This window comes from Streptomyces sp. NPDC006365 (assembly GCF_042870755.1).
GTDB classification, from domain to species: Bacteria; Actinomycetota; Actinomycetes; order Streptomycetales; family Streptomycetaceae; genus Streptomyces; species Streptomyces xiangluensis.
This window is the reverse complement of sequence record NZ_JBIAHS010000002.1, coordinates 333,690-386,344: the sequence shown is the minus strand read 5'-3', so window position 1 is coordinate 386,344 and position 52,655 is coordinate 333,690. Positions and strand designations below refer to the sequence as shown.

Here is a 52,655-nt window from a genome sequence, read left to right as displayed (position 1 = left end):
TGACTGCGTTCCGGATCGGCGCGGTTGCAGTCCGACTCGACCCTGCCGCCGTCCGATTCGCCGCTCCCGCGGCCTGGTTCACCGTGACTGCGTTCCGGATCGGCGCGGTTGCAGTCCGACTCGACCCTGCCGCCGTCCGATTCGCCGCTCCCGCGGCCTGGTTCACCGTGACTGCGTTCCCGATCGGCGTACCTGCGTTCCGGCTCCGCATGCCTGCGGCCGGATCTGCTGTGGCTTCGGTCCGATTCACCGCACATGCGGTCCGCCTCGCCATGGCCGTGGTGCGACACGCCGCGCTCGCGGTTTCTGCCGATGACCAGCAACCCGCCCGCCACGGCCAGGCAGAAGGCCACCACCCCGATGCTCCAGCCCGGTGACGCGCCCAGTGTCAGTGCCGCCGTCGCCCATGCCGCCAGTGCGGGCGGCACCAACCTCAGGTCGGTGGGCCCTTCTTGGCGAGGACGCGAGGAACCGAGCGGGTTCCCAGAGGCGGCGTGCACGGCCGGGCGGTCGCGCACGCCAGAGTTGGGCCCGCCGGGGCCGCGCTCGGCAGGGCTGGGCGCGCCGGGGCTGGGCGCGCCGGGGCTGGGCGCGGCGGGGTCGCGCACAGCAGCGTCGTGCACAGCGGGGCCGGCCACAGTGGAGTTGGGCGCATGAACCTCCGGCCGATTCACGGTCGTACGAGATTCTGCAGATCGGCGAAACGACGATCACCGATGCCGTTCACTTCCCGGAGTTCGTCGACCGAGCGAAACCCGCCGTGCTGTGTGCGGTAGTCGATGATGTGCTGGGCCAGCACGGGGCCGACGCCCGGCAATGTGTCGAGCTGCTCCAGGGTGGCCGTGTTGAGGGCGACCGGAGCGGCCGGAGCGGCGGCGGCTCCTCCGGGACCGACAGCGCCCCCGGCACCAGTGCCGCCTGTGCCTCCGGTCACGCCGGCTCCCATCCCGGCGGGCGGAGCCCCGACCACCACCTGCTCTCCGTCCACAAGGAGCCGGGCGCGGTTCAGCCCCGCGGTGTCCGCGCCCGGGCGCACTCCTCCGGCGGCCCGCAGCGCGTCAGCGACCCGGGAACCGGCCGGCAACGTGTGGATACCGGGTTCGCGCACCTTGCCGCTGACGTCCACCACGATCGCGGTGCCCGGCGAGCCCACGGGGTCGCGCGCAGCTGTTGAGGATCCGGGTGCCACGCCCGCTTCCTCGTACGGAGCCGTGGGTGCCGCCCGTACCACCTCCGGTGGGCGCACCGGCTGCGTCCGGCCCGACCAGAAGTGCTGACCCGCGAAGACAGCGGCCACCACGAGCAACGCCGAGAGCGCCACCACGCTTTTCCGCTCCAGCCCACATCTCGACTGGAGCCACAGCGGCATCCGCTCCCGCACGGCAAGCCCAACCCGCTCCCGCCACGCGGCTTCAGCCCTGGCCGCAGCTCCGACCCCGGCCTCGATCCCGCCCACTTCGGTGCGAACCGCCCCCACCGCGTCGCCGCCAACCCCACGGTCGCGATAGTCCGCGGGCTCGCCCCGAGGGCTGCCGCTGCCGGGCCGTGGAAAGTGCGGCGGCCCGGCCGCACCCGTCCTCGGGTCACCCCCGGGCGGCCCATGCCCCAACCCCCGCCGCTCTCCGGCCCGTTCGGCGAAGATCGCCTCCGCGCGCAGGCGGAGTGCCTCCGCCGAGGCCTGATGGCGGCGGGCCCTGCCTCGGTAAGGGTGGCGGCGGTGCCGGATGCGGCCGTCGGAGACGGGGCCGCGGCCCGGGCCACTGGTAACGAACGTTGTCCGTGAAGGTGATCGAAGTGCCATGCGACGAGAATCGGGCACCACGGCACTCTCGCGATGATCTTGCCCAATTCCCGTGGATTACCACCCGGTTGTGGATAACTCCGTCACCCACACGAGGAGCCTGGCGGGGTACCCAACGCGGGGCCCGAGGAAGCACTCGCGCACACACCACACGACTCCCACACACAAACCACACACTTAGCGAGATACATCACAGTGAAAAACCTCACCAACCACTGTGAAAACTCACCGAGGCGAAACCACTGCCCCCAACAACCCGGGCCCGGTATGCGCCCCGATGACCGCCCCGACCTCACTCACATGCAGATCGGCCAGGCCCGGCACCCGCGCCCGCAACCGCTCCGCCAGCGCCGACGCCCGTTCAGGCGCGGCGAGATGGTGGACCGCGATGTCGACCTGTGCGCTCCCCGCCCGGCCGGCCACGATCTCCTCGAGGCGGGCGATCGCCTTCGACGCGGTGCGCACCTTCTCCAGCAGTTCGATCCGGCCGCCGTCAAGCTCCAGCAGCGGTTTTACGGCCAGCGCGGACCCGAACAGGGCCTGCGCCGCCCCGATTCGGCCGCCCCGCCGCAGATAGTCCAGCGTGTCGACGTAGAAGTACGCGGATGTGCCGACGGCCCGCTTCTCCGCAGCGGTCACCGCCTCGTCGATCGTGCCGTCCGCCTCCGCGGACTCGGCCGCGGCCAGGGCGCAGAAGCCGAGAGCCATGGCGACCATGCCGGTGTCCACGACCCGTACGGGCACCGGAGCCTCGCGCGAGGCGAGGACCGCCGCGTCGTACGTCCCCGAGAACTCGGCGGACAGGTGCAGCGAGACGATGCCGGTGGCGCCCGCCTCGGCGACCTTGCGGTAGGTCTGGGCGAAGACCTCGGGACTGGGCCGGGACGTGGTGACGGGGCGTCGCTTCTGCAGTGCCTGGGCCAGCGAGCGGGCCGAGATCTCGGTGCCCTCTTCGAGCGCCTGGTCGCCGAGAACCACGGTCAGGGGCACCGCGGTGATGCCGTGGCGCTCCATCGTCCGCGGCGGCAGGTAGGCCGTTGAATCGGTGACGATAGCGACATGGCGGGACATGAGCTGGAGATTACCCGCAGGAACGCGCGGACGGCAGCCCGGCACTTCGCGCCTGTTGCCGCCGGATCGGCCGGATCACGTCGCGCTCCCGGATCAAGTCGTGCTCTCCGGGCGGGGCTTCTTCTCCCAGGGGTAGGTGGGCCGCGCTGCCGCCGGCGTGATGGCGGGCCGGGTGGGTGTGGGTTCCTCCTCGGCGGTGCGCGACGGAGCCGTGTCCGGCCAGGTCTGCTGGTCGCCAGGCGCCGCCGGTGCCTCCGGCCACGGGGGCGGCGGCTGCGCGGGCGCCGGCTCCTTCGTCCAGTGCCGCAGCGCACCCGCCTCCATGTCGATCTGCTGGCTCAGTGAGTCCAGGTCGTCGCCCGCGAACCGACGGGCCCGGTCGCGCGCCGCCGAGCGCAGGGCGTCGGCCGACTTCGTGATCTGCTCCGTACGCTCCCGCAGCTCCGGCAGCTGCTCGACGAGGCGGGCTCTGTTCGGCTCGCGCTCCAGTCGCTTCATGTCGGCGTCCAGTTCGTGGCCGTGCACGCTGAGTCGCTGGAAGAGGGCCAGGGACTCCTTCAGCGACTCGTCCTCGGTCACGCCCGCGTGCAGCGCGTCCTGGGTGGCACGCATCGACGTGCGCAAGGAGAGCCGCAGTTGGGCCAGCTCACCGAACACTCCCGGCTGTGCGAAGGTCTTCGCCCTGAGTGTGGAGTCCTCGACCGTGCGGCGGGCCTGCGCGACGGTGCGGTCCACGCCGCGCTTGGCTGCGCCGACCGCCTTCACCGTCGCATACGTCCCCAGGACCACGAACAGCACGAAGATCAGCGCCACGATTGCGGCCACGGCTTCCATGACGACGTTCCTCTCGGGTCCTGCTTGTCGGTACTGCTTCCAGGTCCTGCTTGAAGTGCCTGCGGGCTCTTCCACGGTAAACGGAAAAAGCAGGCCGGGGGTTCCAGCGGAACCCCCAACCTGCCCGTAGGGGACTACCCCGACTCGCGTTACGCGGGAACGATGTTCACCAGCTTCGGCGCCCGCACGATCACCTTGCGGATCCCCGCGCCTTCCAGCGCCGCCACGACCTTGTCGTCACCCAGGGCCGCCTTCTCCAGTTCCTCGTCGGAGATCGACGGGGACACCTCCAGGCGCGCCTTGACCTTGCCCTTGACCTGCACGACGCAGGTCACGGTCTCGTCCACGACGTACGCCCGGTCGGCGACCGGGAAGTCCTGGTGGACGACCGAGTCGGTGTGCCCCAGCTTGCGCCACAGCTCCTCGGCGATGTGCGGGGCCAGCGGCGCGACCAGCAGCACCAGGGACTCGGCGACCGTGCGCGGCACCGGGCCCCCCGCCTTCGTCAGGTGGTTGTTCAGCTCGGTGACCTTGGCGATGGCGGTGTTGAAGCGCAGGCCCTCCAGGTCCTGGCGTACGCCGTCGATCGCCTTGTGCAGGGCACGCAGCGTGTCCTCGTCCGGCTCGCTGTCCGTGACCGTGACGGCGCCGGTGGTCTCGTCCACGACGTTGCGCCACAGCCGCTGCAGCAGGCGGAACTGGCCCACCACCGCGCGCGTGTCCCACGGCCGCGACACGTCCAGGGGTCCCATGGCCATCTCGTACAGACGCAGGGTGTCCGCCCCGTACTCGGCGGAGATCTCGTCCGGAGTGACCGCGTTCTTCAGGGACTTGCCCATCTTGCCCAGCAGGCGGGTGACCTTCTCGCCCTCGTAGTAGTACGCGCCGTCGCGCTCCTCCACCTCGGCGGCCGGCACCGCGATGCCCCGGCTGTCGCGGTAGACGTATGCCTGGATCATGCCCTGGTTGAACAGCTTGTGGAACGGCTCGGCCGACGAGACGTGCCCCAGGTCGTACAGGACCTTGGACCAGAAGCGCGCGTACAGCAGGTGCAGTACGGCGTGCTCCGCGCCGCCCACGTACAGGTCGACGCCCCCGTGCGGCATGCCCTCGCGCGGGCCCATCCAGTAGCGCTCGTTCTCCGGGTCGACCAGCTGCTCGCTGTTGTGCGGGTCCACGTAGCGCAGCTCGTACCAGCAGGAACCGGCCCAGTTGGGCATGGTGTTGGTCTCACGGCGGTACTTGCGCGGGCCGCGGCCGTCGCCCAGGTCCAGGGTGACGTTCACCCAGTCCTCGTTGCGGGACAGCGGTGTCTCCGGCTCGGTGTTCGCGTCGTCCGGGTCGAAGGTGCGCGGCGAGTAGTCCTCGACCTCCGGCAGCTCCAGGGGCAGCATCGACTCGGGCAGCGGGTGGGCGACGCCTTCCTCGTCGTAGACGATCGGGAAGGGCTCGCCCCAGTAGCGCTGGCGGCTGAACAGCCAGTCGCGCAGACGGAAGTTGACGGTGCCCTCGCCGATGGCCTTGCGTTCCAGCCACTCGGTGATGCGGGCCTTGGCGTCGGCGACGCCCAGGCCGTCCAGGGAGACGTCCGCGCCGGAAGAGTTGACGATCTTCGCGTCGTACGACACGAAGGCGTCGTCCCACGTCGACGGGTCGGTGCCGCGGCCGTCGGCCGGCTCGACGACGCAGCGGATCGGCAGCTCGAAGGCGCGCGCGAAGGCGAAGTCGCGGCTGTCGTGCGCCGGGACGGCCATGATCGCGCCGGTGCCGTAGCCCATCAGCACGTAGTCGGCGATGAAGACCGGAATCTGCTCGCCGTTGACCGGGTTGGTCGCGTACGCGCCGATGAAGACGCCGGTCTTGTCCTTGGCCTCGGCCTGGCGCTCGACATCCGACTTGGAGGCGGCTTGCGCACGGTAGGCGGCGACTGCCTCGGACGGGGTCGCGTGGCCTCCGGTCCACACCTCGTGAGTGCCCTCGGGCCATTCCTGGGGGGTGAACTTCTCGACCAGCGGATGCTCCGGCGCCAGCACCATGTAGGTCGCGCCGAACAGGGTGTCCTGGCGCGTGGTGAAGACCGTGATGTTCTCGCCGTCGATCGGGAAGTCGACGCGGGCGCCCTCGGAGCGGCCGATCCAGTTGCGCTGCTGCAGCTTGATGGCCTCGGGCCAGTCCAGCGCGTCCAGGTCGTCCAGCAGCCGGTCGGCGTAGGCGGTGATGCGCATGTTCCACTGACGCAGCTTGGCCTTGAAGACGGGGAAGTTGCCGCGCTCGGAGCGGCCGTCCGCGGTCACCTCCTCGTTCGCCAGTACGGTGCCCAGGCCGGGGCACCAGTTGACGGGCGCGTCGGAGGCGTACGCCAGCCGGAACCCGCTCAGGACGTCGGCGCGCTCGGCGGCGGTCAGGTCATGCCACCCGCGTCCGCCGGGAACAGCCCGCTCGCCGCTCTCGAACCGGGCGACCAGCTCGGCGATCGGGCGAGCCTTCTGCGCCTCGTCGTCGTACCAGGAGTTGAAGATCTGCAGGAAGATCCACTGGGTCCACTTGTAGTAGTCCGGGTCGATCGTCGCGAACGAGCGGCGGCTGTCGTGGCCCAGGCCCAGCCGGCGCAGCTGCACCTGCATGTTCTTCATGTTGGCCTCGGTGGACACGCGCGGGTGCGTGCCGGTCTGCACGGCGTACTGCTCGGCGGGCAGGCCGAAGGCGTCGAAGCCCAGTGTGTGCAGGACATTGTGGCCGGTCATGCGCTGATACCGGGCGAACACATCCGTGGCGATGTAGCCCAGGGGGTGGCCGACGTGCAGGCCCGCACCGGAGGGGTACGGGAACATGTCCATGATGAACTTCTTGGGCTTGGCCACCAGCGCGGCGTCAGCGGCCAGGTCGCCGGTGGGGTTGGGCGCCGCGTAGGTGGCGTTCGCCTCCCAGAAGTCCTGCCAGCGTGCCTCGATCTCGCCGGCCATGGCGGCCGTGTAGCGGTGCGGCGCCACCACCTCGGAGGCGGTGGCGGGGTTCGTCTCGCTCATGATCCTCAAAGCTCCATCGATCGTCTCTGCCAGCGGCCTGGGAAATGAAAAAACCCCTCGCACAGGAGGGGACGCCGCGCCGATTCCGGCCACGGTTTCATCGGTGGCCGGGACTGATCAGCGCGGCTCGCTAAGCAGAAGGCGTACGGCACGCATGGCGTCAGGGTACCGCAGCCGTCGAGGGGGCCGCGACGGAGATATCCGGGGCACATGACACGGCGTGCCACACTCATGTTGCGGCACCAACAGCTGACTAAAGGTCAAGAGTTACTCGGCGTAAGGGAATCTAAGGGACATCGCACATCCCTCAGGACCCTTAGATAACGGCGCAATAACTCAAACCTCGTACCCCTCGGTATGTCTCGGCCTAGAGTGCGGCAGCGGGACCGCTTCCCCGAACTGTTTGGGAGACACCCCCCATGAACACTCGACGCAGTAACAGCCCGGTTCCCCGACCGGGCTGCTCGGCCCGCGGTGGATTCACCGCGGGCGCGTTGCCGCTCATACCCTTCGTCGTGATGTTGGGAGGTACGTCGTGGTAAGCGATACGACGTCGGACAGCACGGTGGATGACTCGTTCGCCGCGTTCCTCGACTTCGGTACAGGCGTCCTGTCCCTCGTCTGCCTCACTGCCTCCGTGATCTGGGGACTGGTCGCCCAGGACAGGATCTTCCTAGACGCCCGCCAGCGGATGCTGGCGCAGGCGGTGCACCGGATCACCGCGGTCGCCGCGGTCGTGTTCCTCTTCGTGCACATCGGGACCAAGCTCGCGCTGGACCACACCTCGTGGATCGCCGCGATCATCCCGTTCGGACTCGTCGGCTCGAACGACGAGATGCTGGGCAGGGCCTTCCTCATCGGTCTGGGCACCCTGGCCAGCCTGATGATGATCTTCGTGGCCATCACCGGTATCCTGCGCAATCGCTTCGCGGCCTCGGCACCCGTCGCGTCCCGCTGGCGCGTGATGCACAGCCTGGCCTACCCGGCCTGGTGCATGGCGCTGGTCCACGGTCTGTTCGCCGGCCGCCAGGCGAAACCGGTCTTCGTGATCCTCTACGTCCTGAGCCTGGTGGCGGTCGGCGGGGCGCTGGCCCTGCGGGCGTCTCCGCCACCGTTCAGGCGCAAGGTCGCCCAGCGCATCCGGGAACTGATCGGGAACACCGGCGGCGGACTACGCGCGGAGCCCCCGGGGCGTCGCACCGCGGCCGAGGCCCGGCAGACGGGCGGCGCCGGTTCACGTCCGGGCTTCCCGGAGGGGAATGTCCCGCGGCAGCGCACAGGTTCCCCGTCGAACGCCTCGCTGTACGACACCGGACAGCGCGCCGCCCTCACGGACACGGGGGCCGGCGCCTCGCTGTACGACACGGGCCGGCGCGCCGCGTTCACGGACACCGGGGCAGGCGCCTCGCTGTACGACACCGGACAGCGCGCCGCCTTCACGGACACCGGGTCCAACCCGCTCACCGACACCGGCGGCTTCTCGGCCGCCTACCGGGCCGTGTCCAACACCGGCAGCATCCCGCGCATCCAGGACCCCCTCGGCCAGCCCGAGCCGGCCCAGCACATGCAGGGGCTCCCGATGGACGTACAGCCCACGGAGGCGCTCCCGCGCGTCGAGGACAACGCCCCGCGCTGGCCGGCTCCGTCCCCGCCGCTGTACGAGGCCCCGCCGCGCCCCTCCGAGACGCCCACCACGTACAACCCGGTCTACGACACGGGCAGCACGCCCTACGTGACTCCCGGCACTCCCCCGTCGTACGGATCCAATGATTTCTACGACACCGGTGAGTCGTACGACCCCCTTGGTACGTACAACACGAATGACACGTACGACAGCGGTCCCGCCACTGAAACGCTGCCCGGTGCATTCGACGCACCCAGCTCCGGCGAACCCTGGAACGCGCCTTCCGGAGGCTTTTAGTGAACGCCGCTCTCCCCGATGTCCCCGAGGTCCGCGTGGTCGGACTTCCTCAGCTCACCTCGGGTTTCGACCTGGTCGAAAGGCTCGATCTGGACATGCACCTGAAAGTGCACGGTCCGCTCGAGCCGATGGGCGGGGAACAGCTCGCGCAACTCGCCGAGCGCATATCCCTGAAGGGCCGCGGCGGCGCGGGCTTCCCCTTCCACAAGAAGCTGCGGTCGGTCGCCGAGTCGGCGATCAAGCGCGGCGTCCGGCCCGTGGTCGTCGTCAACGGCAGTGAGGACGAGCCGGCCTGCCGCAAGGACACGGTGCTGATCAACCGTGCTCCTCACCTCATCCTGGATGGCGCCCTGCTGGTCGCTGAGGCCCTCGGGGCCCGCACCCTCGTGGTCGGTGTGACCCGCGAGTCCACCCAGCAGTCCATGGAGGCCGCGCTCGCCGAGCGGGGCCTGAACAACCGGCGCGGCTCCGTCCTCCGCGCGCGTGTGCAGCGCAACCCGGTGCGGATGGTGACCGGCGCCGCCGCCTCGCTGATCCGCTCCATCGACGGCGGTCCGGCGATCCCGCCCGGCCGCAAGATCAGCGCCTCGCAGAGCGGCGTCGGCGGTGCTCCCACGCTGCTGTCCAACGCCGAGACGTTCGCGCAGCTGGCGATCGCCGCGCGCATCGGCTCCGAGCGCTACGGCAACACCGGCCTGTACGACGAGCCCGGCACCGTCATGGTCACCGTCTCCGGTGCCGTCGCCCGCCCCATGGTGATCGAGATGCCCACCGGTGTGCCGCTGCGGTACGTCCTGCAGCTCGCCGGCGCCCCGCCGGTCCCGCAGGGCGTGCTGACCGGCGGCTATCACGGCAAGTGGATCGACGCGGCCACGGTCAACGAGGCGATCGTCTCGCGTGACTCCCTGGCGGCGGTGGGTGGTTCGCTGGGCGCGGGCGCGATTCTCCCGATCAGCCAGGAGACCTGCCCGCTGGGCGAGTCGCTGCGCGTGGCGCAGTGGCTGGCCGAGGAGAGCGCGGGGCAGTGCGGCCCCTGCTATCTCGGGCTGCCCGCCGCGGCACGGGGCATGGAGGACATCCTCAACGGCGGCGGCCCCGCCGCCCTGGAAGCGGTCAAGCAGGTCGCCCACGCCGTGAAGCGGCGCGGTGCGTGCTCTCACCCGGACGGCTCCGCGATGTTCCTCGAGTCGACGCTCAAGGCGTTCACCGACGACCTGGCCGCGCACGTCCTCGGCAACGGCTGCGGCAGGCCCGTGGAGGGCGTACTGCCGCTCTTCGAGGGCGGCGGCGTCCCGACCGGTATCCCGGGCGGCCAGGGGCAGTTGGAGGCGGGTCCCAGCCGGCAGAAGATCTACGTCGACTGGACGCTGTGCCGAGGGCACGGTCTGTGCGCCGACATCCTCCCGGAGGTCTTCGAACTGGGCGCAGACGGGTTCCCGACCGTCGCCCAGGCGCAGGTGCCGCGCTACGCCGAGCAGAAGGCCATGCGCGCCGTTCGCCGCTGCCCGGCGCTCGCGCTGCGCATCGAGGAGGACAACTCCGGGGGCCCGGCCCGCAACAACCTCCCCGTCCTGTCGCAGGGCCGAGGCCAGGGCCGCGGCCAGGGCCGAGGCCGCCGCGCACTCGGCAGCGGCCGCTGAACGGGACGTAACGACGCACGAGGCAGTACAGACAGAAGGCGGGCCATCCGATCGGATGGCCCGCCTTCTTCTGATCTCTTCATCTGCTGTGGAGCTAAGGAGATTTGAACTCCTGACCCCCTGCATGCCATGCAGGTGCTCTACCAACTGAGCTATAGCCCCTTGTGTCCGTCCGGTTGACCCGGCGGCGACGCCAACATTACACGCTCCTACCGGTGCACCACCAAATCGTTTACGGGGCGCACGGGCTGGGGCGGGACAGGTGCCGGACCGCGTCCCGAGTCAGGCCGTGGCGAACGAATAGAACCGTTTGAGCGTGCAGTGCTCGTCGAGGAGCCGGCCGTAGATCGGCTCGCCCTCCAGCTCGCGGTACGTCTCGATGGGGTCGCCTTTTATGATCAGCGCCCGTGCGCATTCCTCGCACCAGTACTGGTAGTCGTGGTTGACCGGTTCCATGTCGCGGACGATGGGCGTACCACTGCCGCACCAATCGCACTTCCGCCTGTGCGCACCCATCGATCAGCTCCAGCTGTGGCCGCAGGCCGTGCACACGTAGGAGATCCCGCCGTTGTCGCCGAGGACTTGCGCGACGTGGGCCGATCCGCAGGAAGGGCAGTCGAGCCGGGTGATCTTGTCCCGTATCACCTCTGCGTCGGGGAGGTCGTCGACCTCCCCGATGATGCTCGCAGGCATCGCCAACTCCCTCCACCCGTCGGGCCGCGCCCCCTTCCGGCCGTTTGATTCTGCCATGGCCGGACCGATACGGTCAGCGACGCCTTCGTACCAGTCCGGACACGGCAGCCGCGATACCCGTCGCGGCCAGCGCGAACGTACAACGAGGAGCGCCTCCGAAGAGGTATACGCCTCCCGGGCCCAAGTGACTCAAGCGGGTTCAAGAAGAGTGTGCCGATCGGCAACGAAAAATCCCGCTCCCCTTGTGGGGAACGGGATCCTCACGCCGTAGCGCCTGTGTGGAGCTAAGGAGATTTGAACTCCTGACCCCCTGCATGCCATGCAGGTGCTCTACCAACTGAGCTATAGCCCCTTGCGTTCGCTCGCCCGGCGGGCTGAACAAGAGGAACTTTAGCCTGCGGCCTGCCGGAAAGTGAAATCCGGGTCCACGGGTCTACGGGCACAGGTCCACGGGCACCTGGAAGCCGGGGCCAACCCCCGATGGCCTCCGCGTCGGTCGCCGTCTGTCGGGGTCAGTCGTCGTCTCCCAGGACCGGTTCCGGCAGCGTGCCCGCGTTGTGTTCCAGCAGGCGCCAGCCTCGGGCGCCCTCGCCCAGGACGGACCAGCAGCAGTTGGAGAGGCCGCCGAGGCTTTCCCAGTAGTGGGAGTCGAGGCCGAGGAGGCGGCCGATGGTGGTGCGGATGGTGCCGCCGTGGCTGACCACCACGAGTGTGCCGTCGTCGGGGAGCTTCTCGGCGTGCCGGAGCACCACGGGGGCGGCGCGGTCGGCGACCTCGGTCTCCAGTTCGCCACCGCCACGGCGCACCGGCTCACCGCGCTTCCACGCCGCGTACTCGTCGCCGTGCCGCGCGATGATCTCCTCGTGCGTCAGGCCCTGCCAGACGCCCGCGTACGTCTCGCGCAGGCCCTCGTCGTGGGTCACGTCGAGGGTGGTGAGGGCGGCCAGCTCGGCGGCCGTGTTGGCCGCCCGCTTCAGGTCCGAGGCGACGATCGCGTCGGGTCCGAGGGAGGCGAGCAGCCGAGCGGCGCGGCGGGCCTGCTCGAGGCCGGCCTCGGTGAGTTCGACGTCGGTCGTGCCCTGGAAGCGGCGCTCCACGTTCCACGAGGTCTGCCCGTGGCGCCACAGGATGACCCGACGGCCCCGGCCGGCCTTCTTCCCGGCCTCGGACAGCGGCTTGCCCTCCGAGGCCCCCGTTCCCGCGCTCAACGCAGCTCACCGCCCAGGCCGGCGTCCTCCGCCTCCTGCACCTTGGCGTGCTCGGCGGCCTTGCCGCGGGTGGCCTTGGCGTCGGCGGGCAGGGTGAGCTCCGGGCAGTCCTTCCAGAGCCGCTCCAGGGCGTAGAAGACGCGCTCCTCGCTGTGCTGGACGTGCACCACGATGTCGACGTAGTCGAGCAGCACCCAGCGGGCCTCGCGGTCGCCCTCGCGGCGTACCGGCTTGGCGTCGAGTTCCTTGTTCAGCCGCTCCTCGATCTCGTCGACGATCGACTTGACCTGGCGGTCGTTGGGCGCGGAGGCCAGCAGGAAGGCGTCCGTGATCGACAGCACGTCGCTGACGTCGTACGCGATGATGTCGTGCGCGAGCTTGTCGGCGGCCGCCTGCGCGGCGGTGTTGATGAGCTCGAGAGAGCGGTCAGTGGCGGTCACTACCAAGGCTTTCCGTCGGCGGTCAGGTCTCCCCCAGGGGGTTACCCCAAGGGTCTCACGGACCGCCGACACCACCCCACGGTTGGCCCGCCACGCGATTGGCCCGCCGACTCCCCCACCTTCCCTAGCCCGCCGAGCCGCCCACCTCGTAGTCCTGGCCGAGCACCACCGACACATCCGCGTTCGGGGCGCCCTTGCCCTTCTTCACGGAGCCGGCCGGCAGCCCCAGCGTCTTGGCGACCTCCACCGCGTCCGCCTTCCTCGCGGCGTCGGTGTAGGTGATCCGGGACGCCGTCTGGGCGGCATCGGCCTTGCCGGCGTCGACGAAGGTGTAGCCGCCGTTGAGCAGGACGACGCGGGCCTGCTCGGTGGCGTCCCCCTTGCCGGTGGCGTTCCTGATGCCGACCTGGACGGCCGCGTCCTTCTCGGGGCTCTTCGCAGCCCCGCCGAGTACGTCCTTGACCACGCTGTCGCCGGCCTTCGTGCTCAGCCTGCCGTCCGACTGGACCGGCAGCAGCACGGACTTGTGGTCGCCGCCCTTGGCGTGGTCTGCGAGCTTGGCGAGGAAGGTGCCCAGGTCCTTGTCGGTCAAGGGGGGCTCGATGATCTGCGCGAGCGTCTGCACGGTGGTCGTGGCGGCCTGCGGATCCGACGACACCTTGCGCAGCACGCCCTGCATGACCTGCCCGAACCGCTCCAGCTGCGCGTTCTGCGCCTCCCCGGAGCCACGGTAGGTGGCGTACGCGATGGCCATCTTTCCGCTGAGCGTCTGGTCCTCGCCCTTGTTGACCAAGGGGGCCTCGCCCTTCCGCTTGGCCGCCGGGTCCGGCACGTCCGCGTTGGTGTCGATGTCGATGTTGCCGACGAGGTCGACGAGGTTACTGAGGTAGGGGGTGTCCAGGCGCCAGGTGCCCTCGATGTCCGTGCCGAGCACGGTGTCGATCGCGTCACGCGTGCCGGAGGTGCCGTCGTCGTCCACGGACTTGGCGAGTGTGGTCGTGGTGCCGTTGTCGTCCGAGACGGCGAGGGAGTTGGGGACCAGGACGGTGGTGCCCTGCTTGGTGGTGGTGTTGTTGACGAGCAGTGCCGTCGAGGTGCCGCCGCCCTTGGTGTTGTGCAGGTGGACGACGATCACATCGCGGTTCTGGGCGCCCGCGGCCGTCGCGGTGCCGGTCTTCGCGTCCGACGACGTGCCGGGCAGCTTCCCGGCGTACCAGAGGTAGCCGACACCGCCGGCCGCGACCAGGGCGAACACCACGATCAGGGCGACGACGCGACCGCGGGCCCGGCGGCGGGCCTCCTCGCGCCGCTCGGTGCGGTTCTCGGTGAACTTCAGCCAGTCGATGACGTCTTCGGAGTCGTCGGTCGGCTCCTCGACGAAGGTGAACTGCTCGGTGCGGTAGTCGCGGTCGTCCCGCTGCCCGTCCGCCTGCTCCTCGGCCTCCGGCCGCTCGGGTCCCGCCTGCTGGGGGATGTAGGCGGTCTGCTCGGCGACGCCCGGCTGCTGACCGCTGCCCGCGGCCTGCCCGTAGGGGTGATACGAGGCGGGAGGGGGCGGAGCGGCGCCGTGAGCAGCCGTGCCGTACGGGTCGTACGTGCTCTGCGAGCCGTATGCCGCGTTTACGCCGTTTCCCCCGTATGAGCCGCCGGGCTGCTGATGACCGTTTCCGGTGTCGTACGACGGCGCCTGCTGACCGTTCGCGTACGGGTCGTACCCGTAGCGCTGCTGCTGCGAGCCGTAGGCGTCGTACCCCTGCGGCGTCTGGGACGGCGGTGGCACCTGCCGGTACACCGGCTGCCCGAATTCGTCGTATCCGACGATCTCGTAACTCTGATCACCTTGATAACTGTGGTCGCCCCCGTACCCAGCGTCGTATCGGTCGTTCACCGGTGCCCCTCTCGGTTCACTCGCCTCACTCGCCGCGGTACAGCTCACGCTTGTCGATGTAGCGCACCACACCGTCCGGGACCAGATACCAGACCGGGTCACCCTTGGCGACCCTGGCTCGGCAGTCCGTGGACGAGATGGCGAGCGCGGGGACCTCGACGAGCGAGACACCGCCCTCCGGGAGCCCCGGGTCGGTCAGCGCGTGGCCGGGCCGGGTGACCCCGATGAAGTGCGCGAGGGAGAACAGCTCCTCGGCGTCGCGCCAGGTGAGGATCTGGGAGAGCGCGTCGGCGCCGGTTATGAAGAAGAGGTCCGTGTCGGGATTGAGCGCGCGCAGATCGCGCAGCGTGTCCGTGGTGTAGGTCGGGCCGCCGCGGTCGATGTCGATACGGCTCACCGAGAACTGCGGGTTCTCGGCGGTCGCGATGACCGTCATCAGATAGCGGTCCTCGGCCGGGGAGACCTTGCGGTCGGACTTCTGCCACGGCTGCCCGGTCGGCACGAACACCACCTCGTCGAGGTGGAACTGCGCGGCGACCTCACTGGCCGCGACGAGGTGGCCGTGGTGGATCGGGTCGAACGTCCCGCCCATGACGCCGAGGCGGCGCTTGCCCGGATTCGACGGGCCGGGGGCCGGGATGTTGTCCCGGCCCGCCACCGGACCGCTTGGCATGTCCTGCTCTCCCATGCGTGCAGACCCTACCGGCCCGGTCCCTGAGCCCCGCCCCGCGGACGTCAGCGGTCCCGGTTGAAGCGGGTGGTGATCCACAGCAGCAGAAGGAGGACGAAGAGCGCGCCGCCACCGGTCAGGTAGGCGCTGAGGCTCTCGTGGTTGCCGCCGTGCTCCTCTCCCTCGGCGGCGAGGGAGACCAACTGGGCAGCGGTGCTGTGGAAGCTCATCTTCGGCAGGACCTATCCGGTGTGGGCGGGATACAGACGTACGGCCATCGTAAGCGGGCGCCGCCGCGCGGATCACGCCGACTCCGTCACGCACGCTCGATCACGGCGGTTCCGCCGCCGGGAACTTCGGCCGGGGCTCAGTCGTCCCGCTTGTAGCCACGCAGCAGGAACCAGGCAACCAAAACGCAGCCGACAACCATCACTATCAACACGACACGGAGCAGATTCCCCGATCCCTGCTGTTGTGCGGCGCTCGCTGCCTCGGCGAGCCAGGCTTGGGGGTGGTGCTCCATGACGTGCGACTCCTTCGCTGTACTGCACGTCCACGGTATATCCGCCTAGGCTGTACCCCGCCTTGGGGGCACAGAAGGCAAACAGACGCATGGGGGACCACATGCCAGAAGACAGCCACGAGAACGTACCGAGCAGGCAGCGCAGGCGCTTCGAAGGGATCTCCTCCCGGGCGTACGAACACCCCGCTGACCGCTCGGCCCTGGTCGCCCTGCGCAAGCTCAGCGGCTTCGACACGGTGTTCAAGGCGCTCAGCGGACTGCTCCCGGAGCGCAGCCTGAGGCTGCTGTTCCTGTCCGATTCCGTACGGGTCTCGGACGCCCAGTTCGCGCACCTGAACGACATGCTGCGGGACGCCTGCTACATCCTGGACCTGGAGAAGGTCCCGCCGATGTATGTCAACCAGGACCCGCAGCCGAACGCGATGTGCATCGGCCTGGACGAGCCGATCATCGTCGTCACCACCGGCCTCGTCGAGCTGCTCGACGAGGAGGAGATGCGGGCGGTCATCGGCCACGAGGTCGGCCACGCCCTGTCCGGCCACTCCGTCTACCGCACGATCCTGCTCTTCCTCACCAGCCTCGCGCTCCGCGTCGCCTGGATCCCGCTGGGCAACATCGCGATCATGGCGATCGTGACCGCCCTGCGCGAGTGGTTCCGCAAGTCCGAGCTGTCCGCGGACCGCGCCGGGCTGCTGGTCGGCCAGGACCTGAAGGCCTCGATGCGCGGCCTGATGAAGATCGCGGGCGGCAACCACCTGCATGAGATGAACGTGGACGCGTTCCTCGCCCAGGCCGAGGAGTACGAGGCCGGGGGCGACCTCCGCGACTCCGTACTCAAGATCCTGAACGTCATGCCCCGCTCCCACCCCTTCACCACGGTGCGCGCCGCCGAGCTGAAGAAGTGGGCCGAGTCCCGCGACTACCAGCGGATCATGGACGGCCACTACCCGCGCCGCGACGAGGACGGCGACACCAAGGTCACGGACTCCTTCCGCGAGTCGGCCTCCGCCTACGCCACCCACGTGCGCAGCTCCAAGGACCCGCTGATGAAGCTGGTCACGGACATCGCGGGCGGCGCGGGCGACATCGGCGGCCGGGTCAGGCGCGGCTTCGGCGGCTTCGCGAGCGGCTCGAGCACGGGCTCCCCCAAGGACCGTCCACAGGACGACCGCCCCGACGACGAGAGCCCCAACGGCACCAGCTGATCAGCACGAAGCCCGGCTACAACTTGGGCTGGGCACTGGCCGACAGCGACCCGCACAGCGCCGTGGCACCGCCCGTCGCGTACGGGTCGGTGCCGGCCGGTCCGCCCGCCTTCGCCGTCTGCCCCGCGAGCAGCGGGCGCAGATGGCTCGTCGCGTCCTCGGCGCAGGCGAGCGGCCCGGCCTGGACGTACGAGACGACCAGCTCCGCCTGGTGCATCCGCAGATCGTCGCGGTCGAACCGGAAATGCAGCTCGCGCCGGACGGTGAACAGCGAGGCCTTGGCACCATCCTCCGAGCCCGTCGGCCGCAGCGCGTAGACGAAGGTGTGGTCGGCCGTCACCTCAAGGGTGTCCGCGTCGGTCTCGGCCGCCTGCAGTGTGCCCTGCACCCGGATCTTGGGGTCGGCCAGCTGGGCCTGGGAGGGGTCGAAGCGGACCAGCCAGCCGGTGGGCGCATGCCGCCCGTCCGTGGTCGGACGGTCGAAGCTCTGGTCGAACTGGTCGAGCTGCTGCGGATCGAGCAGGATCCGTACGGGCCGGGTGGCGCCGCCGGTGAGCACGTCCGGGTCGAGCGCGGACTCGACGAGGTAGTCCTTCGCCGTGGTGAGCGCGGTGACGACCTGGCTGTCCGAGAAATGGGCGGTGCGCCGGGAGGCGGGCATCGTGATCCCGTCGGCGCCGATACGGAACTGATCGGCCGGGCTGCGCGCAAACAGGAGCCCGGTGTCGGCGGCGCCCGGCACGGCGCCCTGCGGCGCGAGGGGTATGACCGTCATCCGCAGCGGCTCGGGCGGCTTCGCGGCGGGCGTCTGGTACGGGTGGCGTACACCCATGTAGATCGCCGTGCCGAAGGCGACGGCGATCAGCAGAACGAGGATCAGCGCCTGCCGGGACAGACCGCGACGCACCGGCGGGCGGCGGCGCACGGCCGGCGCGTGGTCGGCGATCCGCTCCTGCGCGGAGAACTCCTGGAGACGGGCAGCTCGGACGAACGACTCGTCGAAGACGACGGATCGGTACTCTTCCTCACCGCCACCGGAAGCACCGTCGGGTGTTCCTTCCGGTGGGTCTCCTGGCCCGCCCATACTTTCAGAGTAGGTCTCTGGAACCTCACGTAAACGCCGCCGTACGCGACAAGTTCAGGGTGTTCGCGGTTCCGCCGGGACGGGTGGCTGGGAGTAGTCGGCGGACGCCGAGGGGCGCGTTCCGCCTCCCTGGTCAACGCCTGTCGACGCTGGTGGCGGGACCTGGGGCTGGCGGTTGGACGAGGCGCCGCGGTAGACCGCAGTGAAGGCGAGCGCGACCATGCCGACGCCCATCAGGAGGGCGAGCATCCACGCTACGGGGCGGTGCCAGCGGGCCTGTTTGCCGTACGACCCGTGCCCGTAACGACCGTCGAAGTCGTCACGGTCGTCGAAATCGTCCAGGTCCGGATCATGGCCGAAATCATGGCGGCCGTCGGGTCCGAAGTCGTCGTACCGCTCATCGTCACCGCGTGGGCCCCGGGTGCGCCCCCGGCGCGCCTCGGCCTCGGAGGCCTCTGCGCGGGCCTGCGCGGCGGCAAGGAGGCGTTCGACGGCGGTCGGCTCATGGACCGCGGCCGCCCGTACGAAGGCCTCGTCGAAGACCACGGAGGCGAACTCTTCGTCCGAGCCTCCGCGGTCGCGGTCGTCGTCGGGCTCCCAGCCGTCAGGAAACGGCGTGCCCCCCACGTCCTCCGGCACGGAACCAGAGTAGACCTGGGGGTTCAATTTGGGCAGACGGTACGAAGATTCATCCACCTGGCGAGACAGCTTCTGCTCAGCGCCGGATGTGCCCGTCGCCCGTGACGATGTACTTCGTGCTCGTCAGCTCCGGCAGCCCCATCGGGCCCCGCGCGTGCAGCTTCTGCGTGGAGATGCCGATCTCGGCGCCGAAGCCGAACTGGCCGCCGTCCGTGAAGCGCGTGGACGCGTTCACGGCGACCGTCGTGGAATCGACCAGCTGGGTGAAGCGGCGGGCGGCCGGCTGGGAGGTGGTGACGATGGCCTCGGTGTGGCCGGAACTCCACAGCCGGATGTGCGCCACGGCCTTGTCGAGCGAGTCGACGACGGCGGCGGCGATGTCGTACGAGAGGTATTCGGTGTCCCAGTCGTCGGTCGTGGCCTCGACGACGGTGGCCTTGGAGCCCTTGGCGTACGCCAGCACCCGCTCGTCGGCGTGCACGGTGACCCCGGCGTCGGCGAGGGCGTCCAGGGCGCGCGGCAGGAACTCGGCGGCGATGTCCTGGTGCACGAGGAGCGTCTCGGCGGCGTTGCACACGCTGGGCCGCTGTGCCTTGGAGTTGATCAGGATCTCGATCGCCATGTCGAGGTCGGCGTGCGCGTCCACGTACACATGGCAGTTTCCGGTGCCGGTCTCGATGACCGGGACGGTGGACTCCTGCACGACGGTGCGAATCAGGGAGGCGCCGCCGCGCGGGATGAGTACGTCGACGAGGCCGCGGGCGCGCATCAGCTCCCGTACGGATTCGCGGCTGTCGCCCGGTACGAGCTGTACGGCGTCGGCGGGCAGTCCCGAGCCGCCGACGGCGTCGCGCAGGACGCGGACGAGGGCGGTGTTGGACTCGTAGGCGGAGGACGAGCCGCGCAGCAGTACCGCGTTGCCGGACTTCAGGCAGAGCGCGGCGGCGTCGACCGTCACATTGGGCCGGGCTTCGTAGATGATCCCGACGACGCCGAGCGGCACGCGGACCTGGCGCAGGTCGATGCCGTTCGGGAGCGTGGAGCCGCGGACGATCTCGCCGACCGGGTCGGGCAGCGCCACCACGTCGCGTACGTCGGAGGCGATGGCGCGGATCCGCTCGGGTGTGAGCCTGAGCCGGTCGATGATGGACTCGCTGGTGCCGGCCTCACGGGCGCGCTCGACGTCCTTGGCGTTGGCCTCGACGATTTCGCTCGTACGGACCTCCAGGGCGTCCGCGATCGCGAGCAGCGCGTCGTCCTTCTCGGCCCGCGGCAGCGGAGCGAGGTCGGCGGCGGCGGACTTGGCGCGGTAGGCGGCCTGGGTGACCGGGGGCATCGAGTCGTACGGCGAAAGCGTGGTCATGCGAGCAGCCTAATGCTCGCCGCAGGGCCGTCCAGCGCTCGTTCCATAACCCGAGACGGGGCCGAAAACGCCCCCCGCACACCGCAACCACCAATTTGGCGCATTAGAACGGGTGTACGCCCACTGGTGTTGCCGGTTGCGGGCCATAGCCCTCGGCGATGCGTTGGTGGTAGGTCTCGCGGTCGATGACCTCCAGGCCGACGATCTCCCAGGGTGGCAGTTTCGCGGTCTGGCGGTGCTCGCCCCACAGGCGCAGCGCTACGGCCGCGGCGTCGTGCAGGTCGCGGGCCTCTTCCCAGTAGCGGATCTCCGCGTGGTCGCCGGCGTACCGGCTGGTCAGCAGAAAGGGGTGGTCGTGGGCGAGCTGCTCGAGCGAGCGCCGGACGTCGTTCAGCGGGGCCTCGTCGCCCGAGACGCTCAGCGTGACGTGCCACAGCCGCGGCAGGTCCTTCGGTTCCTCACCCTGGTACGTGTCTCCGGCCGCGACACTGGTGAGGGTCCGCTCCTCACCGGCCGCGCGGGATGTGCCACCACCGCGGGACGCCGCCCCGGGGCGTACTCGTCTCACGACGGCCTCCTTTACGCAATGGGTTCGCAATGGGTTACTGCATCACGGGATCTCGGGGGCTCCTTGAATCAAAGTTGAGCAGGCGGGGCGGCTTCGTGGGGCGGTTTTGCCGAACGTAGCCCTGCGGAGGCCGTCCCTTTCGGCCGTTTACGAGTGCAGCAGCACCAGATCGTCCCTGTGTACGACCTCACGTTCGTACGCGGGACCCAGCTCGCGGGCCAGCTCGCGGGTGGAGCGGCCGATCAGCTGAGGGATCTCCTTGGCGTCGAAGTTGACGAGCCCGCGCGCCACCGCCCGGCCCGTGGCGTCGCGCAGCTCGACGGGGTCGCCGGCGGTGAACTCGCCCTCGACCGCCGCGATGCCCGCGGGCAGCAGCGACTTGCGGCGCTCGACGACCGCGCGCACGGCCCCGTCGTCGAGCGTGAGCGCGCCCTGGGGGGCGGACGCGTGCTGGAGCCACAGCAGCCGGTCGGCGGAGCGGCGGCCGGTGGCGTGGAAGTGCGTACCGGTGTCCCGGCCTGCGAGGGCGTCGGAGGCGTGCACCGCGGAGGTGAGGACGACCGGGATCCCGGCCGCCGCCGCGATCCGGGCCGCCTCGATCTTGGTGACCATGCCGCCGGTGCCGACGCCGGCCCGGCCCGCGCTGCCGATCTCGACGTGCGCGAGGTCCGCCGGAGCACGTACCTCGGCGATCCGCGTCGTACCGGGCCTGGTGGGGTCGCCGTCGTAGACGCCGTCCACGTCGGAGAGGAGGACCAGCAGGTCGGCACGTACGAGATGGGCGACGAGGGCGGCGAGCCGGTCGTTGTCGCCGAAGCGGATCTCGTCCGTGGCGACCGTGTCGTTCTCGTTGACGACGGGCAGGGCGCCCATGGCGAGGAGCTTGTCGAGGGTGCGCTGGGCGTTGCGGTGGTGGGCGCGGCGGCTCATGTCGTCGCTGGTGAGCAGGACTTGGCCGACGCGGACGCCGTAGCGCGCGAAGGAGGCGTTGTAGCGGGCGACGAGCAGCCCCTGTCCGACGCTGGCGGCGGCCTGCTGGCGGGCCAGGTCCTTGGGGCGGCGCCGCAGGCCCAGCGGGGCGAGGCCGGCCGCGATGGCACCGGAGGAGACGAGGACGATCTCCTTCTCCCCGCCGCTGCGCCCCTTCGCGAGTACGTCGACCAGTGCGTCCACCCGGTCCACGTCGAGCCCTCCCGACGCGGTGGTCAGGGACGAGGAACCCACCTTGACGACAATCCTGCGGGCGTCCGCAACACCGTGTCTCATCGCCTGCTCTGCCGTCGCCTGCCTTGCCGCTGACACGCTCTTCCCCAATGCTCTGACCAGCCCCGGTTCTGACCAGCCCCGTCCGTGCAATCTACGCGATTACGGGCAGGGGGTGCCGCCGCGTTCCGAGGGGCGGACGTGCGGTGGGTAACACAGCGGGCAGAAGCCGGGCGCGTGACGTACACCCCAGGAGTTCACCGCGGTTTCATCCGATATCCAGCGATAGCTCCTGCGGAAGATTGCTTGGCGGGCCGCACAGGTCATACGGTCAGGGATCGGCCTCGCTGTGTTCGGCCGACCGAACCCGTTGCCCCCTCATCCGCCGTAACCCTCCGCAGGAGCCCAGCCCGTGCCTTCCGCAGGCCTCTCCCCCCGCCGCTCTACGCAGCTTGCCGCGCTGCTGTCGATATTCGTGCTCTTCACGGCCCAGATCGTCTCCGCGCTGCTGCCGAACGTCCCGGTGCTCATCGCCGCGAGCGCGGCGGGCCTCGCCCTCGACACATATCTGCAGTACCGCAATCCCGGACTGCTCGCGCTGCTGGGCAAGGTCCGCTTCGATGTAACGGTCCGTCAGTTGCTGCGCGACATGCTGATTCTGGTGGGACTCCTGCGGATCGACGGCATCGACGCGGGGAGCGAGCAGGCGCCGCTACTGGTCGCCGTATGCGTCTTCTACGCCCTGCACTTCGCCTGCCAGGCCGCCGCGGTCCTGGTCCGCCGCACCCGTACGCTGCCGATCGTCACCCGCAACATCGACGCGTCGGCCCTGCACCTGACCGCGGCGCCGCCGCGCATTCTGGCCCGTCGTCAGGGCCACCGGCTGCTGACCTTCTCCATTCCGACGACGGCCGGCCTGTTGCTCACGGCGGCCACCGCGGACGGGTACTGGGGCGGCGTCGGCGTCGGCGTCGCCCTGGCGCTGGTCGGCGGCGGCACGGTGTACCTCGCCACCTGGCTGCTCCCCAAGAAGCGCGCCAAGAGCGAGCAGAAGGTCACGGCCTGGGTGGACAAGTGGCTCGCCGACTACCGGCCGACGGTCGGTATGTACTTCTCGGGCGGTACGACCTCCGCGTACCAGGCGAACATGTGGTTGTCGACGCTCTCGTCGATCTCCTCGACCGAGACGAGGCCGCTGATCGTGCTGCGTGAGCGGTTCATGGTGCAGAAGATCGACGCGACGGACGTACCGATCATCTGCTTCCCGAAGGTGACGACGATGTTCTCGCTGGAGAACTCGACGCTGAAGATGATGCTGCACCCGGCCAACGCCGCGAAGACATCGCAGGTGCTGCGCATCCCCACCATCAAGCACGCGTTCATCAACCACGGCGAGAGCGACAAACTGTCCTCCTGCAACCCGTACGCGAAGGCGTACGACGAGGTGTGGGTGGCAGGACCCGCGGCCCGCGAGCGGTACGCGCTGGCAGAGGTCGGCGTCGAGGACAAGGACATCGTGGAGGTGGGCCGCCCGCAGCTCGCGCCGATCCGGCCGTACGCGGGCCCGCCCACCGGTCCGTACACGACGGTGCTGTACGCGCCCACGTGGGAGGGCTGGGACGGGAACCCCGGCAACACCTCAGTGGTGCTGGCCGGCGAGAACATTGTGCGGCAGCTGCTCGCGGACGACGGTGTACGGCTCCTCTACAAGCCGCACCCGATGACGGGTTCCGTCGATCCGCGTGCGGGGGCTGCGAACGAGCGCATCATGGCGATGATCCGCGAGGCCAACGCCCAGCGGTCGGGTTCCCGGCCGGATGCGGAGGCAGCGGCCGAACTGGTGCGCCGCTCGGCCGAGTTGGACAAGCTGACGAAGACGGCCTTCCGTGCTGGTGCGGACGAAATGGAACGCATGCTGCTCCAGGGGGCGCCGCGGGGTGACCGTGAGGCGGCGATCGCCGAGGCCACGCTGACCTGGGACAAGGCGTACTGGGCGTCCTTCCCGGAGTGGGAGCACCAGATCATCACGGACGCGCGTCCCGCGATCTTCGCCTGCTTCAACCAGGCGGACCTGTTGATCAGCGATGTCTCGTCCGTGGTGTCCGACTGGCTGTCGAGCGAGAAGCCGTACGCGGTCGCCAACACCTCCGGGATGCCGGAGGAGGCCTTCCGGATCAGCTTCCCCACGGTGTCCGCGGGCGCCATCCTCACGCCCTCGGCGGACGGCGTCCCGGCGTTGCTGGAATCGGTACGCCACCCTGAGAAGGACCTCTTCACGGCGGCCCGATCCGAACTCAAGGAACACCTGCTGGGGCCCTCGGATCCGCCGTCGTTGGCCCGCTTCAACGCCGCGGTCTCCGCGCTGTGCACGGCGGCCGACGAACGCCGCGTGCGCATGGAGTCCCGCCTGTCCTCGGAGATTCCCTCGCCGCGCCAGGAGGCGGCCGAGGAGACGGCCCAGGACCCGAACGAGGCGGAGGAGACTGCCGTCGGCTAGAGGCGGGTCGGTGGGCGGCGGGGGCGTCTTTCCCCCGTCCCGCCCCTTCCCGAAACTGGGGGCTGCGCCCCCAGGCTCCCGCCAGGGGGTGGGGGTGACAGGCCGGTTCTCGACTGCGGGCCCGTCGTGGCTGGTCGCTCCCCCACTCTCGGCTTCTCCCCCACTCTCGACTTCGCTCGAGCGGGGGGACCCCCATGAGCGGGGGGACCCCCATGAGCGGGGGGACCCCCATGAGCGGGGGGACCCCCATGAGCGGGGGGACCCCCATCGCGGCGGAGCCGCAAATTGATACAGCCCCGCGCCCCTGAACGGACCGGCATCCTGAAAGCCCGTACCCCCAACTACCCGCACTCTCCCACCGGCGGGAGGGGACGTGGGCCGGTGCGTCGTACGCCCGTCGCGTAGGTTCTGTCTCAGGCCACCCGCGCCCGGTATCAGCAAAGGGCCGTACGCCCACCCAGCGACGGGCTGACGCACCGGCCCACGGCCCCGACCCCCAACGAACCCAGGGGCGCGAGGAACTGCGCGACCAGCCACCCACAAACCCGCACCCGACAACGAACCCCCTGCTCAACCGCCGGAGGCAACCCGTTCTCTAGAACGGCTCGAAGTCGTCGTACTCCCGCTCCGCCTCGTCCCGCTCCGCCTGCTTCTCGCGGCGCCGCGTAACGGCAGGCCGAGGAGCCTCGAAACGATGGTCCTCGCCCCGGCGGCCAAGCATCTCCGCCCCGGCCATGACCGTCGGCTCCCAGTCGAAGACAACAGCGTTCTCCTCGGGCCCGATGGCGACACCATCACCCGTGCGGGCCCCCGCCTTCATCAACTCGTCCTCGATACCGAGCCGGTTGAGACGGTCGGCAAGATAACCGACGGCCTCGTCGTTGCTGAAGTCGGTCTGGCGGACCCACCGCTCGGGCTTCTCACCACGTACACGGAAGAGGCCGTCCTCCTCGCGCACGACGGTGAAGCCCGCATCGTCCACCGCCTTGGGACGGATGACGATCCGCGTCGCCTCCTCCTGCGGCTTCGCCGCGCGAGCCTTCGCCACCAGGTCGGCAAGGGCGTACGACAGCTCCTTGAGACCGGTGTGCGCGACCGCCGACGCCTCGAAGACCCGGTAGCCCCGCGCCTCCAGATCCGAGCGGACCATCTCCGCCAGATCCTTGCCGTCGGGGACGTCGATCTTGTTGAGGAGGACGATGCGCGGGCGGTCGTCGAGGCCGCCGTACTGCTTCAGCTCCGCCTCGATCAGGTCGAGGTCGGACACCGGGTCACGGTCCGATTCGAGCGTGGCGGTGTCGAGTACGTGGACCAGGACCGAGCACCGCTCGACATGGCGCAGGAACTCAAGACCCAGCCCCTTGCCCTGGCTCGCCCCGGGAATCAGGCCCGGCACGTCCGCGATCGTGTAGACGGTCGCGCCCGCCGTCACCACCCCCAGGTTGGGGACGAGCGTCGTGAACGGGTAGTCCGCGATCTTCGGCCGGGCGGCGGACAGGGCCGAGATGAGGGACGACTTGCCCGCACTCGGGTAGCCGACGAGCGCCACGTCCGCGACCGTCTTCAGCTCCAGGACGATGTCCTGCACATCACCGGGCACGCCCAGCAGCGCGAACCCGGGCGCCTTGCGCCGAGCCGAGGCCAGCGCCGCGTTCCCCAGACCGCCACGCCCGCCCTGTGCGGCCACGTACGCCGTGCCGTGCCCGACCAGGTCCGCGAGCACATTGCCCGCCTTGTCCTGGACGACCGTGCCGTTCGGCACCGGCAGGATCAGGTCCTGACCGTCCTTGCCGGAACGGTTGCCGCCCTCACCGGGCTTGCCGTTGGTGGCCTTGCGGTGCGGCGAGTGGTGGTAGTCGAGGAGCGTGGTGACGGACTGGTCGACGACCAGGATCACATCGCCGCCACGGCCGCCGTTGCCGCCGTCCGGACCGCCCAGCGGCTTGAACTTCTCGCGATGCACGGAGGCACAGCCGTGGCCTCCGCTACCCGCGGCGACATGCAGCTCGACGCGGTCCACGAAGGTGGTCATGGGATGTGCCTCCAGTTACGTACGGGAATTTCTGCGTTTTCCTGCGCAGAAATCTCCGCTGAGAAATCTCTGCTCAGTTGAAACACGCGAAAGGCGGACCCGCTTCCCGTACGGGAAGTGAGGTCCGCCTCGCGAAAGATCCGGTCAGGCGACCGGAACGATGTTCACGACCTTGCGGCCACGGTGCGTACCGAACTCGACCGCACCGGCGGCCAGCGCGAACAGCGTGTCGTCCTTGCCACGGCCGACGCTCGCGCCGGGGTGGAAGTGGGTGCCACGCTGGCGGACCAGGATCTCACCGGCGTTGACGACCTGACCGCCGAAGCGCTTCACGCCGAGCCGCTGAGCATTGGAGTCGCGACCGTTCCGGGTGGACGATGCGCCCTTCTTGTGTGCCATCTCTCCTCAGTCCCTTACTTCGCAGCCGCGGGGATCTCAGTGACCTTGATCGCCGTGTACTGCTGGCGGTGGCCCTGACGACGGCGGTAGCCGGTCTTGTTCTTGTAGCGAAGGATGTCGATCTTCGCGCCCTTGTGGTGGTCCACGATCTCGGCCTGGACCTTGATGCCGGCGAGCACCCACGGGTCGCTGGTGACGGCGTCACCGTCGACAACGAGCAGAGTCGAGAGCTCGACCGTGTCGCCTACCTGGGCAGTGGAAATCTTGTCAACCTCAACGATGTCGCCGACAGCAACCTTGTGCTGGCGACCACCGCTGCGCACGATGGCGTACACGCGGATCTCTCTCTCGCTCGATTCGGAATCCCCGCAGTCCAGCCGCCGACAGAAGCAGGCGGCCTCTCCCGGGGCGCGAGCCACCGGGAGGAAGAGGTTTACGGGAATGCGGCGGGTCTGTGGACACGCCGAGGGTCAAGGTTACGGGGCCCTGACCAGCGGGGTCAAACCGGGTCACGAGCCGTCCGCACACCACACTGCCAGTTGACCGGCTGCGGGTACGCCGACGCCCTCTGACCGGCGGGTTCTCCGCCGTCCAGAGGGCGCCGAGGCGGTTCAGGCGGTTCGGTCTTCGGTCCGGTCCTCGTCGGTGGCGGCCGTGACGGTGGACGACGACGGCGTCTGCTCCGCCGCCGCGGTCTTCTTCGTCGCGGCCTTCTTGGTGGTCGCCTTCTTCGTGGTCGCCTTCTTGGCCGTGGCCTTCTTGACGGCCGTCTTCTTGACCGCCGTCTTCTTCGCGGCAGCCTTCTTCGCGGTCGCCTTCTTGACCGTCTTACGGGCCGCCTTCTTGGCCGGCGCCTCGTCGGCGTCCTCGGCGGCCCCGGTGTACTCGGCTTCCGCGACCGGCGCCTCGGCGGGCTCCTCCGCCGGTGACGACGGGACGACCACGACGGCCGTCTCCTCCGCCGCGGTGGGCGCGGTGGCCATCCGGACCGCACGGCGGCGCGGGCGGGCCGGAGCCGCGCTCTCGGCGGCCGGCTCGGGCTGCTGCTCGGCTACCGGCTCAGGCTCAGGCTCAGGCTCGGCGACGGGAACCGCGACCGGCTCGGTGACCGTCACCACGACCTCCTCGGCCGCCTTCGGAGAACCGGCCGGCGCCGAGACCTTGCGGGTCGCCCGACGACGCGTACGCCCCTTGGGCGCGGCCTCCTCGGCGGCCGGGGCCTCGACGACGGGGTCCTCGGCGGCCATGGGCTCCGCCTGCGCGACGGCAGCCGGCTCCGGCTGCACGGGACGCTCGGCCTCGTCCTCGGCGGTCACGGTCTGGGCCGTCGGAGCCTCGGCCTCTGCCCTGCGCTCGGGCCTACGGGACTCGGGGCGCGGCGCGCCCGCCGGTGCCGACGCACGACGGCTGGCCCGCCGTCGCGAACGGCCACCCCGGGTGGCAGCGGCCTCCGCCTCGGCGGCGCTGCTGTACAGCTCTTCGTCCGGTACGAAGGCGGGCTCGGCCAGCGCGACCGGCGCGGCCGCCTCGGCGGCGATCTCCGCCTCGGTCTCGGCCTCCTCCTCGGCGGTCTCGACGGCCTGGACCGCCTCGATGGCCGGAGCGGGGACCTGCTCGGGCAGGGGCTCGGCACCGGCCCGCGCACGCTTCTTGCGCTTGCCGCCGCCCCCAAGGGCGGTCGGCTGCTCCATGTGCACGATGACGCCACGGCCGTTGCAGTGGACACAGGTCTCGGAGAACGACTCGAGCAGGCCCTGGCCCACGCGCTTCCGCGTCATCTGGACAAGGCCCAGCGAGGTCACCTCGGCGACCTGGTGCTTCGTACGGTCGCGTCCCAGGCACTCCAGGAGCCGCCGCAGCACCAGGTCCCGGTTGGACTCCAGGACCATGTCGATGAAGTCGATGACGACGATGCCGCCGAGGTCACGCAGCCGCAGCTGGCGCACGATCTCCTCGGCCGCCTCCAGGTTGTTCCTGGTCACGGTCTCTTCGAGGTTGCCGCCCTGGCCGGTGAACTTACCGGTGTTGACGTCGATCACGATCATCGCTTCGGTCTTGTCGATCACCAGCGAACCGCCGCTCGGCAGCCAGACCTTGCGGTCCAGCGCCTTGGCGAGCTGCTCGTCGATCCGGTACGACGCGAAGACGTCGACCTCGCTCGTCCACTTCTGCAGACGCTCGGCCAGGTCGGGTGCCACATGGGAGACGTACCCGTGGATGGTCTCCCAGGCCTCGCCACCGCTGACGATGACCTTGGTGAAATCCTCGTTGAAGATGTCGCGGACGACGCGGACGGTCATGTCCGGCTCGCCGTACAGCAGGCTCGGGGCGTTGCCGCCGCCCTTCGCCTTCTTCTGGATGTCCTCCCACTGCGCCTGGAGCCGCTCGACGTCACGGCGCAGCTCGTCCTCGCTCGCACCCTCGGCGGCGGTGCGCACGATGACGCCCGCGTCCTCGGGGACGATCTTCTTGAGGATGGTCTTCAGGCGGGCGCGCTCGGTGTCCGGGAGCTTGCGGCTGATCCCCGTCATGGAGCCCTCGGGGACGTATACGAGGTAGCGGCCCGGCAGCGAGACCTGGCTGGTCAGGCGCGCGCCCTTGTGCCCGATCGGGTCCTTCGTGACCTGTACGAGGACCGACTGGCCGGACTTGAGGGCGGTCTCGATACGCCGCGGGCCGTTCGCCATGCCCAGCGCCTCGAAGTTGACCTCACCGGCGTACAGGACGGCATTGCGTCCCTTGCCGATGTCGATGAAGGCGGCCTCCATCGACGGCAGTACGTTCTGGACCTTGCCCAGGTAGACATTGCCGACGTACGAGGTCGACTGCTCCTTGTTGACGTAGTGCTCCACGAGCACGTTGTCCTCGAGCACGCCGATCTGCGTACGGTCGCCGTTCTGCCGGACCACCATCACGCGCTCGACGGCCTCGCGGCGGGCCAGGAACTCGGCCTCGGTGATGATCGGCACCCGGCGGCGGCCCTGCTCGCGGCCTTCACGGCGGCGCTGCTTCTTGGCCTCCAGACGGGTCGAGCCCTTGATGGACTGCACCTCGTCGGACGGCTCGGCCTTCGGGCGGGGCTCGCGGACCTTCACGACCGTGCGCTCGGGGTCGCCGTCGCTCGGCTCGGCCTCGACGGGCGCGTCACCGGCACGACGCCGACGGCGCCGACGGCGACGGCTGCTGCTGGAACCGCCGGACTCCTCGCGCTCCTCGCGCTGCTCCTGAGCGTCGTCCTCGGCCTGCTCGTCGGTGTCCTCGCTGTCCTCGGTGTCCTGGGAGGCCTCCTCGGAGGCGGTCTCCTCGCTCTCCGAAGCCTCGCCGTCCTGCTCGGCGTTCTCGCCCCGGCGACGCCTACGGCCACCGCGACGGCGCCGACGACGCGAGCCGGTCTCCTCGGTCTCGTCGCCCTCTTCCTCAGCGGACTCCTCGGCCTCGGGAGTCTCCGCGGACTCCTCGGCCGCACCCTTGCGGCGACGGCGCCGACGCGGACCGGTCTCCTCCTCGACGGGCTCCGGGGCCGCCGTCTCGGCGACGTCCTCGTCCTCCTCGGCCTCGGCAGCGGCGGCGGCTGCCGCGCGCTCCGGCGTCTGGAACATCGGCTCCGTGAAGACGGGCGCCTGGAAGACGGCGACAGCGGGCCGCGCGGGCGGCTGCGCGGACTCTTCTTCCGCGGCCTGCTTCTTGTCGGGGGCCGGCGCGGCAAAGCCGCTGGCAGCGGTCTTACGGGTGGCACGACGCCGCGTACGACGCGGGGCGGCGTCCTCCGCCGGCTCGGGGGTGGGCTCCGCCTCGGGGGCGGTGGTCTGGTCGGTCTCGGCAGCGGTGGTCTGGTCGGTCTCGGCAGCGGCCACAGGGGCCTCCCTGCGCTCGTCATGGACAGCGGCCTCGGCGGTGGGCTCCGCCTCGGCGGCCTCGGGCGCACCGGCAGGCGCAACGGCACGCCGCGTGGCGCGACGGCGCGCACGGCGCGGGGCGATGTCCTCGGTCTCGGTGATCTGCTCCGGCTCGACTACGGCGGCGGGCTCCGTGTGCGGCTCGGGGGTGGTCTGTGGGGTGTCGGCGGCGGGGGCCGCACTGTCGGCGGCCTCGCCGGCCTCGGGCGCACCGGCGGGAGCCGAGACGCGACGCGTCGCGCGACGGCGCGTACGCCCGGCAGGCGCGGCCTCACCCACGGCGGGCTCCTCCGCTTCGGCGTCTTCGGCGACGGTCGCGGCGGGAGCCGCTACCTCGGCAGCCGGAGCCTCGGCGGCAGGCGACTCAGGTGCACCGGCCGTCGCGGAAGCGGCGGGGGCGGCGGTCTCGGCCGCGGGCTCCGCAGCAGCCGGGGACGAGGCCGGGGCCTCGGCAGGCTCAGGCGCAGCGGCCGGTGCGGTGACACGACGCGTCGCGCGACGACGCGTACGCCCGGCAGGCGCGGCCTCACCGACGGCAGGCTCGGCGTCGGCAGCCGCGGAGGCGGGCTCCTCGGCAGCGGGCACCTGGACAGCCGGGGCTGCGGCAGCGACGGCGCTTGCCTCGGGGGCACCAGCGGGGGCAGAGACACGACGTGTCGCACGACGGCGCGTACGCCCGGCGGGCTCCTCCACGGCAGGGACGGCCTCAGCGGGCGCAGGGGTCTCGGTCGGCGCGGACTCCTCCGCGGCCGGAGTGACAACAGACGCAGCAGCCGCGGCTGCTGCCTCGTCGGCGGCAATCCTCTCGGGCGCCACCGCCGTCTCAGAGGTCGCCGCGATCTCCTCCGGCTCCTTCGCCGCGAGATCGGCGGAGCTCACCGGCGGTATGGCCGGTGCCGTGGTCTCGGCCACGGTCGCGGACTCGGACGTCGCCGAGGGCGGCCCCGAAGGGCGGGACGCGGCGCGACGGCGCCGACGTGGCGGCAAGGTGTCGCTGGGGGTGTTGTTCTCGGGACCCTCAGCGGGTTCGTTCGGCTCGAGCATGCGGGTGGATCTCCCGTCAGGCTCCCGGGCGCCGCGCCTGGTCCGGCTGTACCGGTGACGTCCGCGGCTCGCGCGATGCGCGGTGCCGCCGTCCGGGGCGCGGGCGCCACTCGGGAGCTCTCTGTGTTCTGTCTCGCCGGTTCCGTACGCCGTGTTGCGTACGGCCTGGCGAAAGTCTTGTGGTCGGCGCGCTGCCCGACCCAGGTGGCTCCCGAGTACGAGGGCGGCGCTACGACGTCCGTCCTTACGCGGGACCTTCCTTACGCCGACGCCGTCGCGGCGGCGGTGGCTGCGGCCATGAGTGGGGCGGCTGCCACTGCCTCGCGGTCGGGCGCGAGCGGGTCGGTCACCGTGCCGGTCTCTTCATCGAAAAGCCCCTGCGCCAGCCTGGTCACCGCTGCGGGGACCGGCGGCGCCAGGTCGGCCACAGCTCGGAGACCGGACAGGACGTCGTCGGGTCGTACGGCAGGCGTCACGTGCCGAACAACCAGCCGCAGTATCGCACAGGGCTGGTCGGTCGGCCTATCAGGCTGTGGACTCTGCGTCTCAGGCTCGGCACTCTGCGCCTCCAGGCTCGCGACCGCGGCGCGGGCGTCGAAGGTACGCATGCCGTTCTTCATCTTGCGCTGGACCTCGACGGTCTCGGCCTTCATGAAGGCGTCGACCGCGCGCTCGGCGTCCGCGAGTGCCACGCCGTCGAGGCGCAGTTCCCAGACGGAGGCCGTGAGCCGGTCGGCGAGACCCGACGTACGGGCCTCGACCGCGTCGACGATGTCGAGCCCGGCAGGCAACGACTCGTCGAGGAGCGCACGCAGCTGGTCGGGATCGCGCGCTTCGGTGAGCGCGATCTCCAGGTACTCGGCCTCGCTGCCCGTGCCGGTGGGTGCGGCATTGGCGTACGACACCTTCGGGTGCGGGGTGAACCCCGCCGAGTACGCCATCGGCACCTCGGCGCGGCGCAGCGCACGCTCGAAGGCGCGCTGGAAGTCACGGTGGCTGGTGAACCGGAGGCGGCCGCGCTTGGTGTAGCGCAGGCGTACGCGCTGCACCGCGGGTGCGGGCGGCGGGCCTTCGGGCTGTCGCTTGCCCAGTGGTTCTTCTCCTCGCTGTGAAGCGGTACGTGCTGCACCGCCCCGTGGACGTGCGGTGGACCTCGTCGCCCCCGCGTGAGCGGGAACGGTGGCGGATGACGCCTTCCGGCGTCCCCCGTCCGGATCATCCCCGCGTGGGCGGGGACAGGTCGTCGCGTCCGGACCTACCCTCCAGAGTACGCGCAGGGAGCACCGTGGGTTCCCGGAGTCCCTTGGTCAAGGGCACCGGCTCGGGTTCCGGGGGCGCCCCGAAGAGCATCCGCCGGATGTCGGCCCGGGTCTGCCGAGCGGTCTCGCGAGCGCTGGTCAGGGCTTGCCGGGCGCCGCGCCCGACGCTGCGCGCGGCCTCGGCGGCGGGCCGCCAGATCGCGTCCCGTACGACATGTCCGACGGGCGTGAGCACGCTCTTGTACACCCACCGCACCGGCTCCACGAAGACCCACCGGAAGAGCCGCCCCAGGAACCGCCCCACGGCGAGCGACACATACCCGGCGACCCGCCATGCGTGCCCGATCGCCGTGCCGATCTCGCGCGCGACGACGGCGATCGCCCGCCCGACCGGCACGAACACCCAACGCCACAGGGCAACGGCCGGCACGACGAAGACCCACCGCAGCAAGGTCCCGACGACCATCGCGCCCCAGGTCACCCCCGCCCAGACCCCACGCCCGACCCAGGCCAGACCGATCCACACACCGCGAGCAACCCACGCGACACCGGCCCACACGCCCACGCCGACCCAGGCGATCCCCGCCCACAACCTCAGCGCCACCCACGCCACCCCGGCCGCGACACCCCGCGCCACCCAGGCAATCCCCCGCCCGCTCGGCGCGAGCACGCGTGCGTACAGCAACCCCGCCGGAACGACCACCAGCACCCGCCACAACCAGGCACACCCGGCCCCGATCCCCTGCAGCACCGCCACGATCCCGTGCCCGAGGGGCGTCAGCACCCGTGCGTACAACCACACGACCGGCACGACGAGCAGCACATGCCCGAGCCACCCCAGCACTCGCCCTACAGGCACGACGACGTACCGCCACAGCCCCACCCAAGGCCACACGAACACCAGCTTGGCCAACCACCCGAGCACGGTCACAACCGCCCGCCCGACGGGCGCGAGCACCCACATGACCGCCCGCCCCAGCGGCCGGAACACCGTGTCCCTCAGGAAACGCCCGCTCACCACGAGCGCGTCCCACACCATCCGCACCGGCACAACCAGCACGAGCACCACGATCCGCACGGGTATCCGGATCGCTACCGCGAGACACCCCTCGGGAGCCGCGTCCTGCTGCTGCCCGGTCGCGCGCTTCATCTCGTACTGACGCGGTGCGGGCGTCACGGCCGGCGGCTTTTCCAGGTCCATGCCGACGAAGACGCATCAGCGCCCCGTACGGATCCAGAACCTCAGCTTCCCGCCCCGCTCGTCCTCGAACTCTCCACCGTTGGCCTCGATGACCTTGCGGGAACCGACGTTGGTGGTGTCACAGGTGACGAGCACCCGCTTGAGCCCGAGGGCGCTCGCGTACGGCAGAACGTCGCGCAGCATGGCGGTGGCGTACCCGTTCCGCCGCGCGGTCGGCCGTACTCCGTAGCCGATGTGGCCGCCGTAGTCGCGAAGGTGGGGCGTCAGCCGGTGACGCAGCTGGATCCGCCCGAGATAGGCCTCACCGTCCACGTACCAGTACCAACTCCCGGGCACGAACCCATCGGGCCGACGCCCCTCCTCCAGCTCCTCCTCGCGGACGGCGGCTACATAGCGCGCGAACCCGTCCTGCTCGTGCCAGTCGTGGCCGTACACGGCGAGCTCCCGCGTGAGGGTGTCGCCGAAGGACTCGCCCTCGGCGAGGTTCTCCTGCACCGCTCCCAGGAAGGAGACACGGAAACGCGGATCAGGCCTGATGAGCTGCGGCATCACCGCATTGTGCCGCGACGCAGGAGGGCCCGGCCACGGCATTTCGCCGTCGGCCGGGCCCGCGCCTCGTCCTACTTGACCACCGTCAGCGGCAGCAGCTTCTTCCCCGTAGGCCCGACCTGGATGGTCGTGTCCATGGCAGGGCACACCCCGCAGTCAAAGCACGGCGTCCAGCGGCAGTCCTCGACCTCCGTCTCGTCGAGGGCGTCCTGCCAGTCCTCCCAGAGCCAGTCCTTGTCGAGGCCGGAGTCGAGGTGGTCCCAGGGGAGGACCTCCTCGTACGTACGCTCGCGAGTGGTGTACCAGTCGACGTCCACGCCGTACGCGGGCAGCGTTTTGTCGGCGCACTGCATCCAGCGGTCGTACGAGAAGTGCTCACGCCAGCCGTCGAAGCGGCCGCCGTCCTCGTAGACGGCACGGATGACGGCGCCGATGCGGCGGTCGCCACGCGAGAGCAGGCCCTCGACGATGCCGGGCTTGCCGTCGTGGTAGCGGAAGCCGATGGAGCGGCCGTACTTCTTGTCGCCGCGGATCTTGTCGCGGAGCTTCTCGAGACGGGCGTCCGTCTCCTCGGCCGAGAGCTGCGGGGCCCACTGGAAAGGGGTGTGGGGCTTGGGGACGAAGCCGCCGATCGACACCGTGCAGCGGATGTCGTTCTGGCCCGAGACCTCGCGGCCCTTCTGGATCACGCGGGTCGCCATGTCGGCGATCTGCATGACGTCGTCGTCGGTCTCCGTCGGCAGGCCGCACATGAAGTAGAGCTTCACCTGGCGCCAGCCGTTGCCGTAGGCGGTGGCGACCGTGCGGATCAGGTCCTCCTCCGAGACCATCTTGTTGATGACCTTGCGGATGCGTTCCGAACCGCCTTCGGGCGCGAAGGTCAGGCCCGACCTGCGGCCGTTACGAGTGAGCTCGTTCGCCAGGTCGATGTTGAAGGCGTCGACCCGGGTGGACGGCAGCGAAAGGCCGACCTTGTCCTCCTCGTACCGGTCCGCCAGGCCCTTCGCGATGTCGCCGATCTCCGAGTGGTCCGCGGAGGACAGGGAGAGAAGGCCGACCTCCTCGAAGCCGGTCGCCTTCAGGCCCTGGTCGACCATCTCGCCGATACCCGTGATCGAGCGCTCGCGCACCGGGCGCGTGATCATGCCCGCCTGGCAGAAGCGGCAGCCGCGCGTACAGCCGCGGAAGATCTCCACCGACATACGCTCATGGACCGTCTCCGCCAGCGGTACCAGCGGCTGCTTCGGGTACGGCCACTCGTCCAGGTCCATGACCGTGTGCTTGGACACCCGCCACGGGACACCGGACTTGTTCGGTACGACCCGTCCGATGCGGCCGTCCGGCAGGTACTCCACGTCGTAGAACGCCGGGATGTAGACGTTGCCGGTCTTGGCGAGGCGGAACAGGACCTCCTCGCGGCCGCCCGGCCGCCCCTCCGCCTTCCAGGCGCGGATGATCTCCGTCATGTCGAGCACGGCCTGCTCACCGTCGCCGATGATCGCCGCGTCGAGGAAGTCGGCGATCGGCTCGGGGTTGAAGGCGGCGTGGCCTCCGGCGAGCACGATCGGGTCGTCGAGGCCCCGGTCCTTCGACTCCAGCGGGATGCCCGCGAGGTCCAGGGCCGTCAGCATGTTCGTGTAGCCGAGCTCCGTGGAGAAGCTGAGCCCGAGCACGTCGAACGCGCGAACCGGGCGGTGGCTGTCCACCGTGAACTGCGGGACGCCGTGCTCCCGCATCAGCTCCTCGAGGTCCGGCCACACGCTGTACGTGCGCTCGGCGAGCACGCCGTCGCGCTCGTTGAGTACCTCGTAGAGGATCTGCACGCCCTGGTTGGGCAGTCCGACCTCGTACGCGTCGGGGTACATGAGCGCCCAGCGGACGTCGGAGCTGTCCCAGTCCTTGACGGTGGAGTTGAGCTCACCGCCTACGTACTGGATCGGCTTCTGCACATGCGGCAGCAGGGCCTCGAGCTGTGGGAAGACCGACTCGACAGACATAGTGGTGGGGACCTTCGTGAGCTGACAGGGGTGACCCTCAAGACTAACGCCTCCCCACGAGCCCCCCGGCCGCGGCGAAGATCGCCGCCCATGCCCCCGGCAGCGTCCGCTCGACGTCGGCCGCGCGCTGCTCCTCCCTGCCGTAGAGCACCCCGTACGTGAAGGAACTCTCGCCCGCCGCGTGGGCCTGGGTGGCGAGGTCGCGCAGGGAGAGGCGGGTCATCACGCTGTCCTGGTGGTCCCCGAGGAGGCCCTGGAGGGACTTCATCGATCTGACCAGGTCGACGGCGGGTTCGCTGAGCGCCTTGGTGGCTGCCTCCGCCGCGTACCGCGTGCGCTTGGCCTTCTTGCGGGCCTCGTGGATCGCGAGGTCGCGGTCCGTGCCGGGCGGTGCGTCGATGGCCTGGACGACCAGGGCGGTCAGCTTCGCGAAGTCGCTGCGGACGGCCTTGCCGATCACCTTGTCGGGCGGTCCCGCGGCGGCCTTGAGGAGCGGCGGTTCGGCGACCAGGGAGTCGAGAGTGGCAAGCAGGTCCAGGTACCGCTTTCCGTCCAGTACCGCGATCAGCCGGCGGCGCGAACCGCCGCGCCGGGCGTGCGCCCAGGTGCGCAGGCGGGTGCGGACAGGGCCCGCGAACAGGGTGCGCGGCAGCTCGTCGAGAGCCGCCGTCAGACGCTCGGTCAGCACCTCCTGGTCGCGGTCGACTCCCAACTCCCCTGCCAGCCACTTGAGTTCGTCGCCGATCGGGTCGGTGACGGCCCGGTCCAGGACCTTGCCGTACGAGCGGAAGCTGCTGCGCAGCCGACGGGTGGCGACGCGCATCCGGTGCACGGAGTCGTATACGTCGCGCCGTACGGCCGGGTCGAGTTCGACGATGGCGTCGCGTTGGGCGCGTACGTACGCGAGGACGTGGTCGCCAGCGGTGGGCGGCTCTGGCTCCGCGGTCACGACGACCTTGGGCTTCTTCCGACCGGCCTGCTTGGTCTGCTTGGTTTGCTTGGTCTGCTTGGCTTTCCCGGTATCTGCCTGTTTCCCGGCATCTGCCTGTTTCCCGGCATCTGCCTGTTTACCGGTCTCCGCCGGTTTCCCGGTCTCGGCCAGCGCTCTGGCCAGTTTGGAGGCGGACTTGGAGCGGCTGATCCCGGCCTTGCGGAGCTTCTTCTCGACCTTGTCGAGGAAAGCGGGATCGCCGTCGTCGGCCAGCTCCACCTCGATCTCGGTCCAGTCGGTGCTTCCGTCGCCGCCGCTGAGCCGCTCGGCGTGTACGCGGTCGACGCTGACCTCGGCGAGCAGACCGCCGGAGGCGTCGAGGAGGTGGCGGACGTCGCGCGCGGACTGGAGCCGTACAACGGGGAGCAGTTCGGCGTCGCGCACGCGGGAGCGGACGAGTCCGGCGAGACTGCGGGGCAGGGCGTCGGACAACGGGGCGCGGATCTCGTCGCGTACGCCGTCGGAGACCGGCAGCTTCAGATGCCAGCCCGCGTCATCGCCTCCGGTACGGCGGCGCAGCGTGATGGACGCCGCGGCGAGCCGCTGGTCGGCCGTGTCGTAGTACGTCGCGTCGAGTTCGGCGAGGCCCTTGTCCACGACGCTCGCGACGCCGCTCACGCCGCTCAGATCGGGTAGCCCCGCACTCTCACCGGCTTCGTACTTACGCTCGATCTCCCGCTTTGTGTCCGCCATGGACTGAATCTAGTCACGATTCCGCATCGGGGGCAGCCCTCAAAGGGCATGCACTCGCCATCTGAGACACATTTGATGTTCTTCCAGGCGTAGCTTCGCCCCGCCCCCCCTTCGGGGCGCGGGGCTGTGACAAGCCACGACGAACCCGCAGCTTCGAGCCGCCCCTCCAGCGGAGCGCCTACGCCGACATCGGCCGCTGCACCCGGATCGACTGCAACAACCCCACAGCCACCCACACCGCGAACATCGACGACCCTCCGTACGACACGAAGGGCAGCGGCAGTCCGGCCACCGGCATGATCCCCAGCGTCATGCCCACGTTCTCGAAGGACTGGAACCCGAACCAGGCGATGATCCCGGCGGCGACGATCGTGCCGTACAGCTCGGTCGTCTCGCGGGCGATACGGCAGGCGCGCCACAGGACGATGCCCAGCAGCAGGATGATCAAGCCGGCGCCGATGAAGCCCAACTCCTCGCCCGCGACCGTGAAGACGAAGTCCGTCTGCTGTTCGGGGACGAACTGGCCGGTGGTCTGCGAGCCGTTGCCCAGCCCGGTGCCGAACAGTCCGCCCGAACCGATCGCGATGCGGGCCTGGTTGGTGTTGTAGCCGACGCCGGCCGGGTCGAGCTCGGGGTTGGCGAAGGCGGCGAAGCGGTTGATCTGGTACTCGTCGAGGATCCCGAGCTGCCAGACCGCGATCGCGCCCGCGGCACCCGTGCCCATGAGGCCGAACACCCAGCGGTTGGAGGCGCCGGAGGCGAGCAGTACGCCCAGCACGATGATCACCATCACCATGACCGAGCCGAGGTCGGGCATGAGCAGGACGATCAGTATCGGCACGGTGGCCAGGCCCAGGGACTGCAGGACCGTGCGATGGTCGGGGTAGGGCTTGTCACCTGCGTCGACCCGCGCAGCCAGCAGCATCGCCATACCGAGGATGATCGTGATCTTCACGAACTCCGAGGGCTGCAGCGAGAACCCGCCGGGCAGCTTGATCCAGGCGTGCGAGCCGTTGATCGTGGCGCCCAGTGGGGTCAGCACCAGCAGGATCAGGAAGACCGAGATGCCGTACAGGATCGGCACGGCCCCACGCAGCGTGCGATGGCCGAGCCAGACGGTGCCGACCATCAGGGCGAAGCCGATGCCCGTGTTGAGCAGGTGCCGGAACAGGAAGTAGTACGGGTCGCCCTGGTTGAGCTCGGTGCGGTTGCGGGTCGCCGAGTAGACGAGGGCCGCGCCGATCACGGAGAGGGCGATGGCCGACAGCAGTATCGGCCAGTCGAGGCGACGCGCCAGCGAGTCGCGGGCGAACAGCCGTGCCCAGGTGGAGCGTTGGGGCCCATAGCCGGAGACGGAGAAGCCGTTCGCGCCGGTCATGTGGTGCTCCTCCGCCTCTTCCTGCGGCGGTCGGTGCCCCGTCGGGCATCGCGCCGTCGGGTGTCGCGCCGTCGGGTGTCGCGGTTGGTGCCGGTGTTCGGCGAGGGCACCGTGGCGGCCGGATCGTCGCCGGTCGCCGCCTGCTGGCTCTCGGCCTCCTGCTCCTCCTGCGGCACGTACTTCCCGATCTTCGGGGCGTCGATCGAACCGTCCGGCTGGATCTTCGGCAGGCTCTTCTGCGGCTCGGGCAGCAGGGCCTTCTTCTTGTCGATCTTTCCGTCGTCGGAGACGCCGTACAGCGCGTCGTAGATGTTGCGCACGGCGGGGCCGGAGGCGCCGGAGCCCGTACCACCCTGGGAGATGGTCATGACGACGGTGTAGTCCTCGGTGTACGTGGTGAACCACGAGGTGGTCTGCTTGCCGTAGACCTCGGCGGTACCCGTCTTGGCGTGCATCGGGATCTTGTCCTGCGGCCAGCCGACATCGGCGAAGCGCCAGGCGGCCGTACCGCGGGTGGCGACTCCCTCGAGGGCTTCGTCTATCTCGCCGAGCGTCTGCTTCGACATCGGCAGCTTGCCGTGCGACTTCGGGGCGATCTCCTGGATGCTCCTGCCGTCGACGCTGACGATCGCCTTGCCGACGGTCGGGTCGTACATGGTGCCGCCGTTGGAGATCGCCGAGTAGATGGTGGCCATCTGGATCGGTGTGACGAGGGTGTCGCCCTGGCCGATGGAGTAGTTGACGGAGTCACCGGCGCGCAGCCTGTTGCCTTCGAGGCAGTTCTCGTACGCGATGCGCTCGGCGTAGTCGCCGCTCTTCTTGCCGGTCTTGCACCAGGAGTCCTTGTTGGCCTTCCAGTAGTCCTGCTTCCACTGGCGGTCGGGGACACGCCCTGTGACCTCGTTCGGGAGGTCGATGCCCGTCTCCTTGCCGAGGCCGAACTGGTGGGCCGTCTTGTAGAACCAGTCGTTGGCGTTCTTCTTCGGCTTGGTGCCGCCGTCCCGCTTCCACTCCTCGTGCGAGAGCCGGTAGAAGACGGTGTCGCAGGAGACCTCGAGCGCGCGGCCCAGCGAGATCGGGCCGTACCCCTTGGACTCGAAGTTCTTGAAGACCTGGCTGCCGATGTTGTACGAGCTGGAGCACTGGTACGGGCCGTCGAAGGAGTAGCCGGCCTTGATCGCGGCAGCCGTCGGGATGACCTTGAAGACGGAGCCGGGGGCGGACTGGCCCTGGATCGCCCGGTTCAGCAGCGGGTAGTTGGACTTCTTGCCGGTGAGCTTCGCGTAGTCCTTGGCGGAGATGCCGCCGACCCAGGCGTTCGGGTCGTACGCCGGGTTGGACGCCATGGAGACGATGCGGCCCGTCTTGGACTCCATCACCACCACGGCGCCGGAGTCCGCCTTGTAGTTTTCGCCGGTGTTCTTGTCGAACTCCTTGCGGGCGTCCTTCATGGCCTTGTTCAGCTCGTACTCGGCGACGCGCTGGACGCGGGCGTCGATGCTGGTGACGAGGTTGGCGCCGGGCTCGGCCGGGTCGCTCTGGGCCTCGCCCATGACGCGGCCGAGGTTGTCGACCTCGTAACGGGTGACGCCGGCCTTGCCGCGCAGCTGCCGGTCGTACTGGCGCTCCAGGCCGGAGCGGCCGACCATGTCGGAGCGCAGGTACGGGGAGTTGGTGTCCTCGGCCTTGGTGATCTCCTCGTCCGTGACGGGCGAGAGATAGCCGAGCACCTGCGCGGTGTTGGCGTCGCCGGGGCTCGCGTAGCGGCGTACGGCCTGGGGTTCGGCGGTGATGCCGGGGAAGTCCTCGGAGCGTTCACGGATCTGGAGGGCCTGCTTGGCGGTGGCCTCGTCGGTGATGGGGATCGGCTGGTAGGGCGAGCCGTTCCAGCAGGGCTGCGGCGTCTTGGAGTCGCACAGCCGCACCTTGTCCATGACGTCCTTGGGCTTCAGGCCGAGGACACCGGCGAGCTTGGTGAGCACCGCCTCGCCGTCGTCCTTCATCTTCAGCAGATCGGTACGCGAGGCGGAGACCACGAGCCGCGTCTCGTTGTCGGCGATCGGCACACCGCGCGCGTCGAGAATCGACCCGCGCACGGCCGGGCTCACGACCTGCTGAACGTGGTTCCCGGACGCTTCCTTGGCGTAGGCGTCACCTTCGCGGATCTGGAGGTACCAGAGGCGTCCGCCGAGGGTGGCGAGGAGGGAGAAGACGAGAACCTGGATGACGACGAGCCGAATCTGGACGCGTGGGGTCCGCCCGGTCTCGGGGATGTTGGTCACTGGTGCCTCCCCCTCTCAGTGCGTGTATGTGTCATATACGACGGACCTGTGAGACCACTGATGTGAGACGGACCCGCCAACTTCCGTGCGCTCACAGCCGCTTGACCCCCTTGATGCGTCCGGCCCGGGCCACGCGGTTCTTCACGGACTTCATGCGGAGCCCGCCCGCGGACTTCGTACGGAACCCGCCCGCGGACTTCGTACGGAGCCCACCCCGCTGACCGCCGAGGCGCAGCCCCGTGCCGCCGGAGGAGGACAGCCAGCCGGAGGAGACGTCGCTCGCCTTGGCGGAGGTGGTCTCGGCGAGTGGGTCGTTGTCGGCGCGGCGCGCCAGCGCCATGATCCCGGGCACTACGAAGGGCGCGAGCAGCAGGTCGTACAACGCGGCCGTGAACAGCAGACTGCCCAGGCCCACATGACGCGCGGCGGTGTCACCGACGAGGGCCCCGACTCCCGCGTACAGGAGCGTGGATCCGATCGCCGAGGCGACGACCACGACCATCGGGCCGGTGGCGGATCTGATCTGGCCTTTGTCGGGCTTGGCGAGACCCGCGAGGTAGCCGATGACGCACAGTACGAGCGCGTAGCGCCCGGCGGCGTGGTCAGCGGGTGGCGCGAGGTCGGCGAGCAGCCCGGCGCCGAAGCCGACGAGGGCGCCGCCGACATGGCCGTACACCAGAGCGAGGCCGAGAACGGTGAGCAACAGCAGGTCAGGTACGGCGCCCGGGAGTTGGAGGCGGGCGAGGACGGTCACCTGGACCACCAGGGCGACGATCACCAAGGTGGCGGAGAGCAGCATTCGGTTGAAGCGCATACGGGGTTCAGCTCCTACTGCTCTTGCTGCTCTTGGGACAGGCCGTCGGCGGACGCCCCGGCCGAGGGGGTGACCGTCACGGTCACCGTCGGCGTGGGGGTCGGCCTGGGTTTGGGCGGCAGCACCTGGTCTCGCGGGTCCCTGGGCGGGGCCTGGGTGACCACGCCGACCACATCGAGCTTGCTGAAACCGACGTACGGTTCGACGTAGATGGTGCGGGTCAGATCGCCGCCGGAGGGGTCGACGCGGGAGACAACACCGACGGGGACACCGGGTACGAACGGCTTGTCGGCCTGGGAGCCGAAGGTGACGAGACGGTCCCCCTTCTTGATCTTGGCCTTGCCGTTGAGCATCTCCACACGCAGCGGCCGGTCGCCCTGGCCGGAGGCGAAGCCGAGTTCGTCGGTGGACTCCATGCGCGCACCGACCGTGAAGTCCGGGTCGCTGGCGAGGAGCACGGTGGCGGTGTTCGGCCCGACGGTGGTCACTCGGCCGACCAGTCCGTCGCCGTTGAGGACGGTCATGTCGCGCTGGATGCCGTCGTTCGCGCCGACGTCGATGGTGACGGTCCAGGAGAAGCCCTGGGCCGCTCCTATCGCGATGACCTCGGCCCCCTTGATGCCGTACTGCCCGGCGCCCGCCGTCTTGAGGATCTTGTCGAGCTGCTTCAGCCGGCTGCGGTTACGGTCGTCGCTGCCCAGCTCCGCCTTCAAAGCGGCGTTGTCCCGCTCCAGTTGGGCGATACGGTCGTGCCGGTCGCCGGAGTCGCGGACCGCTGCGATCGCGTTGCCGACGGGGTCGACCGCGGAGGACACCCCGTTCTCGATCGGGCCGAAGACCGTGGCGGCGGCCGAGCGGGCCCCGTCGACGGGTGAGTCCTCGCCGCCGCGGATGTCCACCGTGATCAAAGCGAACGCGATGGCGATCAGCAGCACCAGAAGCAGCCGGCTCTCTCGTGTGTCCCTCACGTGCGGCGGCCGTGCCTTCCTCGTCGGATTCGTGTGGGGCTCCCCTCGGCCGGGGCGCTATGGGGGAGCTTATGCCTCTATATCAATGCTCCGCCGCACGAGAAGAGCTCGTCTCGTACGGCGGAATCGAAGAGTTACGTCATCTGCGGGGCTGGGCGTCCAGTACCTGCTGGAGCGCCTCGAACTCCTCTACGCACTTGCCGGAACCGAGCGCCACACTGTCCAGCGGGTCCTCGGCGATATGGATCGGCATGCCGGTCTCGCGCCGCAGCCGCTCGTCGAGCCCGCGCAGCAACGCACCGCCGCCGGTGAGGACGATCCCGCGGTCCATGACGTCGCCGGAGAGCTCCGGAGGACACTTGTCGAGGGTCGTCTTGACCGCGTCGACGATCGCGTTGACCGGCTCCTCGATGGCCTTGCGCACTTCGGCGGCGGAGATGACGACGGTCTTCGGCAGGCCGGAGACCAGGTCCCGGCCGCGGATTTCGGTGTGCTCGTCAGCGTCGAGGTCGTACGCCGAGCCGATGGTGATCTTGATTTGCTCGGCCGTCCGCTCACCAAGAAGAAGGCTGTACTCCTTCTTGATGTGCTGGATGATCGCGTTGTCCAGTTCGTCGCCCGCGACGCGGATGGACTGTGCCGTGACGATTCCGCCGAGCGAGATGACCGCGACCTCGGTGGTGCCGCCGCCGATGTCCACCACCATGTTGCCCGTGGCCTCGTGGACCGGCAGTCCGGAGCCGATGGCCGCGGCCATCGGCTCCTCGATGATGTGCACCTGGCGGGCGCCGGCCTGCGAGGAAGCCTCGATGACGGCGCGCCGCTCAACGCCCGTGATCCCGGAGGGCACACAGACGACAACACGAGGACGGGCGAGATACCGCCGCTTGTGGATCTTCAGAATGAAGTAGCGGAGCATCCGCTCGGTGATCTCGAAGTCGGCGATGACACCGTCCTTCAGCGGACGCACGGCGACGATGTTGCCGGGAGTCCGGCCGATCATCTTCTTCGCTTCGGAACCGACCGCGAGGATGCCACCGGTGTTGGTGTTGATCGCGACGACGGACGGCTCGTTGAGTACGATCCCTCGACCCCTGACGTACACCAGCGTGTTGGCGGTCCCGAGGTCGACAGCCATGTCACGGCCGATGAACGACATTGAGTTCCCCATCAGGATTCGTCTGGCCTTCCCAAGTGGAGCTTTTGATGGCTTGTTAGGTCGGCGAGGGTGAGCGCTGTGACGTGAAGGCTTCCATCGTAGTCTCGCCTGCACCGAACACCGCGCGAGGGTCTTCGCCATTGTCAGCAGATGATGTGCCGCCTCGCTTGTGGAGACGAGCCAATGGAGGCATGCGTTCCCCCGATCGCCACGCATATGCCAGGCCCCACCGCTTTTTTGCGGCAGGGCCTGGTCAGATATGGCTCAGGGTTGACGCATCGTCAGAAAATCTTCGTGTACGCCGGGTGGGTGGGCCGTGTCGCGGACGGACGCGGTCGGGTGTCGGCGATCAAGCCAGTCCGGGGAAGAAGATCTTCATCTCGCGCTCGGCGGACTCCTCGGAGTCCGAGGCATGGATCAGGTTCTCGCGGACGATCACACCGAAGTCGCCGCGAATGGAACCGGGAGCCGCCGCGATGGGATCTGTCGGCCCCGCGAGCGCACGCACACCCTCGATGACCCGCTCCCCCTCGACGACCAGAGCGACAACGGGCCCGGAGGCCATGAAGTCGACCAACGGCTCGTAGAAGGGCTTGCCCTTGTGCTCGCCGTAGTGGAGCTCCAGGGTCTCCTGATCCAGGTTCCGCAGCTCCAGCGCGGTGATCTGCCAGCCGGCCTTGCGCTCAATACGGCTGATGATCTCGCCGGTCAGGCCACGACGAACAGCATCGGGCTTGAGAAGGACGAGGGTGCGCTGGCTCACGTGGGAACTCCTTCGGCAACAGGTGTGGGATCACAGAGATTACAGGGCCAATCGCCCCGTTAGGGGGGCGGGGAACTGCACGACAAGCCACAACGAACCCGCAGCCAAGACACGACTTTCACCCCACCCCCTGGGGGCCCGGGGGCGCAACCACCAGTTTCGGGAAAGAGCGGGCTGGAAAAGAGGCCCGCCGCAGGCGACTACGCCGCTTTATGCTCCGTCTCGGCCTGCGCGGCAAACCGCGCCTTGGCCTCGTCCACCTTCCGTCCGTAATGAACCGAAGCCCACCACAGCGCCGCGAAGATCGCCCCCATGAAGAACATCGTCGGCACGACAAACCCGGACGCGATCAACGCGATCTGCAGCGCCCACCCCAGCTGAACACCCCACGGCCGCGTCACCACACCACACAGCAGCAGACACAGCAGCATCGCGACGCCACTCACCGTCCACACCGTGGTCATGGACAGATCGGGATCCTTCATCGCGACCAGGCCGGCAAAGCCGATGACGAAGAACTCACCGATCAGTGTCGAAGCACAGAGCGTACGCACAGCTCAGCCCCTCCCCAACAGCAGCCGGGCCTCACCCACGGTGATCACGGAACCAGTGACGAGAACGCCCCCACCCGCATACTCACCCTCCTCCTCGGCAAGGGTGATCGCGGCCTCCAGAGCGTCATCGAGCCGCGGCTCCACCTGAACCCGCTCCTCACCGAACACCTCCACGGCCAGCGCGGCCAGCGCATCCGCGTCCATCGCCCGATGGCTGGAGTTCTGCGTGATCACCACCTCGGCGAAGATCGGCTCGAAGGCCTCCAGCAGCCCTCGTACGTTCTTGTCGCCGCTCATACCGACGACCCCGATCAGCCGGCTGAAGTCGAACACCTCGCTGACACTCTCGGCGGTCGCCCGGGCACCCGCCGGATTGTGCGCGGCGTCCAGCACCACGGTCGGCGACCGCCGCACGACCTCCATCCGCCCCGGCGCGGCAACCGCAGCGAACGCCTTGCGCACCGTGTCGATGTCGAGCCGATCGGCCCGCGCCGCGCCCACACCGAAGAACGCCTCCACCGCGGCGAGCGCGACGGCCGCGTTGTGCGCCTGGTACGCGCCGTGCACCGGCAGGAACACCTCTTCGTACTCCCCGCCGAGCCCGCGCAAGGTCAGCAGCTGCCCGCCGACAGCCAGTTGACGCGACACGACGCCGAACTCCAGCCCCTCGCGGGCGACCGTCGCATCGACCTCGACGGCCTTCTTCAACATCACCTGCGCCGCGTCGACCGGCTGCTGCGCCAGAATCACGGTCGCGCCCTGCTTGACGATGCCGGCCTTCTCGGTGGCGATCTCGCCGGGCGTGGTGCCCAGCCGGTCCGTGTGGTCCAGATCGATGGGGGTCACGACGGCGACATCACCGTCGATCACATTCGTGGCGTCCCAGCTGCCGCCCATGCCCACCTCGACGACGGCCACATCGACCGGCGCGTCCGCGAACGCCGCGTACGCCATCCCCGTCAGCACCTCGAAGAAGGAGAGCCGGAACTCCTGCTGCCCGTCCACCATCTCGACGTACGGCTGAATGTCCCGGTACGTCTCCACGAACCGCTCGGCGTCCATCGGCGCGCCGTCCAGGCTGATCCGCTCGGTGATCGACTGGACGTGCGGCGAGGTGTACCGCCCGGTGCGCAGTTCGAAGGCGCCGAGCAGCGCCTCGATCATGCGGGCCGTGGACGTCTTGCCGTTCGTCCCCGTGATGTGGATCGAGGGGTACGAGCGCTGCGGCTCCCCCAGTACGTCCATCAGCGCGGCGATCCGCGTGATCGACGGCTCGAGCTTCGTCTCACCCCACCGCGTGGCCAACTCGGCCTCGACCTCGCGCAACGCCTTGTCGACCTCGGGATCGGCCGGACGCGTGGGGATGTCGGCCTCCGGCGGACCGCCCTGCGCGCGCAGGGTACGGCTGCCGGCCTCGATCACCGCGAGATCGGGGTCGCGCTCCGTCTCCGCGTCGACGATCTCGTCGAAGGGGTCGGGCTCGCTGCTGTGGTCTGGAGGGAACTCGCTCACGGGGCCAGTCTACGGACCCCGATGACATGGGCCCGGGTGCCCGCCGCCGGGCCGGCAAAAGGCGCCCGGAGCCTGCCGGCTCCGGGCGCCTTCCACCACGTAACACCGCCTAGCCCTGCGGCAACCGCTCCAACTGCGCCTGAATCCGCGCGATGTCCTCGTCCGCCTTGGCAAGCCGCGTACGGATCTTGTCCACCACCTGCTCAGGAGCCTTCGCGAGGAACGCCTCATTGCCCAGCTTCGCCTCGGCCTGCTGGCGCTCCTTCTGTGCGGCGGCGAGATCCTTCGCGAGCCGCTTCCGCTCCGCGGCCACATCGATCGTGCCGGAGAGATCCAGCGCGACCTGCGCGCCCGCGACCGGCAGCGTCGCCGTGGCCGCGAAGCCCTCGCCTTCCGGCTGAAGGCGCAGCAGCTGGCGGATGGCCGCCTCGTGCGGCGCCAGGGCGGTCCCGTCGAGGGTGAGCCGGGCAGGGACGCGCTGGCCGGGCTGGAGCCCCTGGTCGGCACGGAACCGGCGGACCTCCGTGATGACCTGCTGAAGCGTCTCGATCTCCCGCTCGGCCGCCGTGTCACGGAACCCGGAGTCGGCCGGCCAGTCCGCGATCACGACGGACTCGCCGCCCGTGAGCGTGGTCCACAGCGTCTCCGTGACGAACGGAACGATCGGGTGCAGCAGCCGCAGCGTGACGTCCAGGACCTCGCCGAGGACCCGCTTGCTGACGTCGGCCGCGGCGCCGCCCGCGTTGAACGTCGTCTTGGACAGCTCGACGTACCAATCGAAGACCTCGTCCCAGGCGAAGTGGAAAAGGGCGTCCGACAGTTTGGCGAACTGGTAGTCCTCGTAGAGGGCGTCGACCTCCGCGACCGTCGCGTTCAGCCGGGACAGGATCCAGCGGTCGGTGGCCGACAGCTGCTCGGCGGGTGGCAGTTCGCCCTCGATCGTGGCGCCGTTCATCAGCGCGAAGCGCGTGGCGTTCCAGATCTTGTTGGCGAAGTTGCGCGAACCCTGGACCCAGTCCTCGCCGATAGGCACGTCCACACCCGGGTTGGCGCCGCGCGCCAGCGTGAAGCGCAGGGCGTCGGAGCCGTACTTGTCCATCCAGTCCAGCGGGTTGACCGCATTGCCGAAGGACTTCGACATCTTCTTGCCGAACTGGTCCCGGACCATCCCATGCAGGGCGATGGTGTGGAACGGGGGGGTGCCGTCCATCGCGTACAGGCCGAACATCATCATTCGGGCGACCCAGAAGAAGAGAATGTCGTAGCCGGTGACCAGGACGGAGTTCGGGTAGAACTTCGCGAGGCTCTCGGTCTGTTCGGGCCAGCCGAGCGTGGAGAACGGCCACAGGCCGGAGGAGAACCAGGTGTCGAGGACGTCGGTGTCCTGCGTCCAGCCCTCGCCGGTCGGGGCCTCGTCGTCGGGACCGACGCACACGACCTCGCCGTTCGGCCCGTACCAGACCGGGATGCGGTGGCCCCACCACAACTGCCGCGAGATGCACCAGTCGTGGAGGTTGTCGACCCAGTCGAAGTACCGCTTCTCCATCTCCTGCGGGTGGATCTTGACACGGCCGTCGCGGACCGCGTCACCGGCGGCCTTGGCGAGCGGGCCGACCTTGACCCACCACTGCATGGACAGGCGCGGCTCGATGGTGGTCTTGCAGCGCGAGCAGTGACCCACGGAGTGGACGTACGGCCGCTTCTCGGCGACGATCCGGCCCTCGGCACGCAGGGCGGCAACGATGGCGGAACGGGCCTCCAGACGGTCCTGGCCCTGAAAGGGGCCGTGTGCGGTGATGACGGCGTGCTCGTCCATGATCGTGATGGCCGGAAGGTCGTGCCGCTGGCCGATCTCGAAGTCGTTCGGGTCGTGTGCCGGGGTGACTTTGACGGCGCCCGTGCCGAACTCGGGGTCGACGTGCTCGTCCGCGACGACCGGGATGGAACGGTCGGTCAGCGGCAGCTTGATGAGCTTGCCGACGAGGTGCTTGTACCGCTCGTCGCCGGGGTGGACGGCAACCGCCGTGTCACCGAGCATGGTCTCGGCACGGGTCGTGGCGACGACGATCGTGTCGTCCCCCTCGCCGTACTTCATGGAGACGAGCTCGCCGTCGTCGTCCTGGTACTCGACCTCGATGTCCGAGATGGCGGTGAGGCATCGGGGACACCAGTTGATGATGCGCTCGGCGCGGTAGATCAGCTCATCGTCGTACAGCCTCTTGAAGATGGTCTGAACGGCCTCCGAGAGCCCCTCATCCATAGTGAAGCGCTCACGCGACCAGGCAACGCCGTCACCGAGCCGCTTCATCTGCCCGGAGATCTGCCCACCGGACTCGGCCTTCCACTGCCAGACCCGCTCGACGAAGGCCTCGCGCCCCAGGTCGTGGCGGGACTTGCCCTCCTTGCCCAGCTCACGCTCGACGACGTTCTGCGTGGCGATACCGGCGTGGTCCATGCCAGGCTGCCACAGCGTCTCGTACCCCTGCATGCGCTTGCGGCGCGTGAGGGCGTCGATGAGCGTGTGCTCGAAGGCGTGGCCCAGGTGCAGGCTGCCAGTGACATTCGGCGGCGGGATGACAACGGTGTACGGCGGCTTCTCGCTCTTCGCGTCCGCCTCGAAGTAACCCCGCTCTACCCAGCGCTCGTACAGCTTCCCCTCTACTTCGGCCGGCGCGTACTGGGTCGGCAGTTCGGGGGTGTTGGCTGGCGGCTGCTGCTGAGCGTTGTCGGTCACGGGCTCAGTTTAGAGGTGTCACGGGGCGGTCCTGAAACTCCATTGTTCGGTAACGGTCAGCCCCCTGGTGCTCTCCGCGGACGCTCCTTACGACAGGATGTTCGGAACGCATAAGCATCTGGAGGGGAACCCAGAATGAGCTACAACCAGCCGGGCCCGTACGACGGGCAGCCCCAGCAGCCGGGACCGTACGGTCAGCCAGGCCCGTACGGCCAGCAGCCGCAGGCCCCGCAGCCCGGCTACGGTCAGCCGCCGCAGACCCCTCAGCCCGGCTATGGCTACCCGCAGCAGGCTCCTCCGCAGCAGCCCGGCTATGGCTACCCCCAGCAGACTCCTCCCGGTGCTCCGCCCCAGCAGCCCGGCTACGGCCAGCAGCCGCCGTACGGCCAGCAGCCCCCGCCCTACGGCATGCCGCAGCCGCCCGCTCCCGGCGGCGGCAAGAAGAAGACCGGGATCGTCATCGGCGCCGTGGCGGTCGTGGCCGCGATCGCGGTGGGCGCGTACTTCGTGATCGGCGGGGGCGGCGGCGGTTCGTCGGACGTGGCGGACGACGGCCCGCACAAGCTGACCACGCCGGCGACGGTGCTCAGCGGTGAGTACAAGAAGGGCGAGGGCGGGGGGTCCGACAGCGGAGGGTTCAGCAAGGACGACCTCAAGGATGCAGAGAAGCACGGCGTCACGAACCCCAAGGACGTCGACGCCACCTACGAGGCCGGGGACCAGAGCAATCCGCTCGCCATGCAGATGCTCCAGTTCATGGGCGTCTACGGTGAAGTCGACGACCCGGAGAAGGTTGTCGACGCCATGTTCGCCGAGCTGAAGAAGAACGCCGCCAAGGACGAGGAAACCAAGGGCGAGGCCGTCGGCAGCCCGAAGAGCTACGAGCCCAGCGGTCTGGACGGCGCGGTCCTGAAGTGCCAGGAGATGAAGATCAAGAACGATGAGGCCTCGACGGGCGATCCTGCCTCCGGGCCTGCGGAATTCAACATGCCGGTGTGCATCTGGGGCGACCACAGCACCCTCGGCGTCGTCATCCACATCGAGCTGGCCGACGCCATGGCGGGCAAGAGCGCCGATCTTGAAGGGACCGCCGACCTCACGGCCAAGTTCCGCAAGGAAGTTCGCGTGAAGATCTGACCCCGCGCATCAACGAGGAGGGGGCCCCGGTCAGTTGACCGGGGCCCCCTCCTCGTACATGTTCGGGGCGACTACGCCGTCTTCTGCTCCCCAGAGCCCCGCCCGCGGGCGTCCCGCGGGATGAGCGTCGGGTTGACGTTCGAGAGGACGACGTCCGCTGTGATGACGACGCGGCCGACGTCCTTGCGGGACGGGACCTCGTACATCACCGACTGGAGGACCTCTTCCATGATGGCGCGAAGGCCGCGGGCGCCGGTCTGCCTCAAGATGGCCTGGTCGGCGATGGCTTCGAGGGCCTCGCGCTCGAAGTCCAGCTCCACGCCGTCGAGTTCGAAGAGGCGCTGGTACTGCTTCACGAGCGCGTTGCGCGGCTCGACGAGGATCTGGAGGAGCGCCTCGCGGTCGAGGTTGTGCACGGAGGTGATGACCGGGAGGCGGCCGATGAACTCGGGGATCATGCCGAACTTGACCAGGTCCTCGGGCATGACGTCCTCGAACTGGTCCTTCTCCTCCAGCTCGCGCTTCGAGCGGATCGTCGCCCCGAAGCCGATGCCCTTCGCGCCCGCGCGGGATTCGATGATCTTCTCCAGGCCGGCGAAGGCGCCGCCCACGATGAACAGGACGTTCGTCGTGTCGATCTGGATGAACTCCTGGTGGGGGTGCTTGCGGCCGCCCTGGGGCGGAACCGAGGCCGTCGTGCCCTCAAGGATCTTGAGCAGCGCCTGCTGGACGCCCTCGCCGCTCACGTCCCGCGTGATCGACGGGTTCTCGCTCTTGCGGGCCACCTTGTCGATCTCGTCGATGTAGATGATCCCGGTCTCGGCCTTCTTGACGTCGTAGTCCGCGGCCTGGATGAGCTTCAACAGGATGTTCTCGACGTCCTCGCCGACATACCCCGCCTCCGTCAGCGCCGTCGCGTCGGCGATGGCGAAGGGGACGTTCAGCATGCGCGCCAGGGTCTGGGCGAGCAGGGTCTTGCCGGAGCCCGTGGGGCCGAGGAGCAGGATGTTGGACTTCGC

The 52,655-nt window shown here is 69.6% G+C and carries 41 protein-coding genes, 2 tRNA genes and 1 pseudogene (1 of these 44 only partly in view); 5 read left to right on the top strand and 39 right to left on the bottom strand.

Going from position 1 to position 52,655, the window contains the following annotated elements:
* From ACFYO0_RS06895 to leuS, 5 genes and pseudogenes are all read right to left on the bottom strand, one after another.
* Window positions 1-608, bottom strand: a pseudogene (locus ACFYO0_RS06895) (hypothetical protein); the annotation flags it as partial.
* 62 nt (window positions 609-670) lie between these two features.
* Window positions 671-1,801, bottom strand: coding sequence for a helix-hairpin-helix domain-containing protein (locus ACFYO0_RS06890; RefSeq protein WP_388671771.1), 1,131 nt, complete (start codon window positions 1,799-1,801; stop codon window positions 671-673).
* 225 nt (window positions 1,802-2,026) lie between these two features.
* A complete protein-coding gene (locus ACFYO0_RS06885; protein WP_388671768.1) occupies window positions 2,027-2,872 on the bottom strand; it encodes a DegV family protein in 846 nt (281 codons plus the stop codon).
* 93 nt (window positions 2,873-2,965) lie between these two features.
* Complete coding sequence (locus ACFYO0_RS06880) at window positions 2,966-3,706, bottom strand: hypothetical protein (RefSeq protein WP_388671765.1); 741 nt, start codon at window positions 3,704-3,706, stop codon at window positions 2,966-2,968.
* Window positions 3,707-3,855: 149 nt separating this feature from the next.
* Window positions 3,856-6,732: a leucine--tRNA ligase gene (leuS, locus tag ACFYO0_RS06875; protein ID WP_388671762.1), complete on the bottom strand. Its 2,877-nt coding sequence runs from the start codon at window positions 6,730-6,732 to the stop codon at window positions 3,856-3,858.
* Between the two features lie 535 nt (window positions 6,733-7,267).
* On the opposite strand from leuS, the gene ACFYO0_RS06870 reads away from it, so the two are divergent.
* The gene (locus ACFYO0_RS06870; protein ID WP_388671759.1) at window positions 7,268-8,653 is read left to right on the top strand and encodes a cytochrome b/b6 domain-containing protein; all 1,386 of its coding nucleotides are present in this window, start codon (window positions 7,268-7,270) and stop codon (window positions 8,651-8,653) included.
* Window positions 8,653-10,293, top strand: a complete 1,641-nt coding sequence (locus tag ACFYO0_RS06865) for an NADH-ubiquinone oxidoreductase-F iron-sulfur binding region domain-containing protein (protein ID WP_388671756.1) — start codon at window positions 8,653-8,655, stop codon at window positions 10,291-10,293. Before ACFYO0_RS06870 ends, ACFYO0_RS06865 begins: the two co-directional genes overlap by 1 nt.
* Before the next feature lie 89 nt (window positions 10,294-10,382).
* Here ACFYO0_RS06865 and ACFYO0_RS06860 read toward each other — a convergent pair.
* From ACFYO0_RS06860 to ACFYO0_RS06815, 10 genes are all read right to left on the bottom strand, one after another.
* Window positions 10,383-10,455: transfer RNA gene (locus ACFYO0_RS06860), tRNA-Ala, on the bottom strand.
* Window positions 10,456-10,575: 120 nt separating this feature from the next.
* Window positions 10,576-10,809, bottom strand: a complete 234-nt coding sequence (locus tag ACFYO0_RS06855) for a hypothetical protein (RefSeq protein ID WP_010986886.1) — start codon at window positions 10,807-10,809, stop codon at window positions 10,576-10,578.
* 3 nt (window positions 10,810-10,812) lie between these two features.
* On the bottom strand, window positions 10,813-10,986 hold the full coding sequence (locus tag ACFYO0_RS06850) for a hypothetical protein (RefSeq protein WP_388671754.1): 174 nt from the start codon (window positions 10,984-10,986) through the stop codon (window positions 10,813-10,815).
* Window positions 10,987-11,265: 279 nt separating this feature from the next.
* Window positions 11,266-11,338, bottom strand: a tRNA-Ala gene (locus ACFYO0_RS06845).
* 160 nt (window positions 11,339-11,498) lie between these two features.
* Window positions 11,499-12,194 (bottom strand): histidine phosphatase family protein, encoded by a 696-nt coding sequence (locus tag ACFYO0_RS06840; RefSeq protein WP_388671751.1) that lies wholly within the window; start codon window positions 12,192-12,194, stop codon window positions 11,499-11,501.
* Window positions 12,191-12,634, bottom strand: a complete 444-nt coding sequence (gene rsfS / locus ACFYO0_RS06835; RefSeq protein ID WP_388671748.1) for a ribosome silencing factor — start codon at window positions 12,632-12,634, stop codon at window positions 12,191-12,193. The genes ACFYO0_RS06840 and rsfS overlap by 4 nt, the downstream gene beginning before the upstream one ends.
* A gap of 124 nt (window positions 12,635-12,758) precedes the next feature.
* Window positions 12,759-14,522, bottom strand: coding sequence for an LCP family protein (locus ACFYO0_RS06830; RefSeq protein ID WP_388671745.1), 1,764 nt, complete (start codon window positions 14,520-14,522; stop codon window positions 12,759-12,761).
* Between the two features lie 25 nt (window positions 14,523-14,547).
* Window positions 14,548-15,210, bottom strand: coding sequence for a nicotinate-nucleotide adenylyltransferase (nadD, locus tag ACFYO0_RS06825; protein WP_388671742.1), 663 nt, complete (start codon window positions 15,208-15,210; stop codon window positions 14,548-14,550).
* Window positions 15,211-15,257: 47 nt separating this feature from the next.
* A complete protein-coding gene (locus ACFYO0_RS06820) occupies window positions 15,258-15,422 on the bottom strand; it encodes a hypothetical protein (RefSeq protein ID WP_386353152.1) in 165 nt (54 codons plus the stop codon).
* A gap of 137 nt (window positions 15,423-15,559) precedes the next feature.
* Window positions 15,560-15,715 carry a hypothetical protein gene (locus ACFYO0_RS06815; protein ID WP_388671738.1) on the bottom strand — a complete coding sequence of 52 codons (156 nt, stop codon included), beginning with the start codon at window positions 15,713-15,715 and terminating at the stop codon, window positions 15,560-15,562.
* 101 nt (window positions 15,716-15,816) lie between these two features.
* Between ACFYO0_RS06815 and ACFYO0_RS06810 the strand changes: the two genes are divergently transcribed.
* On the top strand, window positions 15,817-16,920 hold the full coding sequence (locus tag ACFYO0_RS06810) for a M48 family metallopeptidase (RefSeq protein ID WP_388671735.1): 1,104 nt from the start codon (window positions 15,817-15,819) through the stop codon (window positions 16,918-16,920).
* Between the two features lie 16 nt (window positions 16,921-16,936).
* Here ACFYO0_RS06810 and ACFYO0_RS06805 read toward each other — a convergent pair whose 3' ends face one another.
* From ACFYO0_RS06805 to proB, 5 genes are all read right to left on the bottom strand, one after another.
* Window positions 16,937-18,004 carry a hypothetical protein gene (locus ACFYO0_RS06805; protein WP_388671732.1) on the bottom strand — a complete coding sequence of 356 codons (1,068 nt, stop codon included), beginning with the start codon at window positions 18,002-18,004 and terminating at the stop codon, window positions 16,937-16,939.
* Window positions 18,005-18,058: 54 nt separating this feature from the next.
* Entirely contained in the window at window positions 18,059-18,670 is a 612-nt protein-coding gene (locus tag ACFYO0_RS06800; RefSeq protein ID WP_388672746.1) for a hypothetical protein, read from the bottom strand.
* A gap of 49 nt (window positions 18,671-18,719) precedes the next feature.
* Window positions 18,720-20,006, bottom strand: coding sequence for a glutamate-5-semialdehyde dehydrogenase (locus tag ACFYO0_RS06795; RefSeq protein WP_388671729.1), 1,287 nt, complete (start codon window positions 20,004-20,006; stop codon window positions 18,720-18,722).
* 103 nt (window positions 20,007-20,109) lie between these two features.
* Complete coding sequence (locus tag ACFYO0_RS06790) at window positions 20,110-20,574, bottom strand: hypothetical protein (protein ID WP_388671726.1); 465 nt, start codon at window positions 20,572-20,574, stop codon at window positions 20,110-20,112.
* Window positions 20,575-20,721: 147 nt separating this feature from the next.
* On the bottom strand, window positions 20,722-21,840 hold the full coding sequence (proB, locus tag ACFYO0_RS06785) for a glutamate 5-kinase (protein WP_388671723.1): 1,119 nt from the start codon (window positions 21,838-21,840) through the stop codon (window positions 20,722-20,724).
* Window positions 21,841-22,189: 349 nt separating this feature from the next.
* Between proB and ACFYO0_RS06780 the strand changes: the two genes are divergently transcribed.
* Entirely contained in the window at window positions 22,190-24,274 is a 2,085-nt protein-coding gene (locus tag ACFYO0_RS06780; RefSeq protein WP_388671720.1) for a hypothetical protein, read from the top strand.
* Window positions 24,275-24,869: 595 nt separating this feature from the next.
* On the opposite strand, the gene obgE is transcribed toward ACFYO0_RS06780, so the two are convergent.
* The 18 genes from obgE to ACFYO0_RS06690 all read right to left on the bottom strand — a co-directional run bounded on the left by obgE (window position 24,870) and on the right by ACFYO0_RS06690 (window position 50,499).
* Window positions 24,870-26,306 carry a GTPase ObgE gene (obgE, locus tag ACFYO0_RS06775; RefSeq protein ID WP_388671717.1) on the bottom strand — a complete coding sequence of 479 codons (1,437 nt, stop codon included), beginning with the start codon at window positions 26,304-26,306 and terminating at the stop codon, window positions 24,870-24,872.
* A 144-nt stretch (window positions 26,307-26,450) separates the two neighbouring features.
* Complete coding sequence (gene rpmA, locus ACFYO0_RS06770) at window positions 26,451-26,705, bottom strand: 50S ribosomal protein L27 (protein ID WP_006374707.1); 255 nt, start codon at window positions 26,703-26,705, stop codon at window positions 26,451-26,453.
* A 14-nt stretch (window positions 26,706-26,719) separates the two neighbouring features.
* Window positions 26,720-27,040 (bottom strand): 50S ribosomal protein L21, encoded by a 321-nt coding sequence (rplU, locus tag ACFYO0_RS06765; protein WP_033328069.1) that lies wholly within the window; start codon window positions 27,038-27,040, stop codon window positions 26,720-26,722.
* Window positions 27,041-27,316: 276 nt separating this feature from the next.
* Entirely contained in the window at window positions 27,317-31,645 is a 4,329-nt protein-coding gene (locus ACFYO0_RS06760) for a ribonuclease E/G (RefSeq protein WP_388671713.1), read from the bottom strand.
* 260 nt (window positions 31,646-31,905) lie between these two features.
* Complete coding sequence (locus ACFYO0_RS06755) at window positions 31,906-32,694, bottom strand: TIGR03936 family radical SAM-associated protein (RefSeq protein WP_388671710.1); 789 nt, start codon at window positions 32,692-32,694, stop codon at window positions 31,906-31,908.
* A 166-nt stretch (window positions 32,695-32,860) separates the two neighbouring features.
* Window positions 32,861-34,105, bottom strand: a complete 1,245-nt coding sequence (locus tag ACFYO0_RS06750; RefSeq protein ID WP_388671707.1) for a hypothetical protein — start codon at window positions 34,103-34,105, stop codon at window positions 32,861-32,863.
* 15 nt (window positions 34,106-34,120) lie between these two features.
* On the bottom strand, window positions 34,121-34,654 hold the full coding sequence (locus ACFYO0_RS06745) for a GNAT family N-acetyltransferase (RefSeq protein ID WP_388671704.1): 534 nt from the start codon (window positions 34,652-34,654) through the stop codon (window positions 34,121-34,123).
* A 71-nt stretch (window positions 34,655-34,725) separates the two neighbouring features.
* On the bottom strand, window positions 34,726-36,651 hold the full coding sequence (locus ACFYO0_RS06740) for a TIGR03960 family B12-binding radical SAM protein (RefSeq protein ID WP_388671701.1): 1,926 nt from the start codon (window positions 36,649-36,651) through the stop codon (window positions 34,726-34,728).
* 43 nt (window positions 36,652-36,694) lie between these two features.
* Entirely contained in the window at window positions 36,695-38,335 is a 1,641-nt protein-coding gene (locus tag ACFYO0_RS06735) for a CHAD domain-containing protein (protein ID WP_388671698.1), read from the bottom strand.
* Window positions 38,336-38,513: 178 nt separating this feature from the next.
* A complete protein-coding gene (gene rodA / locus ACFYO0_RS06730; protein WP_388671695.1) occupies window positions 38,514-39,713 on the bottom strand; it encodes a rod shape-determining protein RodA in 1,200 nt (399 codons plus the stop codon).
* A complete protein-coding gene (gene mrdA / locus ACFYO0_RS06725; protein WP_388671692.1) occupies window positions 39,710-41,995 on the bottom strand; it encodes a penicillin-binding protein 2 in 2,286 nt (761 codons plus the stop codon). The genes rodA and mrdA overlap by 4 nt, the downstream gene beginning before the upstream one ends.
* A 91-nt stretch (window positions 41,996-42,086) precedes the next feature.
* Window positions 42,087-42,809, bottom strand: coding sequence for a rod shape-determining protein MreD (gene mreD / locus ACFYO0_RS06720; protein WP_388671689.1), 723 nt, complete (start codon window positions 42,807-42,809; stop codon window positions 42,087-42,089).
* A gap of 14 nt (window positions 42,810-42,823) precedes the next feature.
* The gene (gene mreC, locus ACFYO0_RS06715; RefSeq protein ID WP_388671686.1) at window positions 42,824-43,777 is read right to left on the bottom strand and encodes a rod shape-determining protein MreC; all 954 of its coding nucleotides are present in this window, start codon (window positions 43,775-43,777) and stop codon (window positions 42,824-42,826) included.
* A 139-nt stretch (window positions 43,778-43,916) separates the two neighbouring features.
* Complete coding sequence (locus ACFYO0_RS06710; RefSeq protein WP_386353526.1) at window positions 43,917-44,936, bottom strand: rod shape-determining protein; 1,020 nt, start codon at window positions 44,934-44,936, stop codon at window positions 43,917-43,919.
* 349 nt (window positions 44,937-45,285) lie between these two features.
* The gene (ndk, locus tag ACFYO0_RS06705) at window positions 45,286-45,699 is read right to left on the bottom strand and encodes a nucleoside-diphosphate kinase (protein ID WP_344396828.1); all 414 of its coding nucleotides are present in this window, start codon (window positions 45,697-45,699) and stop codon (window positions 45,286-45,288) included.
* 200 nt (window positions 45,700-45,899) lie between these two features.
* Window positions 45,900-46,253, bottom strand: coding sequence for a DUF4233 domain-containing protein (locus ACFYO0_RS06700; RefSeq protein WP_388671682.1), 354 nt, complete (start codon window positions 46,251-46,253; stop codon window positions 45,900-45,902).
* Window positions 46,254-46,256: 3 nt separating this feature from the next.
* Window positions 46,257-47,765: a bifunctional folylpolyglutamate synthase/dihydrofolate synthase gene (locus ACFYO0_RS06695; protein ID WP_388671679.1), complete on the bottom strand. Its 1,509-nt coding sequence runs from the start codon at window positions 47,763-47,765 to the stop codon at window positions 46,257-46,259.
* A gap of 109 nt (window positions 47,766-47,874) precedes the next feature.
* Window positions 47,875-50,499: a valine--tRNA ligase gene (locus tag ACFYO0_RS06690; protein WP_388671676.1), complete on the bottom strand. Its 2,625-nt coding sequence runs from the start codon at window positions 50,497-50,499 to the stop codon at window positions 47,875-47,877.
* Window positions 50,500-50,634: 135 nt separating this feature from the next.
* On the opposite strand from ACFYO0_RS06690, the gene ACFYO0_RS06685 reads away from it, so the two are divergent.
* The gene (locus tag ACFYO0_RS06685) at window positions 50,635-51,636 is read left to right on the top strand and encodes a hypothetical protein (RefSeq protein ID WP_388671673.1); all 1,002 of its coding nucleotides are present in this window, start codon (window positions 50,635-50,637) and stop codon (window positions 51,634-51,636) included.
* A 71-nt stretch (window positions 51,637-51,707) separates the two neighbouring features.
* Here ACFYO0_RS06685 and clpX read toward each other — a convergent pair whose 3' ends face one another.
* Window positions 51,708-52,655, bottom strand: partial view of an ATP-dependent Clp protease ATP-binding subunit ClpX gene (clpX, locus tag ACFYO0_RS06680; RefSeq protein ID WP_386353086.1) — the 3' portion only. Its footprint extends 339 nt past the window's final position; 948 of the gene's 1,287 nt are visible here — the last part of the coding sequence; its start codon lies off the right edge, out of view — the gene reads right to left on this strand; the stop codon is at window positions 51,708-51,710.

Bases quoted from the DNA above. Each gene is read 5' to 3' on its own strand.
- ACFYO0_RS06890 (WP_388671771.1), bottom strand. From the start codon at position 1,801: ATGGCACTTCGATCACCTTCACGGACAACGTTCGTTACCAGTGGCCCG.
- ACFYO0_RS06885 (WP_388671768.1), bottom strand. From the start codon at position 2,872: ATGTCCCGCCATGTCGCTATCGTCACCGATTCAACGGCCTACCTGCCG.
- ACFYO0_RS06880 (WP_388671765.1), bottom strand. From the start codon at position 3,706: ATGGAAGCCGTGGCCGCAATCGTGGCGCTGATCTTCGTGCTGTTCGTG.
- leuS (WP_388671762.1), bottom strand. From the start codon at position 6,732: ATGAGCGAGACGAACCCCGCCACCGCCTCCGAGGTGGTGGCGCCGCAC.
- ACFYO0_RS06855 (WP_010986886.1), bottom strand. From the start codon at position 10,809: ATGGGTGCGCACAGGCGGAAGTGCGATTGGTGCGGCAGTGGTACGCCC.
- ACFYO0_RS06850 (WP_388671754.1), bottom strand. From the start codon at position 10,986: ATGCCTGCGAGCATCATCGGGGAGGTCGACGACCTCCCCGACGCAGAG.
- nadD (WP_388671742.1), bottom strand. From the start codon at position 15,210: ATGGGAGAGCAGGACATGCCAAGCGGTCCGGTGGCGGGCCGGGACAAC.
- ACFYO0_RS06820 (WP_386353152.1), bottom strand. From the start codon at position 15,422: ATGAGCTTCCACAGCACCGCTGCCCAGTTGGTCTCCCTCGCCGCCGAG.
- ACFYO0_RS06815 (WP_388671738.1), bottom strand. From the start codon at position 15,715: ATGGAGCACCACCCCCAAGCCTGGCTCGCCGAGGCAGCGAGCGCCGCA.
- ACFYO0_RS06810 (WP_388671735.1), top strand. From the start codon at position 15,817: ATGCCAGAAGACAGCCACGAGAACGTACCGAGCAGGCAGCGCAGGCGC.
- ACFYO0_RS06805 (WP_388671732.1), bottom strand. From the start codon at position 18,004: ATGGGCGGGCCAGGAGACCCACCGGAAGGAACACCCGACGGTGCTTCC.
- ACFYO0_RS06795 (WP_388671729.1), bottom strand. From the start codon at position 20,006: ATGACCACGCTTTCGCCGTACGACTCGATGCCCCCGGTCACCCAGGCC.
- proB (WP_388671723.1), bottom strand. From the start codon at position 21,840: ATGAGACACGGTGTTGCGGACGCCCGCAGGATTGTCGTCAAGGTGGGT.
- obgE (WP_388671717.1), bottom strand. From the start codon at position 26,306: ATGACCACCTTCGTGGACCGCGTCGAGCTGCATGTCGCCGCGGGTAGC.
- rpmA (WP_006374707.1), bottom strand. From the start codon at position 26,705: ATGGCACACAAGAAGGGCGCATCGTCCACCCGGAACGGTCGCGACTCC.
- ACFYO0_RS06760 (WP_388671713.1), bottom strand. From the start codon at position 31,645: ATGCTCGAGCCGAACGAACCCGCTGAGGGTCCCGAGAACAACACCCCC.
- ACFYO0_RS06750 (WP_388671707.1), bottom strand. From the start codon at position 34,105: ATGGACCTGGAAAAGCCGCCGGCCGTGACGCCCGCACCGCGTCAGTAC.
- ACFYO0_RS06745 (WP_388671704.1), bottom strand. From the start codon at position 34,654: ATGCCGCAGCTCATCAGGCCTGATCCGCGTTTCCGTGTCTCCTTCCTG.
- ACFYO0_RS06740 (WP_388671701.1), bottom strand. From the start codon at position 36,651: ATGTCTGTCGAGTCGGTCTTCCCACAGCTCGAGGCCCTGCTGCCGCAT.
- ACFYO0_RS06735 (WP_388671698.1), bottom strand. From the start codon at position 38,335: ATGGCGGACACAAAGCGGGAGATCGAGCGTAAGTACGAAGCCGGTGAG.
- rodA (WP_388671695.1), bottom strand. From the start codon at position 39,713: ATGACCGGCGCGAACGGCTTCTCCGTCTCCGGCTATGGGCCCCAACGC.
- mreD (WP_388671689.1), bottom strand. From the start codon at position 42,809: ATGCGCTTCAACCGAATGCTGCTCTCCGCCACCTTGGTGATCGTCGCC.
- ACFYO0_RS06710 (WP_386353526.1), bottom strand. From the start codon at position 44,936: ATGTCGTTCATCGGCCGTGACATGGCTGTCGACCTCGGGACCGCCAAC.
- ACFYO0_RS06685 (WP_388671673.1), top strand. From the start codon at position 50,635: ATGAGCTACAACCAGCCGGGCCCGTACGACGGGCAGCCCCAGCAGCCG.